General features: G+C 71.3%; 48 protein-coding genes and 1 pseudogene. 21 read left to right on the forward strand and 28 right to left on the reverse strand.

Going from position 1 to position 54,550, the window contains the following annotated elements:
* The 6 genes from ACWC94_RS38835 to mce all read right to left on the reverse strand — a co-directional run.
* On the reverse strand, positions 1 to 1,107 hold a 1,107-nt coding region (locus tag ACWC94_RS38835; RefSeq protein WP_450802052.1), incomplete at its 3' end, for an ABC transporter ATP-binding protein.
* Positions 1,108 to 1,238: 131 nt separating this feature from the next.
* Positions 1,239 to 2,012 (reverse strand): ABC transporter permease, encoded by a 774-nt coding sequence (locus tag ACWC94_RS38840; protein ID WP_450802053.1) that lies wholly within the window; start codon positions 2,010 to 2,012, stop codon positions 1,239 to 1,241.
* Complete coding sequence (locus tag ACWC94_RS38845; protein WP_450802055.1) at positions 2,009 to 2,968, reverse strand: ABC transporter ATP-binding protein; 960 nt, start codon at positions 2,966 to 2,968, stop codon at positions 2,009 to 2,011. The genes ACWC94_RS38840 and ACWC94_RS38845 overlap by 4 nt, the downstream gene beginning before the upstream one ends.
* A gap of 128 nt (positions 2,969 to 3,096) precedes the next feature.
* Positions 3,097 to 4,032 carry a cellulose-binding protein gene (locus ACWC94_RS38850; protein WP_450802057.1) on the reverse strand — a complete coding sequence of 312 codons (936 nt, stop codon included), beginning with the start codon at positions 4,030 to 4,032 and terminating at the stop codon, positions 3,097 to 3,099.
* 183 nt (positions 4,033 to 4,215) lie between these two features.
* A complete protein-coding gene (gene scy / locus ACWC94_RS38855; protein ID WP_450802059.1) occupies positions 4,216 to 8,163 on the reverse strand; it encodes a polarized growth protein Scy in 3,948 nt (1,315 codons plus the stop codon).
* 205 nt (positions 8,164 to 8,368) lie between these two features.
* Positions 8,369 to 8,809: a methylmalonyl-CoA epimerase gene (gene mce, locus ACWC94_RS38860; protein ID WP_450802060.1), complete on the reverse strand. Its 441-nt coding sequence runs from the start codon at positions 8,807 to 8,809 to the stop codon at positions 8,369 to 8,371.
* A gap of 149 nt (positions 8,810 to 8,958) precedes the next feature.
* Here mce and ACWC94_RS38865 point away from each other — a divergent pair, with 149 nt between their 5' ends.
* The 3 genes from ACWC94_RS38865 (at position 8,959) to ACWC94_RS38875 (ending at position 12,666) form a co-directional block, all read left to right on the forward strand.
* The gene (locus ACWC94_RS38865; RefSeq protein WP_450802062.1) at positions 8,959 to 10,158 is read left to right on the forward strand and encodes an acetyl-CoA C-acetyltransferase; all 1,200 of its coding nucleotides are present in this window, start codon (positions 8,959 to 8,961) and stop codon (positions 10,156 to 10,158) included.
* Positions 10,159 to 10,209: 51 nt separating this feature from the next.
* Entirely contained in the window at positions 10,210 to 11,166 is a 957-nt protein-coding gene (gene meaB / locus ACWC94_RS38870) for a methylmalonyl Co-A mutase-associated GTPase MeaB (RefSeq protein WP_450802064.1), read from the forward strand.
* A 309-nt stretch (positions 11,167 to 11,475) separates the two neighbouring features.
* Entirely contained in the window at positions 11,476 to 12,666 is a 1,191-nt protein-coding gene (locus tag ACWC94_RS38875) for an MFS transporter (RefSeq protein WP_450802120.1), read from the forward strand.
* Between the two features lie 106 nt (positions 12,667 to 12,772).
* Here the strand turns inward: ACWC94_RS38875 and ACWC94_RS38880 are convergent, their stop codons facing one another.
* The 4 genes from ACWC94_RS38880 to ACWC94_RS38895 all read right to left on the reverse strand — a co-directional run bounded on the left by ACWC94_RS38880 (position 12,773) and on the right by ACWC94_RS38895 (position 15,442).
* Positions 12,773 to 13,249 carry a MarR family winged helix-turn-helix transcriptional regulator gene (locus ACWC94_RS38880; RefSeq protein WP_031171854.1) on the reverse strand — a complete coding sequence of 159 codons (477 nt, stop codon included), beginning with the start codon at positions 13,247 to 13,249 and terminating at the stop codon, positions 12,773 to 12,775.
* Between the two features lie 92 nt (positions 13,250 to 13,341).
* Positions 13,342 to 14,103 carry an AIM24 family protein gene (locus ACWC94_RS38885; RefSeq protein ID WP_450802121.1) on the reverse strand — a complete coding sequence of 254 codons (762 nt, stop codon included), beginning with the start codon at positions 14,101 to 14,103 and terminating at the stop codon, positions 13,342 to 13,344.
* A gap of 53 nt (positions 14,104 to 14,156) precedes the next feature.
* A complete protein-coding gene (locus tag ACWC94_RS38890) occupies positions 14,157 to 14,807 on the reverse strand; it encodes an AIM24 family protein (protein ID WP_450802066.1) in 651 nt (216 codons plus the stop codon).
* Positions 14,808 to 14,809: 2 nt separating this feature from the next.
* Complete coding sequence (locus ACWC94_RS38895; RefSeq protein WP_450802123.1) at positions 14,810 to 15,442, reverse strand: AIM24 family protein; 633 nt, start codon at positions 15,440 to 15,442, stop codon at positions 14,810 to 14,812.
* A 181-nt stretch (positions 15,443 to 15,623) separates the two neighbouring features.
* Here ACWC94_RS38895 and ACWC94_RS38900 point away from each other — a divergent pair, with 181 nt between their 5' ends.
* Positions 15,624 to 15,974: a DUF3817 domain-containing protein gene (locus tag ACWC94_RS38900; RefSeq protein ID WP_450802068.1), complete on the forward strand. Its 351-nt coding sequence runs from the start codon at positions 15,624 to 15,626 to the stop codon at positions 15,972 to 15,974.
* The gene (locus ACWC94_RS38905; protein WP_450802069.1) at positions 15,971 to 16,261 is read left to right on the forward strand and encodes an MTH1187 family thiamine-binding protein; all 291 of its coding nucleotides are present in this window, start codon (positions 15,971 to 15,973) and stop codon (positions 16,259 to 16,261) included. The genes ACWC94_RS38900 and ACWC94_RS38905 overlap by 4 nt, the downstream gene beginning before the upstream one ends.
* On the opposite strand, the gene ACWC94_RS38910 is transcribed toward ACWC94_RS38905, so the two are convergent.
* Positions 16,221 to 17,255, reverse strand: a complete 1,035-nt coding sequence (locus ACWC94_RS38910; protein ID WP_450802071.1) for a DUF5937 family protein — start codon at positions 17,253 to 17,255, stop codon at positions 16,221 to 16,223. The genes ACWC94_RS38905 and ACWC94_RS38910 overlap by 41 nt on opposite strands.
* Before the next feature lie 74 nt (positions 17,256 to 17,329).
* Between ACWC94_RS38910 and ACWC94_RS38915 the strand changes: the two genes are divergently transcribed.
* The 4 genes from ACWC94_RS38915 (at position 17,330) to ACWC94_RS38930 (ending at position 21,266) form a co-directional block, all read left to right on the forward strand.
* Complete coding sequence (locus ACWC94_RS38915; RefSeq protein ID WP_450802072.1) at positions 17,330 to 18,571, forward strand: MFS transporter; 1,242 nt, start codon at positions 17,330 to 17,332, stop codon at positions 18,569 to 18,571.
* An 11-nt stretch (positions 18,572 to 18,582) separates the two neighbouring features.
* Positions 18,583 to 19,089 carry a MarR family winged helix-turn-helix transcriptional regulator gene (locus ACWC94_RS38920; protein WP_450802074.1) on the forward strand — a complete coding sequence of 169 codons (507 nt, stop codon included), beginning with the start codon at positions 18,583 to 18,585 and terminating at the stop codon, positions 19,087 to 19,089.
* Between the two features lie 43 nt (positions 19,090 to 19,132).
* Positions 19,133 to 19,471, forward strand: a complete 339-nt coding sequence (locus ACWC94_RS38925) for a DUF3817 domain-containing protein (protein ID WP_450802075.1) — start codon at positions 19,133 to 19,135, stop codon at positions 19,469 to 19,471.
* Between the two features lie 94 nt (positions 19,472 to 19,565).
* Entirely contained in the window at positions 19,566 to 21,266 is a 1,701-nt protein-coding gene (locus ACWC94_RS38930) for an acyl-CoA mutase large subunit family protein (RefSeq protein WP_450802077.1), read from the forward strand.
* Here the strand turns inward: ACWC94_RS38930 and ACWC94_RS38935 are convergent.
* Positions 21,263 to 21,928, reverse strand: coding sequence for a TetR/AcrR family transcriptional regulator (locus tag ACWC94_RS38935; RefSeq protein ID WP_450802078.1), 666 nt, complete (start codon positions 21,926 to 21,928; stop codon positions 21,263 to 21,265). The genes ACWC94_RS38930 and ACWC94_RS38935 overlap by 4 nt on opposite strands.
* A 211-nt stretch (positions 21,929 to 22,139) precedes the next feature.
* On the opposite strand from ACWC94_RS38935, the gene ACWC94_RS38940 reads away from it, so the two are divergent.
* The 4 genes from ACWC94_RS38940 (at position 22,140) to ACWC94_RS38955 (ending at position 26,469) form a co-directional block, all read left to right on the forward strand.
* The gene (locus tag ACWC94_RS38940; protein WP_450802079.1) at positions 22,140 to 23,108 is read left to right on the forward strand and encodes a tetratricopeptide repeat protein; all 969 of its coding nucleotides are present in this window, start codon (positions 22,140 to 22,142) and stop codon (positions 23,106 to 23,108) included.
* 624 nt (positions 23,109 to 23,732) lie between these two features.
* On the forward strand, positions 23,733 to 24,395 hold the full coding sequence (locus ACWC94_RS38945) for a DUF6230 family protein (RefSeq protein WP_450802081.1): 663 nt from the start codon (positions 23,733 to 23,735) through the stop codon (positions 24,393 to 24,395).
* A gap of 117 nt (positions 24,396 to 24,512) precedes the next feature.
* Positions 24,513 to 25,100, forward strand: coding sequence for a DUF6114 domain-containing protein (locus tag ACWC94_RS38950; protein WP_450802082.1), 588 nt, complete (start codon positions 24,513 to 24,515; stop codon positions 25,098 to 25,100).
* Positions 25,090 to 26,469 (forward strand): hypothetical protein, encoded by a 1,380-nt coding sequence (locus ACWC94_RS38955; RefSeq protein WP_450802083.1) that lies wholly within the window; start codon positions 25,090 to 25,092, stop codon positions 26,467 to 26,469. Before ACWC94_RS38950 ends, ACWC94_RS38955 begins: the two co-directional genes overlap by 11 nt.
* A gap of 98 nt (positions 26,470 to 26,567) precedes the next feature.
* Here the strand turns inward: ACWC94_RS38955 and pyk are convergent, their stop codons facing one another.
* The 3 genes from pyk to pta all read right to left on the reverse strand — a co-directional run bounded on the left by pyk (position 26,568) and on the right by pta (position 31,387).
* Positions 26,568 to 27,995 carry a pyruvate kinase gene (pyk, locus tag ACWC94_RS38960; RefSeq protein ID WP_450802084.1) on the reverse strand — a complete coding sequence of 476 codons (1,428 nt, stop codon included), beginning with the start codon at positions 27,993 to 27,995 and terminating at the stop codon, positions 26,568 to 26,570.
* 87 nt (positions 27,996 to 28,082) lie between these two features.
* Entirely contained in the window at positions 28,083 to 29,291 is a 1,209-nt protein-coding gene (locus ACWC94_RS38965; RefSeq protein WP_450802086.1) for an acetate kinase, read from the reverse strand.
* 20 nt (positions 29,292 to 29,311) lie between these two features.
* Entirely contained in the window at positions 29,312 to 31,387 is a 2,076-nt protein-coding gene (pta, locus tag ACWC94_RS38970; protein WP_450802087.1) for a phosphate acetyltransferase, read from the reverse strand.
* A 180-nt stretch (positions 31,388 to 31,567) separates the two neighbouring features.
* Between pta and ACWC94_RS38975 the strand changes: the two genes are divergently transcribed.
* A complete protein-coding gene (locus ACWC94_RS38975; protein ID WP_450802089.1) occupies positions 31,568 to 32,593 on the forward strand; it encodes an ATP-dependent 6-phosphofructokinase in 1,026 nt (341 codons plus the stop codon).
* Here ACWC94_RS38975 and ACWC94_RS38980 read toward each other — a convergent pair.
* The 7 genes from ACWC94_RS38980 to ACWC94_RS39010 form a co-directional block, all read right to left on the reverse strand.
* Entirely contained in the window at positions 32,590 to 33,279 is a 690-nt protein-coding gene (locus ACWC94_RS38980) for a helix-turn-helix domain-containing protein (RefSeq protein WP_450802091.1), read from the reverse strand. The two genes, ACWC94_RS38975 and ACWC94_RS38980, sit on opposite strands and share 4 nt — an antisense overlap.
* A gap of 133 nt (positions 33,280 to 33,412) precedes the next feature.
* On the reverse strand, positions 33,413 to 34,240 hold the full coding sequence (locus ACWC94_RS38985) for a carbohydrate ABC transporter permease (protein ID WP_450802092.1): 828 nt from the start codon (positions 34,238 to 34,240) through the stop codon (positions 33,413 to 33,415).
* The gene (locus ACWC94_RS38990) at positions 34,240 to 35,103 is read right to left on the reverse strand and encodes a carbohydrate ABC transporter permease (RefSeq protein WP_450802094.1); all 864 of its coding nucleotides are present in this window, start codon (positions 35,101 to 35,103) and stop codon (positions 34,240 to 34,242) included. Before ACWC94_RS38990 ends, ACWC94_RS38985 begins: the two co-directional genes overlap by 1 nt.
* Positions 35,100 to 36,467 (reverse strand): extracellular solute-binding protein, encoded by a 1,368-nt coding sequence (locus ACWC94_RS38995; protein WP_450802095.1) that lies wholly within the window; start codon positions 36,465 to 36,467, stop codon positions 35,100 to 35,102. Before ACWC94_RS38995 ends, ACWC94_RS38990 begins: the two co-directional genes overlap by 4 nt.
* Before the next feature lie 79 nt (positions 36,468 to 36,546).
* The gene (locus tag ACWC94_RS39000; protein WP_450802097.1) at positions 36,547 to 36,885 is read right to left on the reverse strand and encodes a hypothetical protein; all 339 of its coding nucleotides are present in this window, start codon (positions 36,883 to 36,885) and stop codon (positions 36,547 to 36,549) included.
* A gap of 303 nt (positions 36,886 to 37,188) precedes the next feature.
* A complete protein-coding gene (locus ACWC94_RS39005) occupies positions 37,189 to 37,878 on the reverse strand; it encodes a response regulator (protein WP_450802099.1) in 690 nt (229 codons plus the stop codon).
* Entirely contained in the window at positions 37,875 to 39,503 is a 1,629-nt protein-coding gene (locus ACWC94_RS39010; protein WP_450802101.1) for an ATP-binding protein, read from the reverse strand. The genes ACWC94_RS39005 and ACWC94_RS39010 overlap by 4 nt, the downstream gene beginning before the upstream one ends.
* A 177-nt stretch (positions 39,504 to 39,680) precedes the next feature.
* Between ACWC94_RS39010 and ACWC94_RS39015 the strand changes: the two genes are divergently transcribed.
* Entirely contained in the window at positions 39,681 to 41,063 is a 1,383-nt protein-coding gene (locus ACWC94_RS39015; RefSeq protein ID WP_450802103.1) for a cation:dicarboxylate symporter family transporter, read from the forward strand.
* Positions 41,064 to 41,253: 190 nt separating this feature from the next.
* Here ACWC94_RS39015 and ACWC94_RS39020 read toward each other — a convergent pair.
* Positions 41,254 to 41,856, reverse strand: a pseudogene (locus tag ACWC94_RS39020) (TetR/AcrR family transcriptional regulator); the annotation flags it as partial.
* 135 nt (positions 41,857 to 41,991) lie between these two features.
* Here ACWC94_RS39020 and ACWC94_RS39025 point away from each other — a divergent pair.
* Complete coding sequence (locus tag ACWC94_RS39025) at positions 41,992 to 43,665, forward strand: MFS transporter (RefSeq protein WP_450802105.1); 1,674 nt, start codon at positions 41,992 to 41,994, stop codon at positions 43,663 to 43,665.
* A gap of 94 nt (positions 43,666 to 43,759) precedes the next feature.
* The gene (locus tag ACWC94_RS39030; RefSeq protein ID WP_450802106.1) at positions 43,760 to 44,524 is read left to right on the forward strand and encodes a DUF2127 domain-containing protein; all 765 of its coding nucleotides are present in this window, start codon (positions 43,760 to 43,762) and stop codon (positions 44,522 to 44,524) included.
* 353 nt (positions 44,525 to 44,877) lie between these two features.
* On the opposite strand, the gene ACWC94_RS39035 is transcribed toward ACWC94_RS39030, so the two are convergent.
* Both ACWC94_RS39035 and ACWC94_RS39040 read right to left on the reverse strand, forming a co-directional pair.
* Positions 44,878 to 45,771, reverse strand: coding sequence for an aldo/keto reductase (locus tag ACWC94_RS39035; RefSeq protein ID WP_450802107.1), 894 nt, complete (start codon positions 45,769 to 45,771; stop codon positions 44,878 to 44,880).
* A 1-nt stretch (position 45,772) separates the two neighbouring features.
* Positions 45,773 to 46,681 (reverse strand): NAD-dependent epimerase/dehydratase family protein, encoded by a 909-nt coding sequence (locus ACWC94_RS39040; protein ID WP_450802108.1) that lies wholly within the window; start codon positions 46,679 to 46,681, stop codon positions 45,773 to 45,775.
* A 45-nt stretch (positions 46,682 to 46,726) separates the two neighbouring features.
* Between ACWC94_RS39040 and ACWC94_RS39045 the strand changes: the two genes are divergently transcribed.
* The 4 genes from ACWC94_RS39045 (at position 46,727) to ACWC94_RS39060 (ending at position 50,448) form a co-directional block, all read left to right on the forward strand.
* Entirely contained in the window at positions 46,727 to 47,242 is a 516-nt protein-coding gene (locus tag ACWC94_RS39045; protein WP_450802110.1) for an Lrp/AsnC family transcriptional regulator, read from the forward strand.
* Between the two features lie 52 nt (positions 47,243 to 47,294).
* Positions 47,295 to 47,723 (forward strand): MerR family transcriptional regulator, encoded by a 429-nt coding sequence (locus tag ACWC94_RS39050; RefSeq protein WP_450802112.1) that lies wholly within the window; start codon positions 47,295 to 47,297, stop codon positions 47,721 to 47,723.
* Positions 47,720 to 48,052 carry a thioredoxin gene (gene trxA / locus ACWC94_RS39055; protein ID WP_450802114.1) on the forward strand — a complete coding sequence of 111 codons (333 nt, stop codon included), beginning with the start codon at positions 47,720 to 47,722 and terminating at the stop codon, positions 48,050 to 48,052. Before ACWC94_RS39050 ends, trxA begins: the two co-directional genes overlap by 4 nt.
* A 170-nt stretch (positions 48,053 to 48,222) precedes the next feature.
* Positions 48,223 to 50,448 carry a HelD family protein gene (locus ACWC94_RS39060; RefSeq protein ID WP_450802124.1) on the forward strand — a complete coding sequence of 742 codons (2,226 nt, stop codon included), beginning with the start codon at positions 48,223 to 48,225 and terminating at the stop codon, positions 50,446 to 50,448.
* Positions 50,449 to 50,526: 78 nt separating this feature from the next.
* Here the strand turns inward: ACWC94_RS39060 and glgB are convergent, their stop codons facing one another.
* The 3 genes from glgB to ACWC94_RS39075 form a co-directional block, all read right to left on the reverse strand.
* Positions 50,527 to 52,761, reverse strand: a complete 2,235-nt coding sequence (glgB, locus tag ACWC94_RS39065) for a 1,4-alpha-glucan branching enzyme (protein WP_450802115.1) — start codon at positions 52,759 to 52,761, stop codon at positions 50,527 to 50,529.
* Positions 52,762 to 52,781: 20 nt separating this feature from the next.
* Positions 52,782 to 54,155, reverse strand: coding sequence for a maltokinase N-terminal cap-like domain-containing protein (locus ACWC94_RS39070; protein WP_450802117.1), 1,374 nt, complete (start codon positions 54,153 to 54,155; stop codon positions 52,782 to 52,784).
* 91 nt (positions 54,156 to 54,246) lie between these two features.
* Positions 54,247 to 54,550: alpha-glucosidase C-terminal domain-containing protein (locus ACWC94_RS39075; protein WP_450802119.1), on the reverse strand; the 304-nt coding region annotated here is incomplete at its 5' end.

Consider the following 54,550-nt stretch of genomic DNA (forward strand, 5'->3'; position numbering starts at 1 on the left):
CGACGTGGAGATCATGCCGTTCCGCGTCAGCGAGTCGGACCTGGCCGCCATGAACCAGGCCCACGTGGGCACCATGAGCGACACCGAGATGGACGGCGGGGCGTACCAGCCGGGCTGGCCCTGGCCGGGCACCGGCATGGGCGGCTGGGCGCCGGGCGGCAGCTGCTGCTGCAGGCCCGCCTTCTGGTCGATGGTCGAGCGGTAGTCGACTGCGCCCTGCGTCATCCGCATGTACGCCTCCTCCAGCGAGGCCTGGTGCGGCGACAGCTCCCACAGCCGTACGCCCGCCTCGTGCGCGAGGTCGCTGATCCGGGGCAGCGGCAGCCCGGTCACGCGCAGCGCGCCGTCCTGCTCGGGCAGCACATGGCCGCCCGCCTCGGCGAGCGCGGTGCCGAGCTTCTCGCGCAGCTGGGGCTCGGTGTCGGGGGTGCGCACCCGCGCGAAGTCGGCGGAGTTGGCCGAGATGAAGTCCTTCACACTCATGTCGGCGAGCAGCTGGCCGCGCCCGATGACGATGAGGTGGTCGGCGGTCAGCGCCATCTCGCTCATCAGGTGCGAGGAGACGAAGACCGTACGGCCCTCCGCGGCGAGGGCCTTCATCAGGTTGCGGACCCAGAGGATGCCCTCGGGGTCGAGGCCGTTGACCGGCTCGTCGAACAGCAGCACCTGGGGGTCGCCGAGCAGCGCGGCGGCGATGCCGAGGCGCTGGCCCATGCCGAGGGAGAAGCCCTTGGATCGCTTTTTCGCCACGTCCTGCAGGCCGACCACGCCGAGCACCTCGTCCACGCGCCGGGCGGGAATGCCGGACAGCTGGGCGAGGCTCAGCAGGTGGTTGCGGGCGGACCGGCCACCGTGCACGGCCTTGGCGTCGAGCAGCGCGCCGACCTGGCGGGGGGCGTTGGGCAGCTTCCGGTACGGGTGGCCGCCGATCGTCACCGATCCGGACGTCGGGTTGTCCAGCCCGAGGATCATCCGCATCGTCGTGGACTTGCCCGAGCCGTTCGGCCCGAGGAAGCCGGTGACGGCTCCCGGCCGCACCTGGAAGGAAAGGTTGTACACGGCGGTCTTGTCGCCGTAGCGCTTGGTCAGGCCGACAGCCTCGATCATGCTCCGCACCCATCGAAAGGTTCAGGACAGCGGGGCACACGCCCCCGTAAGGGTTAGGAGGATATCGAGCGGCTGACGGTTCCGCTCAAAAGAAAGCAAAGTCAGAGCATTACGCTGGGTAAGTGTGGCACCTACTGAGCGTCTCTGTGCCTGAGGAGGACGTACCCGCCCACGAGCGCGGCGATCACCCACAGTGCCATGATCCCGAGCCCGCCCCAGGGTCCGTACGGAGCCTCGTCGCCGACCCTCGGCACCACCCGCAGGATCCGGCTGCCCGCCTGGTCCGGCAGGAACTGGCCGATCTTCTTCGTGGCGTCCACGTTGCCGAGGACGTTGGAGATCAGGAAGAAGAACGGCATCAGGATCCCCAGGGACAGCATCGGCGAGCGCAGCATCACGGCGACGCCCATGGAGAACATCGCGATCAGCGCCATGTACAGCCCGCCGCCGAGCACCGCGCGCAGCACACCCGGGTCACCGAGCCCCACCCGGTGGGAGCCGAGCATCGCCTGGCCGAGGAAGAACGCGGCGAAGCTCGTGACCAGGCCGACCGCCAGCGCGAGCGCGGCGGCCACCGCGATCTTGCTGAACAGGAAGGTGGCGCGCCGCGGTACGGCGGCCAGCGAGACCCGGATCATGCCGGTGCTGTACTCGTTCGAGACGACCAGCACGCCGAACACGATCAGAGCGAGCTGGCCGAGGGTCATGCCCGCGAAGGACACGGAGGTCGGATCGAACGACAGCCGTTGCCGCGCCGGCATCGAGTCGAACTGGCTCCGCGTCAGTCCGGAGATGAGCGCGCCGAGGGCGATGGTGACCACCACGGCCAGCGACAGTGTCCACACCGTGGACGCCACCGACCGGATCTTGGTCCATTCGGAGCGGATCACCTGCACGGCCGTCATCCCCGGGCCCCTTTCCAGTCGGCGCCCCACCCCTGCGGGACGGGCTTTGGGTCGGCGTGCGCGTGATACTCCACCGCCTCGGCCGTCAGCTGCATGAACGCCTCCTCCAGCGAGGCCTGCTGCGGACTCAGCTCATGCAGCACGATCCCGTACCGCGCCGCCAGCTCCCCGATCCGCTCGCCCTTGTCGCCCTCCACTTCGAGCGCGCCCGCGCCCGTCTCCACGACGGTGATCCCGTCCTCGTGCAGCACATCGAGCATCCGCTCGCGCTGCGGCGACCGGATGCGCACGTACGACCGGGAGTTCTGCCGGATGAAGTCGGCCATGGAGGTGTCGGCGAGCAGCCGTCCCTGCCCGATGACCACGAGATGGTCGGCGGTCAGCGCCATCTCGCTCATCAGATGGCTCGACACGAACACCGTCCGGCCCTGCGCCGCCAGCGATTTCATCAGGGTCCGGATCCAGTGGATGCCCTCCGGGTCCAGCCCGTTGACCGGCTCGTCGAACATCAGGATGCGCGGATCCCCGAGCAGTGCCGCGGCGATCCCCAGCCGCTGGCCCATACCCAGTGAGAACCCCTTGGCCTTCTTCCGCGCCACGGCGGTGAGCCCGACGGTGTCCAGCACCTGGGCCACCCGGCGCCCGGGGATCCCGTTGCTCTGCGCGAGGCAGAGCAGGTGGTTGTAGGCGTTGCGCCCGCCGTGCACGGCCTTGGCGTCCAGCAGCGCCCCGATGTACGTCAGCGGGTCCTTCAACTGCTGATAGCGCCTGCCGTCGATGCGGACGTCCCCGGCGGTGGGGTGATCGAGCCCGAGGATCATCCGCATGGTCGTGGACTTGCCGGCCCCGTTGGGCCCGAGGAACCCCGTCACCATGCCGGGTCTGACCGAGAAGGTGAGCCCGTCGACCGCCACCTTCTCGCCGTACCGCTTGGTCAGCCCCACCAACTCGATCATGCGGCCACGCTAAAACGGGACGAAGCCCCCTGCCACTTGAAGGCAGGGGGCTTCGAAAGCGACCCAGAGGGGCGCGGGGAACTGCGCGATCAGCCACAGCGGACCCGCAGCTTCCCCACGGCCCGCCGTTACCGGGACTGCTGCGCCGGCACCCCACGAGAAATGGGCTCGTCGTCGCCAGGCGTACCCGCGGCAGCGACCGCCGCACCCGTCAGCGTCGCCAGCATCTCCCGCACGTTCGTCAGCTGGGCGTTGATCGAGTCGCGGCGGTTGGTCAGCGCGGCGAGCTCACGCTCGGACTCCGAACGGATCCGGTCCGCCTTGGCGTTGGCGTCGGCCACGATGTCCTCCGCCTGGCGCTGGGCCGTCTCCACCGTCTGGCGGGCGCGGCGCTCGGCGTCCGTGCGCAGCTTCTCCGCCTCCAGGCGCAGCTGCTCGGCGCGGTGCTCGATCTCCGCCAGCCGCTTCTCGGCCTTCTGCTGACGCGAGGCCAGGTCGCGCTCGGACTGCTCGCGGCGCTTGGCGAGGTTCGTCTCGAAGTCGGCGGCGGCCTGCGCGGCCTTGGCGCGGGTCTCCTCGAAGAGGGCGTCCGCCTCCTCGCGCTTGGACTGCGCGTCCTTCTGCGCCTCGGCACGCAGCTGGGACGCGTCGGCCTTGGCCTTCTCGACGATCCGGACGCCCTCGTCCTCGGCCTTGTTCTTGCGCTCCGCGGCGTAGGACTCGGCGTCGTTGCGGACCTGCTGGGCCGCCGACTCGGCGAGGTCGCGGTGCTGTTCGGCCGCCCGCCGGGCCTCCTCACGCAGCTCCTTGGCCTCTTCCTCGGCCAGCCGCAGGATCTTCTCGACCCGCGCGCCGAGACCCGCGTACGACGGCTCGGCGTCGGTGACCTGTGCCTGGGCGTTCTGCGTTTCGAGGTGCAGCTCCTCGATGCGCTTCTCCAGGGCGGTGATGCGGGAGAGAGCGCTGTCACGGTCGGAGACGAGCTTGGAGATACGTTCGTCCACCTGAGCGCGGTCGTACCCACGCCGCACAAGCTCGAAGCCGTAGGGGGAAGTGTCGCTCATGGGGTTCCTGTCCAATGAGACCGGTGAGGTGATAGGGGGAATCCTAGGGGCCGAAGCGGTGTGTCATCGAGCGGATACGTGTTTGATCTGGAGAATGACACCTCTTTTGGGTGGCTGACTGTCAGAGGCCTTGCCAATGAGTCGGGCAAAGCCCCCAGAAGACACCGGAACCCACCTCTTGCGCTAGCCGTCTGACGATTTGCCACCCGATCGGGGGGCGCCGATCGTCGCACCGGCCTTGACTCCGCCCTCCTTGCCGGACGACGGCGCCTCGAAGGACTCGAGCGCCTCCAGGACGTCCTGGACCCGGGAGATCTCGGCGTTGATGTCCTCGCGGCGGCGCACCAGGATCTCCAGCTCGCGCTTGCCCTCCTCGACCGTGCGCCGCGCCTCGCGGATCGCCTCGGCCTTCAGCTCCTCGGCCTCCTTGATGAGGCTGGCCTTCTTCTGCTCGGCCTCCTTCAGCAGCCCCTCCGCCTTCTTGACGGCGGCGATACGTACCTTGCCCGCCTCGGAGCCGGCGTCCGAGACCAGCTCCTTGGCCTTCGCCTCAGCCTTGGCCAGCTGCTCCTCGGCGGCCTGGATGAGCGCGTCGCAGCGGTCGCCGGTGGACTTCATCGTCTCGGCGGCCTCGCGCCGGGCCCGCTCGTGCAGCTCCTCGATCTCGGTGGTGATCCGCTCGCGCAGCTCCTCGGCGCGCTCCCGGATCGCGGTGGCGTCCCGGCGGGCACCGACCAGCAGTTCGTCGGCGTCCGTACGGGCCTTCTCCACCCGGGCGTTGCCCTCGACGGTGGCCTCGGCGACGATCCGCTCCGCCTCGCTGCGGGCCGCGCCGACCATCGTGTCGGCCTGCGCCTCCGCGTCCGCGGTGGCCTTCAGCGCCTGCGCCTGCGCCTCGGTGAGCAGCTTGTCCGCCTCGGCCGTGGTCTCGGTGATCAGCGTGTCGACCTGCTCGGCCGCCTCCGAGCGCCGCTTGTTGGCGTCCTTGCGGGCCTCGTCCAGGGTCCGCTCGGCCTCCTCGCGGGCGGAGGTGACCAGCCGCTCGGCCGTTTCCTCCGCGTCCGCCTTGAGCTGTTCGGCCTCCGCCCGCACCCGCTCGGCGTGCGCCTGCGCGGAGCCGACGGTCTCGGCGGCCTCGGCGCGCAGCCGCTCGGCGTCGTCGGTGGCCTCCCCGACGAGCTGCTCGGCGTTCGCCAACGCCTCCGCGCGCACCCGGTCCGCCTCGGCCAGTGCCTCGGCGCGCAGCCGCTCGGCCTCGGCCACGGTCTCCGTCTGCAGCCGGTCCGCCTCGGCCAGTGCCTCCGTGCGCACCCGGTCGGCCTCCGCGACCGTCTCGGTCTGGAGCAGCTCGGCCTCGTTGCGGGCCTCGGTGATGAGGGTGTCCGCCTGGGTCGCCGCGTCCGACCGGATCCGGTTGGCGTCCTCGCGGGCGTCCGCGCGGGTGCGCGCCGCCGCCTGGTCCGCCTCGGCGAGCGCGTCCGACGCCTCGGTGCGCACCCGCTGGGCGTAGTCGGACGCGTCCGAGCGCAGCCGCTCGGCCTCCGCCATCGCCTCCGCGACCGTACGCTCGGCCAGCGCCTTGGCGGCCTCCGCCTCCTCGTTCGCCTGGCGGCGGACACGACTGGCGTCCTCGCCGGCCCGCTCCCGCTCGGCGTAGGCGTCGGCGCGGAGCCGGTCCGCCTCCTCCTCGGCCTCCCGCTTCGTACGGTCCGCCGCGTGCTCGGCGGCCGAGCGCAGCCCGGTGATCTCCTCCTGCGCCTGCTCGTGCAGCCCGGCGACGGAGTCCCGTACCTGCTGGGCGTGCTGCTCGGCGGCGGAGACCATCTCGGTGGCGCGCCGGTCGGCCTCCTCCACCAGCCGGATCGCCTCGGCCTGCGCCTCCTCGACCCGCTTGCGGGCGGAGGCCAGCAGTTCCTCGCTCTGCTCACGGGCGCGCCGGCGCTCCTCGTCGGCCTCCGCGCGGGCCGCGCCGAGGGTCTCCTCGGCCTCACGGCGGCGCCGGGCGGCCTCCTCCTGGGCGGCGGCCAGGGTCTCGGAGGCCTCGGTGCCGAGCCGCTCGGCGGCGGCCTGCGCCTCCGCGCGCACCCGGTCCGCGGTGTCCTGGGCCTCCGCCTTGAGCCGCTCGGCCTCGGCGGCGGCCTCGGAACGCAGCCGTACGGCGACGGCCTCGCCCTCGGCGCGGGAGGCGGACGCGTCGGACGCGGCCTCGGTGCGCAGCCGTTCGGCCTCGGCCTCGGCCTGCTGCTGGAGCGCACGGATCCGCTCGGCCGACTCCGTGCGCAGCCGCTCGGCCTCCTCGGCGGCCTCGCGGCGGATCCGGGCGGCTTCCTCGCGGGCGTCGGTCAGCGCCTGCTCGGCGGACGCGAGCCGCTCCTGCGCCTCCGTCTGGAGGCGGGTCAGCTCCTCGGCGGCCTCGGTGCGGCGGGCCTCGATGATCCGCTCGGTCTCCTCGCGCAGCTCGCGCGCGGCGGTCTCGGCGTCCGTCCGGAGGGTCTCGACCTGCTCGTCGGCCTCGGCGCGCAGCCGCTCGGCCTCCTTGCGGGCCCGGTCCAGGGTCTCCTCGGCCTGCCGGCGCAGGCCGGTGGCCCGCTCGATGGCCTCGGTGCGGACCTTCTCGCTGTCGCCGGTCGCGGTCTTCCGCAGCTCGTCGGCGTCCGCCTTGGCCTTGGCGAGCAGCTCCTCGGCGGACCTGGCCGCCTCCTCGATCTGCGCGACAGCCTCCCGGCGGGCCTCCGCACGGATCGATTCGCCCTCGGCGACCGCGTCGGCGCGCAGCTGCTCGGCCTCGCCGCGCAGCCGGCGGGCCTCCTCCTGCAGCTCGACCGTCTTGGCGCGGTACTCCTTGGTGTCGTCCTTCGCCGCGCCCTTGAGCTGCTCGGCGATGTCGTGCGCCTCGGCGCGCAGCCGGTCCGCCTCGGCCTCGGCCTCCGTGCGGATCCGCTCGGCCTCCTCGGCGGCGGCCTTGGTGGTGGTCCTGGCCTCCTCCGACGCCTTGTTGAGGACGTCCTCGGCGGTCTTGGCGGCCTTGGACAGCTGGGTCGCGCTCTCCTCGGCGGTGACCGTACGGGCCTTCTCGGCGGCCTCGGCGAGGATCTTCTCGGCCTCGGCGCGGGCGTCGGCGACCAGCTGCTCGGCCTCGGACCGGGTGTTCTCGGCCTCCTTGGTGGCCTCCTCGACCAGCCGGGCGACCTGCTCCTTCGCGGTGCGCGTGCGGGCCTCGCCCGCGGCCTCGGCGCTCGCGAGTGCCTTGGCGGCGGCCTCCTTCGCCTCCGTCTGCAGCTTCTCGGCCTCGGTCTGCGCCTTGCGCAGCGCCTCCTCGGCCGCCGTCATCCGCTCCTCGGCGGCCCGGGTCAGCTCGGCGGCCTGCCGGCGCGCGGCGTCCGACTCGGTGACGGTGGTGGTGCGCAGCTGCTCGGCGTGGTCGGTGGCCTCCTGCGCCTGGGTGGAGGCGGCGTTCAGCAGGCGTTCGGCGTCGGCGCGGGCGCGGCGCAGGAGCTGCTCGGCCTCCGCGCGGGCCGCCTCGGCGTCGCTCTGCAGCCGCTCCCGGGCCTCCCGGGTCAGCCGCTCGGCCTCCGCGCGGGCGGCGGCCATCGCCTGCTCGGCCTCGGCGCGGGACTCGTCCAGCAGCCGGCGGGCCTGCTGCTCGGTGCGGGCGCGCAGCTGCTCCGCCCAGGCCACGTTCTCGTTGACGTGCGACTCGACGGTGGCGCGGCGCTCGGCCAGCTCCTGGTCGAGCTGCTGGCGCCGGGTCACCGCCTCCTGGTGCAGCTCCGCCTGGAGCCGGGCGGCCTGCTCGGCGTGCTCCTGCAGGATGCGCTGGGTCTGCGCGCGGGCCTGGCTCAGCTCCCGCTCGGCGTCCTGACGCAGCTGGTCAGCCTGCATCTGGGCGTTGCGGAGCAACTGTTCGGCCTGATAGCCGATGTCACCGCCGTCGAAGGCGGGCCTGGTCATCAGGGTGCGGCGCGCCTCGTGCAGCTTGGCGCGCAGCACCTCGACCTGGTAGCCGAGGTCCTCGGCGTGCTGGATCGCCTTTTCCCGCTCGGTCCTCAGCCGCTTCATCTCGGCCTCGAACCGAGAGAGGTGGTCGACGTCAGCCGCCGGCTCTCGCTCCTGGCTCTCGTAGCCCCGCACTGCGCGGTCCCATCCGTCCCCTGGTCAGCTTCTCCAACGAGCCTCGTCCTCCGCCGAACGGGGCCCCCGGGGAATGGTGTCAGATCAACGGCGGAGCACGGGCTGCTGCCCCGACGCTCGTCCCCCGAAACCCGGACCCCGGCATGCGGTCGTCCCGGTTCGAGGGACGACCGCCCCCAACCCTACCGGCCCTTATGTACGGGAGTCAGTGCTCAGGGGACTCAACCGGGGCCGAAGTGACCAGTTCTGTGAGGACACCGTGGCAATCCTTGGGGTGCAGGAAGGTGATCCGCGAGCCCATGGAGCCCCGCCGGGGCTGGTCGTAGAGCACGCGGACGCCCTTCTCCCGGATCGCCTCGGAGTCGCCGTCCACGTCCGCCGTGCCGAAGGCGATGTGGTGGACGCCCTCCCCGTTCTTGGCCAGCCACTTGCCGACCGCCGAGTCCTCGCGGGTCGGCTCCAGCAGCTGCAGGTAGGAGGCGCCGCCGTCCGACGTCTCGTTGATCTTGAGCATGGCCTCGCGCACGCCCTGCTCCTCGTTGACCTCGGTGTGGAACACCTCGAAGCCGTACGTGGCCCGGTAGAACTCGACGGTCGCGTCGAGGTCGTGGCAGGCGATCCCGATGTGGTCGATTCGCGTCAGCATGGATTCAGTGCAGCGCCACGACGGTGGTTACGCAACGTGCGAGCGATCACACTGACAGGCCGGTGACGGCACGGAGTGCCACTCAGTACATTCGAAGTAAACCCTCGTTCACTCCTCGGCTGTGCAGGCCGGTAAGGGGATCGCAGCTCATGCCTTCTGGAACGACCAGCTCGGTGATCGTCGCCGGCGCGCGCACGCCCATGGGACGACTCCTGGGCTCCCTCAAGTCCTTCTCCGGGGCCGACCTGGGCGGCTTCGCGATCAAGGCCGCCCTCGACCGTGCGGGGATCGGCGGCGACCAGGTGCAGTACGTGATCATGGGCCAGGTGCTGCAGGCCGGCGCGGGCCAGATCCCGGCCCGCCAGGCGGCCGTCAAGGCCGGCATCCCGATGAACGTCCCCGCGCTCACCATCAACAAGGTGTGTCTGTCCGGCCTGGACGCCATCGCGCTCGCCGACCAGCTGATCCGCGCCGGCGAGTTCGACATCGTGGTGGCCGGCGGCCAGGAGTCCATGACCAACGCCCCGCACCTGCTGCCGAAGTCCCGCGACGGCTTCAAGTACGGCGCGGTCCAGATGCTCGACGCGATGGCGTACGACGGTCTGACCGACTCCTTCGAGGGCATCGCCATGGGCGAGTCCACCGAGAAGCACAACACCCGCCTGGGCATCGCCCGCCCCGAGCAGGACGAGATCGCCGCCCTGTCCCACCAGCGGGCCGCCGCCGCGCAGAAGAACGGCCTGTTCGAGGCCGAGATCACCCCGGTGGAGATCCCGCAGCGCAAGGGCGACCCGGTGCTGTTCAGCAAGGACGAGGGCATCCGCGGCGACACCACGGCCGAGTCGCTGGCGAAGCTCCGCCCGGCCTTCTCCCGCGAGGGCACGATCACCGCGGGCTCCTCCTCACAGATCTCGGACGGTGCGGCGGCCGTGGTCGTGATGAGCAAGGCCAAGGCCGAGGAGCTGGGCCTCGACTGGCTCGCCGAGATCGGCGCGCACGGCAATGTGGCGGGACCGGACAACTCCCTGCAGTCCCAGCCGTCCAACGCCATCCAGCACGCCCTGAAGAAGGAGGGCCTGCAGGTCTCCGACCTCGACCTCATCGAGATCAACGAGGCCTTCGCCGCCGTCGCCGTGCAGTCGATGAAGGACCTCGGCGTGTCCACCGAAAAGGTGAACGTGAACGGTGGTGCGATCGCCCTGGGTCACCCGATCGGCATGTCCGGCGCCCGGCTCGTGCTCCACTTGGCCCTCGAGCTCAAGCGCCGCGGCGGCGGTGTCGGCGCGGCCGCGCTGTGCGGTGGCGGCGGCCAGGGTGACGCGCTCATCGTGCGGGTACCGAAGGCCTGAATTCCCTGTACGACGCTGACGGTACGTCGCTGAAGTGAACGGAGCTGTTTGATGCAGGACGTCTCCTCTCTGGTGGCCCAGGCCAGGGCAGGCCGGCCGCGCGCCGTGGCCCGGCTGATCTCCTTGGTGGAGGGGGCGTCCCCGCAGCTCAGGGAGGTCATGGCGGCGCTGGCCCCGCTGACCGGCAACGCCTATGTGGTGGGCCTGACGGGCTCCCCGGGCGTCGGCAAGTCGACCTCCACCTCCGCGCTCGTCACGGCGTACCGCAAACAGGGCAAACGGGTGGGCGTCCTGGCCGTCGACCCGTCGTCCCCCTTCTCCGGCGGGGCCCTGCTCGGCGACCGGGTCCGCATGTCGGACCACGCCTCCGACCCCGGCGTCTACATCCGCTCCATGGCCACCCGGGGCCATCTGGGCGGCCTCGCCTGGGCGGCCCCCCAGGCGATCCGCGTCCTCGACGCGGCCGGCTGCGACGTGGTCCTGGTCGAGACCGTCGGCGTCGGCCAGTCGGAGGTCGAGATCGCCTCCCAGGCGGACACGAGCGTGGTGCTCCTGGCCCCCGGCATGGGCGACGGCATCCAGGCGGCGAAGGCGGGCATCCTGGAGATCGGCGACGTGTACGTCGTCAACAAGGCGGACCGGGACGGCGCCGACGCCACCGCCCGGGAGCTGAACCACATGCTCGGCCTCGGCGAGTCCCGCGGCCCCGGCGACTGGCGCCCGCCGATCGTGAAGACGGTCGCGGCCCGTGCCGAGGGCGTCGACGAGGTCGTCGAAGCCCTGGAGAAGCACCGCGCGTGGATGGAGGAGCGCGGCGTGCTCGCCGAGCGCCGCAGGGCGCGGGCGGCCCGCGAGGTGGAGACCATCGCCGTCACCGCGCTGCGCGAACGCATCGGCGACCTGCACGGCGACCGACGCCTCAGCGCGCTCGCGGAGCGCATCGTGGCGGGCGAACTGGACCCGTACCGCGCGGCGGACGAGCTGGTCGCGGGCCTGACGCAGGGCTGAGGGGCGCCGCTGTGCCGATCACGCTGCTACGTTGACCGGCATGTTCCTCTTCATGGCGTAGAGCGCACACCGGACCGCGGGGCCGACCACACGGCCACCGCGTCCTTCGGCGTCCCCTCTTCCGCCTCCCTCAGAGGAACTCCAGGGAACTCCAGCGTGTCCACGCACCCTTCGCGGCCCCATGGGCCTGCCGTCGCCTTCCCGCCTGCCGTCCGACGCCTGGCCCGCGCGCTCGCCCGCACCCGCCGCCCCGCCCGTACGTCGGGCGGACGACCGGACGGTGACGGCAGGCCCTCGTACGCCGCCGTCCTGCGCATCCCGCATGCGCGCCGCACCGTCGCCGCCGCCCTGCTCGCCAGGCTGTCGTACGGCGTCGTCCCGCTGTCCCTGACGCTCGCCGTGACCCGGGCGTCCGGGTCGTACGCGACGGCGGGCACCGTCATGGCGCTGTTCTCCGCCACCAGTGTCTTCCTGTCGCCCGCCCGGGCGGCGCTCATCGACCGCCACGGCCCGCGGCGTGCGCTCGTCCCGATGGCCGGGGCCCACATCGCGCTGCTCGGGCTGCTCACGGTGACCGTCTGGCGCCCGGGCGCGGTTCCGCCGCTCGCCCTCGGTGCGGTGACGGCCGCCGCCGGGGCCTGTACTCCGCCGCTCGGGCCGACGATGCGGGCGGTGTGGGGGCGCCTCGCCCCGGACCGGGCGCTGCTGCAGCGCGCCTACAGCCTCGACGCCGTCGCCGAGGAACTGCTGTTCGTGTCGGGTCCGCTGCTGGTCGGGGTGCTCGTCGCGTTCGCTCCGCCGGCGGCCGGTGTCCTCGCCGGGGCGGTGCTGATGGCGGCGGGGACGGCGGGGTTCGTGTCATCTCCCGCGGTGCGCGCGGTGCCGGCCGGCGGGCGTACGCCGGACCGGGACCCGGCCGGGCGGCGGGTGCCGCGCGGGCTCGGACGGCCGGTGGTCGCCGCCGCCGGGGTCGGCCTCGCGCTGGGCGTGGTCGAGCTGCTGGTGGTGGCGTTCGCCGAGGGGCACGGCAGCGAAGGCGGCGCGGGCTGGGTGCTCGCCGCCCTGTCCGCCGGAAGCGCCGTCGGCGGGCTGCTCAACGGGGCCGTCTCCTGGCGGGCCACCACCGGGGCACGCCTGTCCCTGCAGGCGGCCGGGCTGGGGCTGGTGCTGTGTGCCGCCGGGCTGGTACACGGGGTGGGCACGCTCGCCCTGGCGGTGGCGGCCGGCGGGCTCTTCGTGTCCCCGCTGATCACCACCGCGTACCTCATCGCCGACGAGGCCGCGCCGCCCGAGGCCCGGGTCCGGGCCGGTGCCTGGGTCAACACGGCCCTCAACGCGGGCGGTACGGCGGGTGCCGCGGTCGCCGGGGTGCTGGTCGGATGGCTGCCACCGGGACCGTGCTTCGCGGTGACCGGTGCGGTGATGCTCCTGACGGCGGTGGCCGTCACCCGGGGCGCGGCTCGCACGAGAGGGACGGAAGACCCCGCACCCCTGCTGTGACGGCCCGCGTCGGCCGTCGGTTCGTACGGCTCGGCGGGGACGACGGCGGGCGGAGGTGTGCGGGAACTCCGCCTGCCGTCGGCTCACGGGCGCCGGGTGCCCGCGGCTACGGACGTCCGCGTTGACCGCGCAGATGCTCCGCGATCGGTTTGAGTGCCTTGTCCAGCTCTATCAGCGCCTCGGGCGACAGCAGGTCGATGAAGTGCCGCCGCACGGACGCCACGTGGTGCGGCGCCACCTTCTTCATCGTCTCCATGCCGTGCTCGGTCAGTACGGCGTACAGCCCCCGCCGGTCGGACTCGCAGTTCTCGCGGCGTACCAGGTTCGCGTTCTCCATCCGCGTGATCTGGTGCGACAGTCGGCTCTTGGACTGCAGGGTCGCGGAGGCGAGGTCGCTCATCCGCATCCGTACGTCGTCCGACTCGGACAGATTGACGAGGATCTCGTAGTCGTTCATCGTCAGGCCGAACGGCTGCAGATCCTTCTCCAGCTGGTACGTCAACAGCCTGTTGACCTCCAGGTGGGTGCGCCAGGCGCACTGCTCCGCATCGGTCAGCCAGCGCGTGGCCGTCTCGGTCTCCATGAATGAAGTCTACCTAAGAAGTTGAATGACGAACTACTTCGGGTGGTGTGACAGTGCGCACGCGTTCGACGTCACACTCCGCAGACTACCGCTCACAGCCCGAAGCGACGCTGGAGGTCCCCCAGCTGTCCGGGAAGGCGCGGTGCGCCCGAGGGTTGCGGACCGTGTCCGCCCGGTGCCGCTGCGCCACCCCCGGGGACCCCTGGTTCGGACGGGACGACCCCTGTCGCCGCCTCGCCCATGAGGGTCTCCGTGGACTGCAGCAGGACCGTCCCGGCGCCCACGAACTCGAACTGGTGCTCCTCCCCGGATGCCCCGCCGAGGCCCGTCATCGCACGTAGTCCGCCCAGTACACCCGCCAGATACCCGTGGTCGTAGTGGTGGCACGGTGACGGGCAGTCGGCCCACCCGACGAGCGCCTGCGGGTCGACCCGGATCGGAGGTTCCATGAACACCACCGGACCGTTAGATGCCGCCACAAACTTTCCGGTTCCGATAAGGGTCAGAAAACCCGGCACGATCGATTGCTTGAGCGCGAGACTTGGCTGAAAAGCGAGCAGGTTGCCCGCGCGAATGGTCAAGTTCCCGTCGTCCAGGTCGTAGGAGTTGACGTCGAAGGCCCGGTCGGCCAGCAGCATCTTGCCGGAGCCCGCCGCCACGACCCAGTCGCTCGCGTGCAGTGGCGAATGGAACGAGGTACGGACAAGTCGGTCGAGTCGCCCGTGTCCGATGCCGTTGAACTCGATCGCCCCGTAGTAGGCGATCATCTTCCCCTTCTGCAGGAACCACTCCCCGCCCTTGAGCTCGACGCAGAACGTGTAGTTGTTCACGTTGTCGTCGGCGGGCAGCGTCATCGGGTCGTGCACCACCGGGCCGCCGGGGGTGCCGTGCAGGGCTCCGTGCGCGCTCACAGCTTTTCCTCCGAGGCCTGGACGTAGACCGTGCCGTTGCCGCTCAGCTCCAGCTGGAAGGCCTCGCCGGAGCCGCGGCCCACCATCTCGCGCCAGCCGAGCGCGGCGGACAGCCTGTTGCGGACCTCGCCGTGGTGGGCGACGTAGGCCTGCGGGTCGACATGGACCGGGCGCTGAGGTGTGACCGGGATCTCGAAGACGCCGCCGTGCGCCATCACGGCGACCGAACCCCGGCCCTGCAGGGTCGTGGTGAACAGGCCCTGCCCGGTGACCTGCCCCCGGACCAGGCCCATCACCCCGCCCTGGGAGCCCATGAACATCGTCCCCTGCCGGAGGGTGCCCTCGAAGGCGAGCAGGCGGTCGGCCTCCACGTAGAGGGTGTCGCCGGTGAGGTGGATGACATGCACGTGGTGGCCGCCGTGCCCGAAGAAGACGGTGCCGCTGCCCTCGACGGTCATCAGCGGGGTCGCCTCGCCCGTCACCCGGCGCCCGACCATCGACATCAGCCCGCCCTGGCCGCCCTGCAGGTTCGGCGTGAAGGACACGTCCCCCCGGTAGGCGAGCATCGCGCCGCGCTGGCTGAACAGCCGCTGCCCGGGCAGCACGGTCGCCTCGACCATCTTGGAGTTGATCTCCCGGAACGCCATGGCTACAGATCCCCCGCGATCGTGTTCCGTTCGCTCGGCTGCACATACACCAGTCCGTCGCCCTCGAAGCGGATCTGGAAGGCCTCGCCGCCGCCCTCACCGAGGAACGTGCGGAACGTCACGCCGGACTGGAAGGACTGCCGGACGCTGCCCTGATGGGCGATATAGGCGCCCGGGTCGACGATCAGCGGGTACTGCGGGGCGACCCGGAGCACCACCGCCGGCCCGTCGGACATGATGGCCGCCTGCCCGTGCCCCTCGACCGTGGTCGTGAACAGCCCGTTGCCCTGCGAGGCGCCGCGCAGCCCGGTGAACGTCGTGCCCGTTCTGAGCCCCGCGTCGGTCGCGAGCAGATTGCTGGACTCCACGTACAGCTTGTCGCCCTGGAGGCCGACCAGGTTGATCTCCGAGGCCCGGTCCGCGAACCAGCACGTGCCGTGCCCTTTCACCTCCATCACCGTCATCTGCTCGCCGGTGAGCCGCCGCGTCACCATGCCGCGCAGCCCCTCCCCGCCACCGCTCAGCTTCTTGAAGCTCATCTGCCCGTCGTACGCGACCATCGAGCCGTTCTTCGCCTTCACGGCGTCCCCGGTCATGTCGACGGCGAGCACCTTGCTTCCCTGCAGTCGGAACATCGCCACGCAGCGAAAGTAGCGGCGGCACGGGTGGACGGAACAGGGCCTGTGGGTGGACAGCGACCCTGAGCGCACCCCTACGGGCGTCGTTTGCCACAATGGCGGGACGTTTGTGCTTCCGTTCACAAGGCGGATCACGAAGCGATCGCGCCGTCAGCGACTCTCCCACCGAAGGTGACCCGTGGACCTCAAGACAGCCTCCGCCATCCGCCGCCTCCGACTGATCTCCGTGCCGGAGGGCATTTCCTGGATCATCCTCGCGGCCTGCACCGTCATCAAGTACACGGTCGACAGCGGCTTCGACGTGGCGCCGGTGCTGGGCCCGATCCACGGCGTGCTGTTCGTGCTCTACGTGATCTTCTGGGCGGACGCCTGGAACCGGACCAAGTGGGCCAAGGGCAAGGCCGCTCTCTACTTCGCGTACTCGGTCGTTCCCGGCGGCGGCTTCATCATCGAGCGCGCGCTGCGCCGCGAGGCCGAGGACGCCGTCATCGCCGCCCGCGCCCGCAAGGAAGGAATCGTGAACGCGTGATCGTCGCCTTCTCCGTGACGCCGCTCGGCGTCGGCGAAGACGTGGGGGAGTACGTCGCCGACGCCGTCCGGGTGGTCCGCGAGTCGGGCCTGCCCCACCGCACCGACGCGATGTTCACGTCCGTCGAGGGGGAGTGGGACGAGGTCATGGACGTCGTCAAGCGGGCGGTCGCCGCCGTGGAGGCGCGGGCGCCGCGCGTCTCGCTCGTCCTCAAGGCCGACATCCGTCCCGGGGTGACCGACGGGCTCACCTCCAAGGTGGAGACGGTGGAGCGGTATCTGGCCTAGGCGTCGAGGGCGTGGCCGGTGACGCGGTGAGTGCCATGCCCAGCGGTGTCCGCTCGTACAGCACCTGGTGGCCGTAGCGGCGCGCCGTCAGCAGGCCCGCGTCGCGCAGCACGGTCAGATGGGACGACACCGACGACGGGGCCAGCCGCAGCCGGTGCGCCAGCGCCGAGGTGGTCGCCGGTTCGTCCAGCGCGGACAGGACCGCCGCCCTGTTGCGGCCCAGCAGCCGTACCAGCGCGTCCGGGGTACCGGCGTCCGGCTCGGTCCACAGGCCTGCGATACCGCGCGCCGGATAGACCACGGTGGGCTGCCACGGTGCTTCGAAACCGGTGACCACGTCGGGCCACGAGAACACGCTCGGCATCAGGACCAGGCCCCGGCCGTCGAGGTCGCGGGTGTGCTCGGTGTGCAGCGCGAGCGTCAGCGTACGGCCGTCCCAGGACAGCCGGCTGTCCAGTTCCGGCAGCAGGGTGCCGAGCCCCACCTCGGCCAGCCGCCGCGAGTGGAAGGCCACGTCCGCCTCCAGCAGCGCCCGCAGCCGGGGCCAGTCCGGCGCGATCAGGGCCCGCCAGGCCTCCTCCATGGCGTCCGCCAGCTCCCGGATCATCCGTGCCGGGTCCGCGAGCCAGGCCCGGCCCCGGGGCGACTCGAGCGCGCCCGGGGTGCAGGCCAGCGCATGGGCGGTGTCCTCGCGGGCCGCCTGCGGGTCGGACGCCCGGACGGCCGCGATCTCCTCCTCGAAGGTGGCGGCCGGTCCGATCGGCGGTGCGCCGAGCCAGTCCGGTGAGTGGCCGCGCCGGGGCATCAGCAGCCACAGCGGAGCCAGGTCGAGTCCGGCCGCCGCGTCCCTGATCCGGCGCAGCCAGGGTGCCTGATAGGCGTGCCGGTCGGGCCGGTTGAGGGTGCGTACCGCCTCCTGGGTCTCCCACAGCGGGGAGAGCGCGAACCGGCAGCGCAGGAAGTCGTCGTCGCCGAAGTGCAGACGGGAGGGCACGGGCCACCTCGGGGAAGATTCGGCTGGAGCCGAAACTCTACGCCCGCCGGACCGTCGCCGGGCACGCTCCCGGCATGTCCGCACCACCGCAGGCCGCCCCGGCACCCGCCGGCTACGGCCGTGTCTTCGCCGTGCCCGAGTTCCGGGCCGTCTTCACCGCCCACGTGCTGTCCATGCTCGGCGTGATCACCAGCGAGATCGCGCTGTCGGTCCTCGTCTACGACCTCACCCGCTCGCCCCTGCTCAGCGCGCTCACCTTCGCGCTGGGCTTCCTGCCGTACGCCGTCGGCGGCACCCTCCTCGCACCCGTCGCCGACCGCTTCCCGGCCCGGCGTGTACTCGTCACCTGCGACCTGGTGTGCGCCGGCTGCGTGGCCCTGATGACCGTCCCGGGCACCGGCGTCGGCCTGCTCCTCGCGCTGCGCTGCGCGCCGGCCGTCGTCTCGCCGGTGCTCTCCGGCACCCGCATGGCCACGCTGGCCGACTTCCTCGGCGACGGCGACCTGTTCGTGCTCGGCCGCTCCCTGCTGCGGATCGTCGCCCAGAGTGCCCTGCTCGTCGGCTACGGCCTCGGCGGTCTGCTCCTCACCGCCGTCAGCCCGCGCCACGCCCTGCTGATCACCGTCGGCACGTTCCTCGCCTCCGCCCTGCTGCTGCGCTACGGCACCCGGCACCGCCCCGCCCGCGCACGCCGACGCACGGACACCCCGAAGCCGGGTCCGCGCCCGCTCTTCGCCGACCGCCGGGTGCGCGTCCTGCTGCTCCTGTCCTGGACCCCGGCGGCGTTCGCGGTCGTCCCCGAGGCGCTGGCGGCGCCGTACGCGGACGAGCTGGGCAGCGGCTCGGCGGGCCTCGGGCTGCTGATGTGCGCCCTGCCCGTCGGCACGGTGGCCGGCGAACTGTTCGCCGGGGCCAGGCTCGGACCCGTGGCCCGCGAACGCGTCGCCCTCCCCCTCCTGTGTCTGACCCTGCTGCCGTACGTCGCATACGCCCTGCGCCCCGGGCTCAGCGCCTCGCTGCTGCTCCTGCTGCTGTCCGGGGCCGGCTCGGCGTACAGCCTGGGTCTGGACCAGTGGTTCGTCCGGGCCGTGCCGCAGGAGCTGCGCGGGCGGGCCATGACCGTGCTGAGCGCCGGACTGATGACCGTCCAGGGCGTCGGCATGGCGCTGGCCGGGGTGGCGGCGCAGGTGGCGGGCGTGCGGACGACGGTGGCGGGAGCCGGTGCGGCGGGCGTCCTGTGCTGCTGCGGGCTGGCCGCGACGGTCCGGGCGACCGAAAGCCGAGACGGGGCTGCCCGGCATATGACCGGCCGGTAGGGTCTGATGACGTGCCGAAGCCTCTCAGCCTCCCCTTCGACCCCATCGCCCGTGCCGACGAGCTCTGGAAGCAGCGCTGGGGAAACGTGCCGTCCATGGCCGCGATCACCTCGATCATGCGGGCCCAGCAGATCCTGCTCGCCGAGGTGGACGCGGTGGTCAAGCCGTACGGACTGACGTTCGCGCGGTACGAGGCGCTGGTGCTGCTCACCTTCTCCAAGGCCGGTGAGCTGCCCATGTCCAAGATCGGCGAGCGGCTGATGGTGCATCCGACGTCGGTCACGAACACCGTCGACCGGCTGGTGAAGTCCGGGCTGGTGGCCAAGCGGCCCAATCCCAACGACGGACGCGGCACCCTCGCCGTCATCACCGACAAGGGCCGCGAGGTGGTCGACGCGGCCACCCGCGACCTGATGGCGATGGACTTCGGCCTCGGGGCGTACGACGCGGAGGAGTGCGCGGAGATCTTCGCGCTGCTCCGTCCGCTGCGGGTCGCGGCACACGACTTCGAGGAGTGACCCCGGGCAAGATCTCCCGGAACGGGTGGTTACGCTCGACTGCATGAAGAAGAGCGTGCTGACCCGCTACCGCGCCATGGCCTACGTCACCGGTGTGCTGCTGGTCCTGCTGACCCTGGGCGTGATCGCCAAGTACGGGCTGCACATCGACGGTGCCGACAAGTTCACCACTTTCATCGGCATCGCCCACGGCTGGCTGTACGTCGTCTACCTGATCTTCGCGTTCGATCTGGGTTCGAAGGCGAAGTGGCCCGCCGCCAAGCAGCTGTGGGTGCTGCTCGCGGGGACCATCCCCACCGCCGCCTTCTTCGTCGAGCGGAAGGTCAGCCGCGAGCTGGAGGCCCGGGTCGCCGACCCGGCCCCGGCCGTCGCCAAGGCCTGAGGCTCCCCGCGGGGACCGGACTCCACCGCCGTACGAGCGTCGTGCGGCGGTCAGCCATCGACATTTACTAGGACGTCCAAGTAAATTCGAAGGCATGGACGCTCACGCCATCGAGGAGGGCCGCCGACGCTGGCAGGCCCGCTACGACGCCGCGCGCAAGCGCGACGCTGACTTCACCACGCTCTCCGGCGACCCCGTGGAGCCGGTGTACGGGCCCCGACCGGGTGACACGTACGAGGGATTCGAGCGGATCGGCTGGCCCGGGGAGTACCCCTTCACCCGCGGCCTCCATCCGACCGGCTACCGCGGGCGAACCTGGACGATCCGGCAGTTCGCCGGGTTCGGCAACGCCGAGCAGACCAACGAGCGGTACAAGATGATCCTCGCCGCCGGCGGCGGGGGTCTGTCCGTCGCCTTCGACATGCCCACGCTGATGGGCCGCGACTCCGACGACCCGCGCTCGCTGGGCGAGGTCGGGCACTGCGGTGTCGCCATCGACTCGGCCGCCGACATGGAGGTCCTGTTCAAGGACATCCCGCTCGGCGAGGTGACGACGTCCATGACCATCAGTGGTCCGGCCGTGCCCGTCTTCTGCATGTACCTGGTCGCCGCCGAGCGGCAGGGCGTGGACCCGTCGGTCCTCAACGGCACGCTCCAGACCGACATCTTCAAGGAGTACATCGCGCAGAAGGAGTGGCTCTTCCAGCCCGAGCCCCATCTGCGCCTCATCGGCGACCTCATGGAGCACTGCGCCGCCGGCATCCCCGCCTACAAGCCGCTGTCCGTCTCCGGCTACCACATCCGCGAGGCGGGGGCGACGGCCGCGCAGGAGCTGGCGTACACGCTGGCCGACGGCTTCGGGTACGTGGAGCTGGGGCTCAGCCGCGGGCTCGACGTGGATGTGTTCGCGCCCGGGCTGTCCTTCTTCTTCGACGCGCACGTGGACTTCTTCGAGGAGATCGCCAAGTTCCGGGCGGCGCGCCGCATCTGGGCGCGCTGGATGCGGGACGTGTACGGCGCGCGGAGCGAGAAGGCGCAGTGGCTGCGGTTCCACACGCAGACCGCCGGGGTCTCGCTGACCGCGCAGCAGCCGTACAACAACGTGGTCCGTACGGCCGTGGAGGCGCTGGCCGCCGTGCTCGGCGGGACCAACTCGCTGCACACCAACGCCCTCGACGAGACCCTTGCCCTGCCCTCCGCGCAGGCGGCGGAGATCGCGCTGCGCACGCAGCAGGTGCTGATGGAGGAGACCGGGGTCGCCAACGTGGCCGACCCGCTGGGCGGCGCGTGGTACGTCGAGCAGCTGACGGACCGGATCGAGGCCGACGCGGAGAAGATCTTCGAGCAGATCAAGGAGCGGGGCCTGCGCGCCCACCCGGACGGGCGGCACCCCATCGGGCCGATCACCTCCGGGATCCTGCGCGGGATCGAGGACGGCTGGTTCACCGGCGAGATCGCCGAATCCGCCTTCCGGTACCAGCAGGCGCTGGAGAAGGGGGACAAGAGGGTCGTCGGCGTCAACGTGCACACCGGGTCCGTCACCGGGGACCTGGAGATCCTGCGGGTCAGCCACGAGGTGGAGCGGGAGCAGGTCCGCGTGCTGCGGGAGCGGAAGGAGGCGCGGGACGAGTCCGCGGTGCGCTCGGCGCTGGACGCGATGCTGGATGCCGCCCGGAACGGCTCCAACATGATCGAGCCGATGCTGGACGCGGTACGGGCCGAGGCGACCCTGGGCGAGATCTGCGGGGTGCTGCGGGACGAGTGGGGCGTCTACACGGAGCCGGCCGGCTTCTAGGGGGCGCCGTTGCCCGGTGGGGGCGGACCAGGGGGCTCGGGATCGGTCGGCTGGGAGGCCAGGCCCAGCAGCAGTACCCGGGTGAAGCTGCGCACCCACTCCTCGTCCGCCGGGTTGCCGCTCACCAAGGTGCGGTGGACCACCGCACCCGCGACCATGTCGAAGATCAGGTCGACCGTGCGGGCGGACTCCTCCGGATCGGGTTCCGGGGGGAGTTCGCCCCGCTGCTGGGCCCGCGCGCGGCCCTCCAGAACCAGCCGCATCTGGCGCTCCACGATGGAGGCGCGGATGCGCTCGCGCAGGGCGTCGTCGCGGGTGGACTCGGCGACCACCGCCATCAGGCCGCTCTTCGCCTCCGGGCGGGCCAGGATCGCCGCGAACTGCAGGACCACGCCTTCGATGTCGGCGGCCAGACTGCCCCGGTCGGGGAGTTCGAGCTCGTCGAAGAGCTCCGCCACCGCGTCGCACACCAGCTCCGGCTTGCCGGCCCAGCGGCGGTACAGCGTCGTCTTCGCCACGCCGGCGCGCGTCGCCACGTCTCCCAGGGTGAGCTTGGACCAGCCCAGTTCCACGAGAGCCTGCCTGGTCGCGGCCAGGATCGCGGTGTCCGCGGCGGCGCTGCGCGGACGACCGGTACGGCTGGCGGGAGTGCGGCTCTGCATTCCTTGACCATAACCGGCGGGAACTGTGCGGTCGTGAGGGAGATCACCGGGGTGTGGTGTCGCGCGAGGGTCGCATGGCATTACGCTACGACTCGTAGCGAAAGCTCGTGAGGGACGTACACGGGCGACGATCACGCGGCGTGGGGTGGGGACCCGGCGCCCACGCACACTGCTTTTTCATTTCGACGCGGTAACGGGGGAGGATAGACGCATGCAGCCACGGAACATGTCCATGAGCGGCGTCGTCGACCTCGCCGCGGTGAAGGCGGCCCAGGAGGCCAAGGCCAAGGCCGAGCAGACGCGCGCCGAGGCCGCCCGGCAGGGCGGCACGGGAGCCGTCTCCCCGGCCGATCTCGTCATCGACGTCGATGAGGCGGGCTTCGAGAGGGACGTCCTCCAGCGCTCCGCCGAGGTGCCCGTCGTCATCGACTTCTGGGCCGAGTGGTGCCAGCCCTGCAAGCAGCTGAGCCCGGTCCTGGAGCGGCTGGCCGCCGAGTACAACGGACGCTTCCTCCTCGCCAAGATCGACGTCGACGCCAACCAGATGCTGATGCAGCAGTTCGGGGTGCAGGGCATCCCGGCCGTGTTCGCCGTCGTGGCCGGACAGGCGCTGCCGCTGTTCCAGGGGGCGGCCGGCGAGGAGCAGATCCGGCAGACCCTGGACCAGCTGGTGCAGGTCGCCGAGCAGCGGTTCGGCATCACCGGCCTGAGCGTCGACCCGGACGCGCAGCCGGGCGGCGGTGCGCCCGCCGAGCAGGCGGGCCCGTACGACGCCGCGCTGAACGCCGCCGCCGACGCCCTGGACGCCGGTGACCTGGCCGGTGCCGTCCAGGCCTACAAGAACGTGCTGGCCGACGACCCGGCCCACCCCGAGGCCAAACTGGGCCTCGCGCAGGCCGAGTTGCTGCAGCGGGTGCAGGGCTTCGATCCGCAGAAGGTCCGTCAGGAGGCCGCCGAGAAGCCGAAGGACGCCGACGCGCAGATCGCCGCCGCCGACCTGGACCTGGTGGGCGGGCATGTCGAGGACGCCTTCGGCCGGCTGATCGAGACCGTTCAGCGCACCGCCGGTGACGACCGGGACGCGGTACGGCGCCGGCTGCTGGAGCTGTTCGAGGTCGTGGGGCCCGAGGATCCGCGTGTGGTCGGCGCGCGCAGGGCGCTCGCGCGCGCCCTGTTCTGACCAGTCGCTAAACGCCACGGCTTGTGATGCCGGGGTGAAAGATTTGCCGACGAGGCGTCAGGGCGACCGCGCTTTACCAAAACTTGGTACTCGCGCGGTCTGTTACTCGGAGTAAGTCGAGGCCGTTGATCTGTCTGGTTTCGTCCAGGGATCAACGGCTTTGCTCTGCCCCTGGGTGCCACCGAGCGTCGCATTCCGAGACCGGTCGGTCGTCCTCCGGTTATCCGGCCGTTACTAGCCAGTAACGAACCCCCTTGTGCCCGGCGCGAGAATGCACCACGATCGGCGACGCTCGGTCCATTTCCGTACCCCGGCATCCGGTCGGGTCACGGCAGAATCTGGGTCCCCACCGAGCAGAGCCGGCGGCAGTGGCGCCGGGTCTAGGGCAGGGGGGTCTTCGCCGTCCGGCGAAGCCTGTCCAGCAGGGTTGTGCGTGATGCGTGTCAGGCGCGACCAGTGGTTGTCGCTCGGGGGTGATCGCCGGTGATCGGTGCGCGGTTCGCGCCTCCGAGTACGGGCGCTCTCCTTCCCGAGGACGTAGCACTTCTCCCATCCCTGCCCGGTTGAGCCGCCGACTCGGGGGCGAGTCCGGGCCAGGAGATGTACGTCCGAGAAGGAGGAAATATGGAGTCCCAGGTGCGTGGCGGGACCAGATGGAAGCGGTTCGCTGTGGTCATGGTGCCCAGCGTTGCCGCCACGGCGTGCATAGGTGTCGCCCTCGCGCAGGGTGCTCTGGCCGCCTCGTTCAGCGTGTCGGGCCAGCAGTTCAAGGTGACGGCCGACAGCCTGCACGGTGAGGGTTTCGCCCAGTACGGTGCGATCGACAGCGGCTACACGCTCGACGGGAAGAAGACGGCCCACCCCGTCGCCGTCTCGTCGTTCCAAGACGCCTCGATCACGAACATGTGCCAGTCCGTGGTCACCCCGGATGTGCCGTTCTTCGGTTCGGTCACCCTCCGTCTGGAGGCCGGCGGCAAGGGCCACGACGCGGTTCAGGCCCACAACCTCTACATCGACGTCGATGACCTGAGCGCCGACGCGACGTTCAACAACATCGACATCGGTGTGGCCGCCGGTGACACGGCCAAGGCCAAGGGTGGCAAGGGCCCGGGCATGAAGGGCGGCGGCGAGGCCGCCAACCCGTTCGGCTTCGCCCAGCAGGCCGAATCGGCCGACCTGACCAACGTGCGCCAGACGGCGTGGGCGACCACCGCCGGCACGTTCAAGCTCAGCGGTCTCCACATGTCGCTGCACAAGGGCGACGGCAAGGGAATCGAGTGCTACTAGGCGCTCGGTGACGGGCGGGGGAGCCAACGGCGCCCCCGCCCGTTCCGCCAACGGCCGCGTTTCCACATGCGGCACACATCACCACCACAGCAACGCCGCACCAGGGAGCTGTTTTCCATGAGCGCCGAGACTCCTGCCGCCGCACCCGGCCAGTTCACCCGCCGGAGGCTGCAGTTCCGCGCCTGGCGGGGCAACCGTCCGTTCTGGGCCGGACTGTTCGTCGTGCTCGGCGGCTTTCTCATCCTGTACTTTCCGTACGCACACCTGCAGCTGGGCCACCTCACGATGACGATGGGGACGCCGGGCGGCTCCAGTTCCCTGATCATCGGTGCGCTGCTCATCGTCCTCGGCATCACCCTCTGGTTCCAGCGGCACAGCCGGGTGTTCGCGGGTGTCGCGGCGATTCTCCTGGCGCTGGTGTCCATCCCGCTGTCCAACATCGGCGGCTTCATCGTCGGCTTCCTGTGCTCGCTGATCGGCGGGGCGATGGCCGTCGCCTGGGCGCCGGGCGCCCCGCCGCAGCCGGAGCCGCCGGCCGAGGCGGCCCCGGGCGAGGGCGGTGCCCCGCAGTCCGCGCCGCTGCCCGAGCAGCGCACGGACGGGCTGGGTGACGTCCCCTACCAGGGCTTCACCACGCCTGGGGAGAACGACCTGTCAGGAACGAGCCCGGCCAACGGGGCGAACGGGAGGCACAGTGCCGGCTGACGAGGTGACCCGCGGGACCGATGTGGACGGGTCCCGCGCGAGAACCGGGCCCCGCCACGCGGCCCCCAGGAAGCCGCTGTTCACCAGGTTCCACATGCCCGCCGGCAAGGCGATCGCCTCCGTGGCGATGCCGACGGCGGTGCTGATGGGCATGGGCTTCACGTCCTCGCTCGCCCTGGCTGCCGGCAGCAGCCCGTCCCCGTCGACGACGTCCAAGAGCCTGACGGCCGACGAGTACAAGGACTGCGTCAAGGCGCTGGACAACTCCAAGGACGCCTCGTCGTCGCCCTCGCCCTCCGCCTCGCGGAGCACGTCCGGTGACAAGGCCACCCCGTCGCCGTCGCCGTCGGCGAGTTCCGACGCCAAGGACTCGAAGGACACGGGGTCCGGCGGCTCGGACACGTCCTCTTCGCCGGATTCAGGTTCCGGCGACAAGGCCGCGCCCAAGCCGACCGCGACCTCGGGCTCCTCCGGCTCGGACTCGGGCTCCGGCTCGTCGTCCTCCGGCGCCGGCACGGCCACGCCCACCCCGTCGGCCTCCAAGAGCGGCGGTCTGCTGGACACCATCGGTGACACGCTCGGCGGCATCCTCACCGGAGGCAGGGACTCCGGCGGTTCGTCCGCGAGCCCGACGCCGTCCGCGACCCCGTCGGCGAGCGCGTCCTCGGACCCGTCCGCGTCGGATGCGCCCGAGCCGGACTCCTCGTCGTCCGGTTCCAAGGTCTCCGACACCGTCGGTGACACCGTCTCCAAGGCCACCAAGACGGTCGGGGACACGGTGGAGAAGACCACCGACACGGTCTCCAGGACGGCCGGGGACGCCACGAAGACGGTCAAGGACGCGGCCGGGTCGGCCACGCCGAGCCCGTCGGCGAGCGATTCCGCCTCGGCGGAGAACTGCCCGAAGGCCACGGACGACGTCAGCGGCGTCGACAACAAGCTGCCGGTGGCCGACGACCCCTGGTACCTGGACGCCAGCTCGCTCCTGCTCAAGGGGGCCGACTACCAGGGCATCGTCGAGGTGAAGACGGCGTCCGGCACCACCAAGAAGGTGCTGAAGTACGTCATCTCCGGCGGTACCGACATCGGTGACCTGCACCAGACGGTGAAGGACAAGCAGTCCGGCAAGACCTACCACGTGCAGGCGGCCAAGGGATCGACGTCCACCATCCGGGGCGGCGACACCGTGATGTACACCGAGAGCATCTCGGGCAACCTCTTCGGGCTGATCCCGATGAAGTTCTCGCCCGACAGCCCGCCCCCGCTGAACCTTCCGCTGATCTACTTCACCAACGTGAAGGTGGTCCAGGCCGCCCAGTTCGGCGGCAACCTGCACGTGCCCGGCATGCATGTGTACACGACCGACTGACCGGTCCTTCAAGCCCGTCCGGGAGCCGCACACAGCTGAGGGCGCCCCCTGTTCCCAGGGGGCGCCCTCAGTGCCGTACAAGACCCTTGTGGGGCCTGTCAGTTGCCCTGCGTGCCCAGGTGGTGGACGCGGAGCATGTTGGTGGTGCCGGGGACGCCGGGGGGCGAGCCGGCGGTGATGATGACCGTGTCGCCCGCGTCGAAGCGGCCCAGCCGGGCGATCTCCTGGTCCACCAGGTCGACCATCTCGTCGGTGGTGTTCACGAACGGCACGATGTGCGACTCCACGCCCCAGCTCAGGGTGAGCTGGTTGCGGGTGGACTCGTCGGTGGTGAAGGCGATGATCGGCTGGATCGCGCGGTAGCGGGACAGACGGCGCGCGGTGTCACCGGACTGGGTGAAGGCGATCAGGCCCCGGCCGCCGAGGAAGTCGGCGATCTCGCAGGCCGCGCGGGCCACCGAGCCGCCCTGGGTGCGCGGCTTCTTGCCCGGCACCAGCGGCTGCAGGCCCTTGGAGAGCAGTTCCTGCTCGGCCGCGGCGACGATCTTCGACATGGTCTTGACCGTCTCGACCGGGTAGGCACCCACCGACGACTCGGCGCTCAGCATGACCGCGTCGGCGCCGTCCAGGATCGCGTTGGCCACGTCGGAGGCCTCGGCGCGGGTCGGGCGGGAGTTGGTGATCATCGACTCCATCATCTGGGTCGCGACGATCACCGGCTTGGCGTTGCGCCGGCACAGCTCGATCAGGCGCTTCTGCACCATGGGGACCTTCTCGAGCGGGTACTCGACGGCGAGGTCGCCGCGGGCCACCATCACGGCGTCGAACGCCGCGACGACGTCCTCCATGTTCTGCACCGCCTGCGGCTTCTCCACCTTGGCGATGACCGGGACCCGGCGGCCCTCCTCGTCCATGACGCGGTGCACGTCCTGGACGTCCTTGGCGTCCCGGACGAAGGACAGGGCGACCATGTCGCAGCCCATGCGGAGGGCGAAGCGCAGGTCCTCGACGTCCTTCTCGCTCAGCGCGGGGACGTTGACGGCCGCGCCGGGCAGGTTGATGCCCTTGTGGTCGGAGACGACACCGCCCTCGATGACGATCGTCTTGACCCGGGGGCCCTCGACGTCCAGCACCTTCAGCTCGACGTTGCCGTCGTTGATCAGGACCTGGTCGCCGCGCGAGACGTCGCCCGGCAGTCCCTTGTACGTCGTACCGCAGATCTGCTTGTCACCGGGCACGTCCTCGGTCGTGATGACGAACTCGTCACCGCGCTCGAGCTCGACCGGACCCTCGGCGAAGGTCTCCAGGCGGATCTTCGGGCCCTGCAGGTCGGCGAGGACGCCGATGGGCCGGCCGGTCTCCTTGGACGCGGCCCGGACGCGGTCGTACCGCGCCTGGTGCTCGGCGTGGGAGCCGTGGCTGAAGTTGAACCGGGCCACATTCATGCCCGCCTCGATCATGGCGACGAGCATCTCGTGGGAGTCGACCGCGGGGCCGAGAGTACAGACGATTTTCGAACGGCGCATGGGGCGATCCTATCGGTTTGTTTCGCAACGGAATATTCCGTCTGGCGGAAGATACAAATGAGTGCCGCACCGCTCAGGTGCTGCTATTCAGTTGTTCATTCCGACCAGTGCGTAGGTCTGCGTCGCGATCTCCAGTTCTTCATCCGTCGGCACCACGGCGACCGCCACCCGCGCACCCTTCGGCGACACGAGCCTCGCCCGGTCCGCTCGCACGGCGTTCAGCTCCCGGTCGACCGCCAGGCCCAGCCCCTCCAGGCCCGTGATCGCGGCCTCCCGCACGGGCGCCGCGTTCTCGCCGACCCCGGCCGTGAACGCGACCGCGTCCACCGTCCCGAGTACGGCGTAATAGGCGCCGATGTACTTCTTGAGCCGGTGAATGTAAATGTCGAACGCGAGAGCGGCCTCTTCGTCGCCCTCGTCGATCCGGCGGCGGATCTCCCGCATGTCGTTGTCCCCGCACAGGCCGAACAGACCGCTCCTCTTGTTGAGAAGAGTGTCGATCTCGTCCATGGACATTCCGCCAACCCGGGCCAAATGGAAGATGACGGCCGGATCCAGATCACCGGATCGCGTACCCATCACCAGCCCCTCCAAAGGCGTGAGCCCCATGGAGGTGTCCACGCACCGGCCCCGCCGCACCGCCGACGCCGAGGCGCCGTTGCCCAGGTGCAGGACGATCACGTTGACCTCGGACGGGTCCTTGCCCAGCAGCCGCGCCGTCTCCCGCGCGACGTACGCGTGCGAGGTGCCGTGGAAGCCGTAGCGGCGGATGCGGTGCCGGTCGGCGATCTTCGGGTCGATCGCGTAGCGCGCCGCCGACTCCGGCATCGTCGTGTGGAACGCGGTGTCGAAGACGGCGACCTGGGGCAGGTCGGGGCGCAGTGCCCGGGCGGTGCGGATACCGGTGAGGTTGGCCGGGTTGTGCAGCGGGGCGACCGGGATCAGCCGCTCGACCTCGGCGAGCACCTCGTCGTCGATGACGGTCGGCTCGGTGAAGAACATCCCGCCGTGCACCACCCGGTGCCCGATCGCGGCCAGTTCCGGCGAGTCCAGGCCCAGGCCGTCCCGGCTCAGCTCCTCGGCGACCGCCTTGAGCGCGGCGTCGTGGTCGGCTATCGGCCCGCTGTGCTCACGGGTGTCGCCGGAGGTGAGGCAGGTGTGCTTGAGCCGGGAGGTCTGCTCGCCGATGCGCTCCACCAGCCCGACGGCGAGGCGGCTCCGGTCGCGCATGTCGAGGAGCTGGTACTTCACCGACGAGGAGCCGGAGTTGAGGACGAGGACACGTGTCGCGGTCACGGTGGTGGAATGCTCTCTGCTCAGTGGGCGGGCGTCTGGGCCTGGATCGCCGTGATGGCGACGGTGTTGACGATGTCCTGGACGAGGGCGCCCCGGGACAGGTCGTTGACCGGCTTGCGCAGACCCTGCAGGACCGGTCCGACGGCGATCGCGCCGGCCGAACGCTGCACGGCCTTGTAGGTGTTGTTACCTGTATTGAGGTCGGGGAAGATCAGAACCGTTGCCTGGCCGGCGACGTCCGAGTCGGGCAGCTTGGTCGCGGCGACGGACGGCTCCACGGCCGCGTCGTACTGGATCGGCCCCTCGATCTTCAGGTCCGGCCGGCGCGAGCGGGCCAGCTCGGTCGCCTCGCGCACCTTGTCGACGTCGGCGCCCGAGCCGGACGTACCGGTGGAGTACGACAGCATCGCGATCCTGGGCTCCACGCCGAACTGCGCGGCCGTACCGGCGGACTGGACGGCGATGTCCGCGAGCGCCTGCGCGTTCGGGTCCGGGTTGACCGCGCAGTCGCCGTAGACCAGCACCTTGTCGGCCAGGCACATGAAGAACACGGACGAGACGATCGACGACTCCGGCCTGGTCTTGATGATCTCGAAGGCCGGGCGGATGGTGGCCGCCGTGGAGTGCACCGAGCCGGACACCATGCCGTCGGCCAGGCCCTCCTGCACCATCAGCGTGCCGAAGTAGTTCACGTCGGAGACGACGTCGTAGGCCAGCTCGACCGTGACGCCCTTGTGGGCGCGCAGCGCCGCGTACTGCTCGGCGAAGGCGTCGCGCAGCTCGCTGGTGGCCGGGTCGATCAGCTGGGTGTCGCCGAGGTCGATGCCGAGGTCGGCGGCCTTCTTGCGGATCTGGTCGACCGGGCCGAGCAGGGTCAGGTCGCACACCCCCCGGCGCAGCAGCACCTCGGCCGCGTGCAGCACCCGCTCCTCGGTGCCCTCGGGAAGCACGACCCGCCGCTTGTCGGAGCGGGCCTGCTCCAGCAGCTTGTGCTCGAACATCATCGGGGTGACCCGGTCGCTGCTCGGTGCCGAGACCCGGCGGGCCAGGTCGGCGGTGTCGGCGTACCGCTCGAACAGGCCGAGCGCGGTCTCCGCCTTGCGCGGGGTGGCCGCGCCCAGCTTGCCCTCCAGCGAGAACAGCTGCTCGGCGGTGGGGAAGCTGGTGCCGCTCACGGACAGCACCGGAGTACCCGGGGCGAGGCGGGCGGCGAGGGTGAGGATCTCCTCGCGCGGTACCTCGTTCAGGGTGAGCAGCACGCCGGCTATCGGCGGGGTGCCGGCGCTGTGCGCGGCCAGCGAGCCGACGACCAGGTCGGCGCGGTCGCCCGGGGTCACCACCAGGCAGCCCGGCGTCAGGGCGCCGAGGAGGTTGGGCAGCATGGCGCCGCCGAAGACGAAGTCCAGCGCGTCCCGGGCGAGCCCGGAGTCGTCGCCGAGCAGCACCTTGGCGTCGAGGGCGTGGGCGATCTGGGAGACGGTCGGCGCGGACAGTGCCGGCTCGTCGGGGACGACGTAGCAGGGGACCGGCAGCCGGGTGGCGAGCCGCTCGGCGATCTCGTCGCGGTCCTCGCGGGCCACCCGGTTGGTGACCATCGCGAGGACGTCGCAGCCGAGGCCGTCGTAGGCCCGGTAGGCGTTGCGGGTCTCGGCCAGCACCGACTCGGCCGGCTGCTTGCGGCCGCCGACGACCGGGATCACGGAGGCGCCGAACTCGTTGGCCAGGCGGGCGTTCAGGGACAGCTCGTCCGGGAGCTGGGTGTCGGCGAAGTCGGTGCCGAGGACGAGGACGACGTCGTAGTCGCGGGCCACCAGGTGGAAGCGGTCGACCAGCGCCGAGACCAGTTCGTCGGTGCCCTGCTCGGCCTGGAGCGCGGAGGCCTCGTGGTAGTCCATGCCGTAGACGGTCGCCGGGTCCTGCGAGAGGCGGTACCGCGACCGCAGCAGCTCGAACAGCCGGTCCGGGCCGTCGTGCACGAGCGGACGGAAGACGCCCACCCGGTCGACCTGCCGGGTCAGGAGTTCCATGACTCCCAGCTCCACGACCTGGCGGCCGTCACCGCGGTCGATCCCGGTCACGTACACGCTGCGCGTCACGTGTCCACTCCGTTCCTCATCGTCGTCGGCATAAAAATCGCCCACCAAGGTGAGCAGAACCCTCTTGACAATACCCCCGGTCCCGGATAAGGCGCCCGTCAAGTGGCTCACTGCCCCGGTGGACGTGGAACAATCGACAGTGGCTCACCGGCACCGACAGCGAGCAGGAGACACAGCACGATGCGCATCGGAGTTCTCACCGCAGGCGGCGACTGCCCCGGCCTGAACGCCGTGATCCGGTCGGTCGTGCACCGGGCCGTGGCGCAGTACGGCGACGAGGTCATCGGCTTCGACGACGGCTACCGGGGTCTGCTCGACCGGCACTACCGCACCCTCGACCTGGACGCGGTCAGCGGCATCCTGGCCCGGGGCGGCACCATCCTGGGCTCCTCCCGGCTGGAGCGCGACCGGCTGCGCGAGGCCTGCGACGGCGCCGCCGACATGGTCGAGGAGTTCGGTATCGACGCGCTGATCCCGATCGGCGGCGAGGGCACCCTGACCGCGGCCCGCATGCTCTCCGACGCGGGCCTGCCGGTCGTCGGCGTCCCCAAGACCATCGACAACGACATCTCCTCCACCGACCGCACCTTCGGCTTCGACACCGCCGTCGGCGTGGCCACCGAGGCCATGGACCGCCTGAAGACCACGGCCGAGTCCCACCAGCGCGTGATGGTCGTCGAGGTCATGGGCCGGCACGCCGGCTGGATCGCCCTGGAGTCCGGCATGGCCGCCGGCGCCCACGGCATCTGCCTGCCCGAGCGCCCCTTCGACCCGGCCGACCTGGTCAAGATGGTCGAGGAGCGCTTCTCCCGCGGCAAGAAGTTCGCCGTCGTCTGCGTCGCCGAGGGCGCCCACCCCATCGACGGCACCATGGACTACGGCAAGGGCGAGATCGACCAGTACGGCCACGAGCGCTTCCAGGGCATCGGCACCGCGCTGGCGTTCGAGCTGGAGCGGCGCCTCGGCAAGGAGGCCAAGCCGGTCATCCTCGGCCACGTCCAGCGCGGCGGCGTGCCCACCGCCTACGACCGTGTCCTCGCCACCCGCTTCGGCTGGCACGCCGTGGAGGCCGCACACCGCGGCGAGTTCGGCCGGATGACCGCGCTGCGCGGCACCGACATCGTGATGGTGCCCCTCGCGGAGGCCGTCACCGAGCTGAAGACGGTGCCGAAGGACCGGATGGACGAGGCCGAGTCGGTCTTCTAGGCGGTCCTGCCCTCGACGGCCGTCCAGAAGTTCACGACGATCTGCGCGAGGAACTCCTTCCCGGACTCGCTGGCGCCCCTGCTGCCGCCACCCCAGCTGAGGGTGGCGGCCATGTGCCCCTGGTAGTCCTCGTACAGCTCCTGCAGCACGTCCTCCACGACCCCCTTGTCCAGGGGGGCCAGTTTCATCACCGGCCGCACATAGGCCTGCCAGCGGGTGGTGACCGCGCTGTGCAGCAGGTCGGCGAGCCTGGCCTCGCGGCCGGTGACGGCGACGAAGTCGGGCAGGGTCAGGCCCAGCACCTCGGCGAGCGCGGCCGACTGCCGCTCGTTGCCCCGCCACTGCCCGCTGTCCTCCATGCGCAGATAGCCGCGCAGGTCCATGCCGACGGCGTGGGCGACGTCCTCGGGCGCGACGGCCCGGGCGATGCGGTGCTCGCGCAGGCTCTGCGGCCGGCCGAGCAGTTCGCCCGGGGAACACCACAACACGCCCGCCAGGGCGGTGAGTTCGGCGTTGCCGGGGGAGGCGACGCCGCGTTCCCAGGCGATCACGAGATCGGGTGTGACATACGGCAGCCCGTACGAGGCCCGCATGCCGTACGCGACGTGCTCGGGGCCCATGCCGAGCGCGGCGCGCAGCCGGCGGGCCGCCGGGGCGTTGAACGGGGGAGCTGAGGGTTGGCGCACCCCGCACAAGCTAGGGGCCGGCTGTCACCATGGCTACGGTCCGTTCCGACAGGATCACCGGTTGTGGGAACGTACAGTTCCGTCCGTTCGGTATGCAATCGGACGGACGTAACGGAGGGGACGCCCTTCCGGCTCACCCCTTGACCGCCCCGCCCAGGGCGAAACCGCCCCCCAGCCGCCGCGCCACCAGCACGTACAGCAGGATCACCGGTGTCGAATAGATGACGGAGAACGCGGCGAGCTGCCCGTACGCCACCATGCCCCGGTTGCCGAAGAAGTCGTTGATGCTGACCGAGGCCGGCATCTGGTCCGGGGTGAGCAGCAGCATGAACGGGACGAAGAAGTTCCCCCACATCATCACGAACGAGAACACCGTGACGACGGCGAGCCCCGGCCCCATCAGCGGCAGCACGATCCGGACCAGGGACTGCAGCGCGTTCGCCCCGTCCGTCCAGGCCGCCTCCTCCAGTTCCCTCGGCACGCCGTCCATGAAGTTCTTCATCAGCCAGATGGCGAAGGGGAGTTGGGAGGCCGCGAAGAAGAGGATCGTGCCCTGCGCGGTGTCGATCAGGTTCACCCGCACGAACAGCGCGTACACCGGCACCATGATCGCGGTGATCGGCAGACTCGTCGCGAACAGGATCGTCAGCAGGAACGGCCGGCCCAGACGGGAGCGGAACCGGGAGAGCGGATAGGCGGCGAGGGCGGCGCAGACCACCGTCAGCGCGGTGGCGCCCCCGCACAGGACCAGGCTGTTGAGCAGCGGGGTGTAGGTGATGTCCGGCGTGAGGATCGCGTCGAAGTTGCCGAGCGTGAACCCGTCCGGGGTCTTCACCCTGAGGTCGGCGTGCGGATCCACCGAGGACAGCACCACCCAGGCCAGGGGCAGCGCGAAGGCGACGGCCACGACCAGCAGACCGGCGTCGGCGGCGAGCCGCCGGGAGACACGCTTGCGGGGCATCAGACCTCCGTCCGCAGCAGCCGCAGATAGAGGACCGAGAACAGCGAGCCGACGAGCAGCAGAAGCAGGGCGACCGCGGTGCCGTACCCGATCATGCTGTTCTGGAAGGCCTGCTCGTACATGAACAGCGGCAGGGTCTGGCTCCTGTTCCCGGGGCCGCCCCGGGTCATCACCCAGATCAGCCCGAAGACGGAGAGCGTCTGCAGGGTGTTGAGCATGAGGTTGGTGCCGATGGACCGGCGGATCATCGGCAGGGTGATGTGCCACATCCGCCGCCATCCGCCGGCCCCGTCCACCTCGGCGGCCTCCGTGATCTCGGCGGGTATCCCGTCCAGCGCGGCGGAGTAGACGAGCATCGAGAACGCCGTACCGCGCCAGACGTTGGCGAAGGACACGGCGAGGACGGGGAGCGTGAACAGCCAGTTCTGGCGCGGCAGATGAAGCCAGTCCAGGACGGCGTTGAGCGTCCCCTCCCGCCGGAAGAAGGCGTACAGCAGAAACCCGGCGACGACCTCCGGCAGCACCCACGCCGTGACGACGACCGCACCGGTGAACGTGCGCACCGGCTTCGAGGCCCGCTTCATCAGCGCCGCCAGGGCGAGGCCCAGGGTGTTCTGCCCGAGGAGCGAGGACAGCACGGTGAACACCAGGGTCAGCCAGACGGCGTTCAGGAACGCGTCGTCGTGAAAGGCCCTGCGGAAGTTGGCGAACCCGACGAACGACGCGTGCGCCTGACCGGTCAGCTGCAGGTCGGTGAAGGCGAGGTAGACGCAGTACGCGATCGGCCCGGCGAGGAAGAGCAGGAGAAGGACGACGGCGGGGGCGAGGGGTAGGGTCCGGGTGAGCCGGCGCGCAGGTTTCACCTCTCGGTCACGTGGCCGTCGGTGACGTCCCTGACCGTGTCGTCGTACGCCCTCGCGGCCTCCTCCGCGGACCGGTCGCCGGTCGTCACGCTCTCCATGGCCTCCTGGACGGCGGTCGACACCTTGGGGTACGCCGGGTACGCGGGCCGGTAGTGCGTGCTGGACACCAGGTCGGTGAAGAACCTGATGCCGGGCTGGGCGGTGGCGTACGAGGGGTCCTCGGCGACGTCGCCGCGCACGGAGATGCCGGAGTTGGCGATGTACCACTTCTTGGCGTTCGCCTCGGTCTGCATCGTCCTGACGAAGTCGAAGGCGAGGTCCGGGTTGCCGGCCTTGGCCGGGACGGCCCAGGTCCACCCCCCGGACATGCTCACCTTGCCGGGGGCCTGCCCGTGCTGGGTGGGCATGTACGCCAGCCCCAACCGCCGGGACCAGTCGGGCCACTCGTGCCCGCTGCCCGGCAGCCAGGCCTGCGGGAGCCAGGAGCCGTCGAGGTCGATGCCGAGCTTGCCCTGGGGGAGCAGCTCGCCGTTGACGGTGGTGGCGAAATTCGGGTCGAGGGCGTCGGAGACGTCGGGCCCGAGCTTCTCCTTGTACACGGTCTCGACGAATGCCAGCGCGTCCTTGAACCCCTGCCCGCCCGTGACCCACTTCTTGCTCGTGCTGTCGTAGAGCGGGTCGGAGGTGCCGTCGCCGGTGCCGTACAGGAGCATCTCGAACCCCTGCATGGTGGAGCGCTCACCCCCCGGTTTGCCGGTGTAGACGTTGAGCGGGGTGACGCCGGGGGCCTTCCGCCTGATGGTGCGGGCGGCGGCGAGGACGTCGTCCCAGTTCCGCGGCTGCCAGTTCAGCGGCAGCCCGGCCTTCTTGAACACCCGCCTGTCGAACCACAGCCCGCGGGTGTCCGTCCCGTCCGGAACGCCGTACGTCTTCCCGTCCTGCCCTTTCGCGGCCGCCTTCGCGGTGCCGATGAACTGCTTCCAGTCCGGCCACTTGGCGAGGTACGGGTCGAGGGGTTTGAGATAGCCGCTCGTGATGTCGGAGTTGATGAGGAAGGTGTCCTCGTAGACCAGGTCGGGTGCGGTCCTCGGCGAGCGCAGCATCTGCTGCAGCTTGGTGTAGTACTCCGAGTCCGGGGCCTTGATCGGCACGAACTCGACCTTCTTGCCGGGGTACTTCTTCTCGAACTCCTTCTTGATCCCGGCGAGATAGGTGTCCATCACCTTGATGGAGTTGTCGGTGGACTGCTTGTACGACACCTTGACCGTGTCGGCACTGCTGCCGGACCCCGAACCGCACGCGGTGAGGGCGGTGGCGGCGAGGGCGGCGGTGAGGAGGGCGGAGAGGGCGGCGGTGGGGCGCACGGGCACTACCTCCTACGGGCTCACTTCACTGTGGCGTTACGCGGAGATGGCTGCCGTGAACGTAAGAGGAGTGGTCTAGTCAGGTCAATGAGTCTGCACCGGATTGGCAGTTGGCGGCGTCCTTGAGGGCCATGGCCCGGGTGAACGCCTCGGCCGCCGCCACAAAGGCCGTGCGGGCCCGCTCCCACTGGAGGGCGCGCCGGTGGGCCAGGGCCAGGTCCTGCAGGGTCTGCCCGGCCCGGTACCAGTCCTCGCGGTCCTCGAGGATCGCTGCCGCGTCGGCATGGGCCTGCCGGGCGTCGGCCGGTCGGTTTCCCCACTCCCAGACGTGGTGCAGCGCGATGCCCTCGCCATGGAGGTCGTGTGTCTCGCGGGCCGGGGCGAGGGCCCGGGGGTGTGCGGTGGCGGCGTCGTCCATCCGTCGCGCCGACAGCAGCAACCACGCCGAGATAGCTCCAGCAGGAGGCTTCACGGCGGCGGTCCCCGATGGCCCGGCACAGGTCACGGGCGTGTTCGAGTGCGTCGATCGCCTCGGCCGTACGCTAGCCCCGGTGCAGGGCGATGCCCGGGTTGTTCCAGAGGAGCGGGAGAGCGGCCTGCTCCGGGGTGAGGGGTGCATCGTCCGGTACCGCCGTGCCGTTCGGGGCGGGGAGCCCGGCCGGGTGAGCGATCGAGGCGTACGGGGCCCCGCGCCGGCCGGCGGACCCGATGACGGGCCCGGCTAACGGACCCGCACCCACCGGTACACCAGCTCGGGCCTGCCCACCTGCCCGTACACCGGCTGCCGCGCGGCCCGCCCCGCCTCCACCAGGTGCTCCAGATAGCGCCGGGCGGTGATCCGCGAGATGCCCACCGCCTCGGCCACCCCCGCCGCCGTCAGCCCTTCCTCCGCCTCCCGCAGCGTGCCCGTCACCCGCTCCAGCGTCGGCCCGCTCAACCCCTTCGGCAGCGCCGCGGGCGACGGCGCCCGCAGGACCGCCAGCGCCCGGTCCACCTCGTCCTGGCCGCTCGCCTCGCCCACCGCCGCGTGGAACTCGGCGTAGCGGACCAGCCGGTCCCTCAGCGTGGCGAAGGTGAACGGCTTCAGGACGTACTGGACGACGCCCAGCGAGACGCCCTCGCGCACCACCGCCAGATCGCGGGCCGACGTCACCGCTATCACGTCCGCGTGATGGCCCGCCGCGCGCAGGGAGCGGGCGAACTGCAGGCCGTGTACGTCCGGCAGGTGCAGGTCCAGGAGGAGCAGATCCACGGGAGTGCGGTCCAGGACGCGGCGCGCCTCCGCCCCCGTGTGCGCCTTGCCGACCGCGACGAACCCGGGCACCCGGCCGACGTACATCACATGGGCGTCGGCGGCGACGGGGTCGTCCTCGACCACGAGGACGCGGATCGGATGCCGTTCCTGCGTCATCTGCCGCCCCCCACCGCGGACCGCAGCGGCAACCGCACCTCGAACACCGCTCCCCCCTCGCCGTCCTCGCCGGACTCCGCCACCAACGTGCCCCCGTGGCGGGTCACCGCCTGCCGGACCAGGGCCAGCCCGAGGCCCCGGCCGCCGGGCGCGGCCGGCTTCGTCGAGAACCCCCGCTGGAATACCAAGTCGGCATGGGCCGGGTCGACACCGGGGCCCGTGTCGGACACCCGCAGGACCACCTCGGTGTCCGAGGCGTACGCCGTCACCGTGACCCGCGCCCCGACGCTGCCCTGCGCCGCGTCCACCGCGTTGTCGATCAGGTTGCCGAGGATGGTGACCAGGTCGCGGGCGGGCAGGCTGCCGGGGAGCAGGCCGTCGTCCAGGCGGCTGTCCCGCGACACCACCAGCTCCACGCCCCGCTCGTTGGCCTGGGCCGTCTTGCCGAGCAGCAGAGCGGCGAGTACCGGTTCCCGTACCGCCGCGACCACCTGGTCGGTCAGGGCCTGGGCCAGCTCCAGTTCCGCCGTGGCGAACCCCACGGCCTCCTCGGCCCGGCCCAGCTCGATCAGCGACACCACCGTGTGCAGGCGGTTGGCGGCCTCGTGCGCCTGCGAGCGCAGGGCCTGGGTGAAGCCCCGCTCCGAGTCCAACTCGCCCATCACGGACTGCAGTTCGGTGACGTCCCGCAGGGTGACCACCGTGCCCCGGCGCTCTCCGCCCGACACCGGGGACGTGTTCACCACCAGGATGCCGGCCGCCGTCAGGTGCACCTCGTCCACCCGGGGCTCCGACGACAGCAGTGCGCCGGTCAGCGGCGCCGGCAGGCCCAGGTCGGCCACCGAGCGGCCGATCAGCTCCGTGTCCGGGGCGCCCAGGCCCAGCAGCTCCCGGCCCCCGTCGTTGATCAGCGCCACCCTGTACTGCCCGTCCAGCATCAGCAGGCCCTCGCGGACCGCGTGCAGCGCCGCCTGGTGGTAGTCGTGCATCCGGCTCAGCTCGGTGGCGTTCATCCCGTGGGTGTGCCGGCGCAGCCGGGCGTTGACGACGTACGTGCCGACCGCGCCCAGCAGCAGCGTGCCGCCGGCGACCCCGAGCAGGGCCGTGACCTGGTCCTGGACCCGCGCGCTGATCTCCTCCACCTTGATACCGGCGCTGACCAGCCCGATGACGTGGCCGTTCTCCTCGACCGGGGTCACCGCGCGGACGGAGGGGCCCAGGGTGCCGGTGTAGGTCTCGGTGAAGGTGTGGCCGTGCCGGGCGGGGTCGATACGGCCGAGGAAGCGTTTGCCGATCTGGTTCCGGTCGGGGTGGGTCCAGCGGATCCCCTCCGGGTTCATGATCGTGACGAAGTCGACGTCCGTGTCCCGCATGACCTGCAGCGCGTACGGCTCCAGTGCGGCCGTGGGGGCGGGGGTGCGGATCGCCGAGCGGACCGAGGGGGCGTCCGCGACGGAGCGGGCCACCGCGGTGACCTGGCGGACCGCCGCGTCCTCGGCCTGGCTCCGGTCGCTGACGTAGGTGAACAGCGCGTACCCGGCCACGACCAGCGCTATCAGCACGGCCTGCATCGCGAACAGCTGGCCCGCCAGGCTGCGGGGTCGGGGGAGACGGGGAACGCGCATGTCAGCAGTGTGCCTCGCCGGTCCCCGCGGTGTGCCCCTCCGGGCCGTCGTGAACTCAATGAACGGAAGGGTGACCGTCCTCACAGGGCGGGAGATAGTCACGGCATTCCCCGAACAACGCCCGGACGTGAGCCGCACGCCGGTAGTTCGCCGACGAAGACGTCAAGGAGGGCAGTCGTGGCCGCAACCATCCCCGACACGGCACCTGCCGCACCCCGTGTGAAGCGGGACCGGACCCATTACCTGTACATCGCCGTCATCGTGGCGGTCGCGCTCGGCATCGCCGTGGGACTCATCTGGCCCGACGCGGCGGTCGAGCTGAAGCCCCTGGGCGCCGGCTTTGTGAACCTGATCAAGATGATGATCTCGCCGATCATCTTCTGCACGATCGTGCTCGGGATCGGGTCCGTACGGAAGGCCGCGAAGGTCGGTACCGTCGGCGGTATCGCGCTCGGGTACTTCCTGGTGATGTCGCTGGTCGCGCTCGCCATCGGGCTCGTCGTCGGCAATGTGCTGCACCCGGGGGACGGGCTGCACCTCACCGACGCCATCAGGGCGTCCGGACACGACCAGGTGTCCAAGGAGGCGCTGCCGCCGGTCCAGTTCGTCCTGTCGATCATTCCGACGACCTTCGTGTCCGCCTTCGCCCAGGAACAGGTCCTGCAGACCCTGCTGGTCGCCCTGCTCGCCGGGTTCGCGCTGCAGACCATGGGACCGGTCGGGCAGCCGGTGCTGCGCGGCGTCGAGCACCTCCAGCGGCTCGTCTTCCGCATCCTGTCGATGGTCATGTGGGCGGCGCCGATCGGTGCCTTCGGCGCCATCGCGGCGGTGGTCGGCTCGGCCGGTCTCGACGCCCTGAAGAGCCTCGTCGTGCTGATGCTCGGCTTCTACGTCACCTGTGTGCTGTTCGTCTTCGTCGTGCTCGGCGCGATTCTGCGGATCGTCGCCGGACTCAACGTCTTCTCCCTCTTCAAGTACCTGGCGCGCGAGTTCCTGCTGATCCTGTCCACCTCGTCCTCCGAGTCCGCGCTGCCGCGGCTGATCGCGAAGATGGAGCACCTGGGTGTCAGCAAGCCCGTCGTCGGTATCACCGTGCCGACCGGCTACTCCTTCAACCTCGACGGCACGATGATCTACATGACCATGGCGTCGCTGTACATCGCGGACGCGCTGGGTACGCCGATGTCGGTGGGCGAGCAGATCCCGCTGCTGCTGTTCCTGCTGCTGGCGTCCAAGGGCGCGGCGGGCGTCAGCGGTGCGGGGCTCGCCACGCTGGCCGGCGGTCTGCAGTCGCACAAGCCGGCGCTGGTCGACGGGGTCGGTCTGATCGTCGGCATCGACCGCTTCATGAGCGAGGCGCGGGCCCTGACCAACTTCGCGGGCAACGCGGTCGCCACCGTACTGATCGGCACCTGGACCAAGGAGATCGACAAGGCCCGGGTGCGGCAGGTCCTCGCGGGTGAGCTGCCGTTCGACGAGACGACGCTGCTGGACGAGAACCGGCAGACGGTCACCGAGGTTTCCGGCGAGCCGAGGGAAGAGGAGCTGGCCAAGGCGTGAGCGTCCGCTGGGTGCGCCCCGTGCGGGGCTCCGCGGCCGTCGTGGTGGACTTCCCTCCGCCGCGCTGAGAAACGCCCCTTCACTCCGGACGTCCGGCCCCGCCTGAACCCGGGCCGGGCGTCCGGGATCCACCGCCGGGCGGTCGAGTCTCCCCCGTACCTCGACCGCCCGGCCCCTCACTCGTCCACGCACTCACCTTGGCCACCAGCGCGGTGGCCGTCGAGGCGGGCACGCCCGCCGCGGTCAGGACCGTGACCGTGGCCGAGCGGCCCGCCTCCTGTGCTGTCACCAGGCCGTCGTTCACCGCCTCCATCACCGCGAACACCATCTGCTCCTGCACGTACGCCAGGGCCGGAGCCGGCAGCGGGGAGCTGAACACGCCTTCGTCCAGGCCCTGTTGGAGCAGCCGCACCTTGTTGGCCCGCAGCGGGGCGAGGCGTTCGCGGATGCCCTGGACGGTGACCGTGCGCTGGGCGAGCGCGATCAGCAGGCGGTAGCGGTCCGCGGCCGCCCAGATCGCGAGGAGCGACCGGGCCACCGCCTCCGCCGGGTCCTCCACCCCCTCGCGCACCGCCGCGTCCGCGTCCGTCAGCGCCTGCACCGCCTCGTCGACGAGGGTGCTGATCAGCGCCTCCCGGCTGGGGAAGTGGCCGTACACCGTCCGCCGTACGACACCGGCCGCGCGCGCGATCTGGTCCATGGAGGCGTCCGGATCGCGCAGCAGCTCGGCCAGGGCGACGTCGAGGATGCGGCGCCGGTTGGCGTCCGCGCGGCTGGGGTTACCCGTGGTCATGCCGTCATTCTGCACGCACCCGCGCAACTTGCACAGCACTGTGCAACGCCGTACATTGCACAGTGCTGTGCAATTGCACGTCACTGTGCAAAACCTGGACTCCCCGTCGCGCATCCGAGGAAGGCGACCCCTGCCATGCGACTCGTCATGACCGAACCGGTCGAGAAGATGGAGCGCCCGTACGCCCGGCGCTGGTGGGCACTGCTCGTGCTCTGCCTGAGCCTGCTGATCATCGTGATGGCGAACACCGCCCTCACGGTCGCCGCGCCCGACATGACGAAGGACCTCGGGCTGACCAGCGCCGACCTGCAGTGGGTGATCGACGGTTACACCGTCCCCTACGCCGCCCTGATGCTGCTGCTCGGCGCGATCGGCGACAAGTACAGCCGGCGCGGGGCACTCGTCCTCGGGCTGGTCGTCTTCGGCGGCGGCGCGGTCGCCGGCTACCTCGCCGACAGCTCCACGTCCGTCATCGCGGCCCGCGCCGTGATGGGCGTCGGCGCCGCACTGATCATGCCGGCCACGCTCTCCCTGCTGGCCGCGACCTTCCCGCGCGCCGAACGCGCCAAGGCGATCGTCCTGTGGACCGCCACCGCCGGGCTCGCCATCGCCGCCGGACCGGTCGTCGCCGGCGCCCTCCTGCGCGACCACGGCTGGTCCTCGACCTTCCTGATCAACGTGCCCATCGCGGCCTTCGCGATCGTCGCCGCCTTCGTGCTCGTCCCGCCGTCCAAGGCGGGCCACCACGACCGCATCGACTACATCGGCGGCCTGCTGTCGGTCGTCTGGACCGGCTCCCTCGTCTACATGATCATCGAGGGGCCGCACTTCGGCTGGGGCACCAAGGCGGTCACGGCGGCCGTGGTCGCGGGCGTCGGCCTGGTCGCCTTCGTCGTCTGGGAGCTGCGCCACCCCCGCCCGATCCTGGACGTCCGCCGCTTCGCGCACCGCCGCTTCGCCGGATCCAACCTCGCCGTCGCCCTGTTCTTCCTCGCCGTCTTCGGCGCCTTCTACTACCTCACCCAGCACCTGCAGTTCGTCCTCGGCTACGACGCCCTGCAGACCGGCGTACGGATGCTCCCGCTGGCCGGCGCGGTCTTCGTCGGCTCGGCCCTGACCGGTTTCCTGACCCCGCGGGTGGGGATGAAGTGGACCGTCACGGCGGGCATGGTCGGCGGCACCAGCGCCCTCGCCCTGCTGACCCGGGTGGACGCGGGATCCACGTACACCGACTTCCTGGCCCCCCTGATCATCCTCGGCCTGGCCATCGGTCTGGCCCTCTCGCCCTGCACCGACGCGATCATGGGCGCCTTCCCGGAATCCGAGCTGGGCGTCGGCGGCGCGGTCAACGACACCTCGCTGGAACTGGGCGGCTCGCTCGGCATCGCCATCCTCGGCTCGCTGCTCGCCACGTCGTACGGCAACCACCTCTCCGACGCCACCGCCGGCAGCAAGCTCCCGGCGAGCGCCCTGGACACCGCGCAGGACTCGGTCGGCGCCGGATACGCCGTCGCCCAGGGCATCGGCGACAAGGCGCACGCGCTGGCCGCACAGGCGGCGAAGACCCCGAACCCGCAGCAGGCCGCACAGCTCAAGCAGCAGGCCGCCGAACTCGCCTCCGGCGCCCGCCAGATGGCCGACGCGGTAGGCTCCTCCTTCTCCTCCGCCGTCGCCCACACCAGCCTGGTCGGCGCGGTGGTCCTCGGCCTCGGCACCGTCCTCGTGGGCTTCCTGCTCCCGGGCCGTGAAGCCCCCGCGCCGGACGTGAAGACCGAGGAGAGGGAACTGGCGGACAGCACGGCCGGCTGACGGCTTTCCACCCCCATCCACTAACGTGCCGCTCCGGATCAATCGGAACGGCACGTTCGTGCGTGGCGTCAGTACGTGTATGGAGGCACGGGGGATGAGTATCGACTGGGACCGGCGGACCTGCGCGCGCAAGGGGCATGTGACCTACGCGCCCGACGACCCCCGCCTGCGGCTGCGGCTGCACGCCGCGACCGCGCTCGGCGAGGTGTGGCGCTGTCTGCGCTGCGGTGACTTCGTGCTGGGGGAGCCGCACGGCTCGGGACCGGCCGACGAGGCGCCGCTGGTGCCGCGCGGGAAGGTGCTGCGGGACCTGTTCATCCTGCGCTTCCTGGCGATCGAGCGCGCCGTGCGCGGCGTGTTCATCGTGCTGGTCGCCGTCGCGGTGTGGAAGTTCAGTAACAGCCAGGACGCGGTGCGCCGGCTGTTCAACGAGAACGTGGACGTCTTCCGCCCCGTGTTCAAGCACTTCCACTACGACCTCGACCACTCACCGGTCGTCGGCTCCATCCAGAAGGCGTTCGGCTACAAGCACTCCACGCTGCTGCTGGTGGCCGCCCTGCTGCTGGCCTACGCGCTGATCGAGCTCATCGAGGCCGTCGGCCTCTGGTACGCCAAGCGCTGGGCCGAGTATCTGACGGTCGTCGCCACCGCCGCCTTCCTCCCGCTGGAGATCTACGAGCTCACCGAGAAGGTCAGCTACCTGAAGATCGCCACCCTGGTCCTCAACCTCCTCGCGGTCCTCTACATCGCCGTGGCGAAGCGCCTGTTCGGCCTCCGGGGCGGCCGCAGGGCCTTCGAGGAGGAACGGCACAGCGCGTCCCTGATGGAGGTGGAGGAGTCGGCGGGCGTGACGGTCTGATGCGCGTCGAGCGAGGACGGCCGACGGCGGCGCCTACCGGGTCTTCGGCAAGCACCGCACCGGTGGCCTCGTCACCGTCCGGAGGTCCGGCCGGGGCGGCCGGTGGTGTACCCGGGCTCCGACGGCCACGGCCCGCGGGAGGTCCTCTGACCCGAGGAGGGCTGGACCGCCCGTCCGAACGCCGTGCTCGCGGACCTCGCCGCCCGGCACGCGACCACCTCGTGCCGTCCCGCCGGGGAGATCGTCGCCGCGGCCGGGGCGGAGTTCGTCCTTCGCCGACGACCTCGACGCACTCTGCCGCTGAGCGGCGCTCACGGTCCGCGAGCGGGTGGCGCCGGCTCGTCCCGGGTCCTTCACCGGGCCCGCGTGGCCTCCGTCAGCCGCGTCAGTTCCTCCGGGCTCAGGTCCAGGTCCGTCGCCTGGGCCGAGTTCCTGATCGTCTCCGGGCGGCTCGCGCCCGGGATCGGGAGGACGGTCGGGGACAGGGACAGCAGCCAGGCCAGGCAGACCTGCTGGGCGCTCGCGCCGTGGTCGCGGGCCACCTCGTGGAACGCGGCGTACCGTGGGTCCGCCGCCCGGCCCGACGGGCCGTCCAGGGCACTGCGGGAGATGCCGCCGAGGGGGCTCCAGGGCAGGAACGCCAGGCCGAGTTCCGCGCACAGCCGCAGCTCGGGCTCGCTGTCACGAACCCCGGGGGAGTAGCGGTTCTGCACGCAGACCAGGCGGTCACCGAGGATCGTACGGGCCCGGGTGATCTGGTCGCTGGTCACGTTCGACAGGCCGGCCAGGCGGATCGTGCCCGCGTCGAGCAGGTCGCGCAGGGCGCCGACCGACTCCTCGAACGGGACGGCGGGATCGGGCTTGTGGAGCTGGTAGAGGCCGATCGCCTCGACGCCCAGCCGCTTCAGTGAGGCCTCCGCGGCCGTCTTGAGGTGCCGGGGCGTGCCCGTCGTCGTCCAGTCGCCGTCGGCCGGGCGGCCCCGGCCGCCCTTGGTGGCCAGCAGTACCCCGTCGGTGTCACCGCCGTAGGTCGCGAGGGCGCGGGCGAGGAGGAGTTCGTTGTGGCCGGGCTCCTGGCCCGGCAGGTGGTAGGAGTCGGCCGTGTCCAGCAGGGTCACACCCGCGTCCAGCGCCGCGTGGACGGTGGCGAGGGCGCGGGCCTCGTCGGGCCGGCCCTCGATCGACAGCGGCATGGCACCGAGTCCCACCGCGCTCACCTTCAGGTCGCCGATCGTGCGGTGGCGCATCTCAGTTCTCCCTTCCCAGGGTCTCGGCGACGGCCTTCGGCAGCCACTGCCGTACGTCACCGAAGGCGAAGCCGAGCCCGGCGGCCCGGGAGTTGTCCATGGCGTAACGGCGGCGGAAGGCGAAGGGGGAGACTTCGGCGGACTCGGTCACCTCGAACCGCACCTCGCCCCCGGGGAGCCGGGCCGCCACCGCGGTGCACAGCTCGTCCAGGGTCAGCAGGCCGTGGGAGGCGGCGTTCACCGGGCCCGTGAAGTCCGCCCCCGCCGCCCAGAACAGGAAGTCGGCGATCTCCTCGACGTGGATGTACGTCGCCGGGTGCGGGAGAGGCGGTACGGCGATGGGTGTGCCGGTGCGGACGCGGTGGGCGTAGTGCTCCAGCCGGCCGGTGAAGTCGTCGTCACCGCCCAGCACATGGGCGACCCGGACGGACACGAACGGCAGGCCGGCCCCCGTGAACACCGCCTCGGCCTGCCGCTTGCCCTCGCCGTAGTGCGCCCCGGCGAACTCGGCGTCGTCCCAGGCGAGTTCCAGGTCCACGGCGACGGTGCTCGGATCGACCGCGCTCTCCGGCACCGGCACCGCCGAGTCCTCCTGCTCGTACACCTCCACCGTCGACGTCATGACATAGCGTCCGGTGCGGCCCGTGAGGACCCGGCGGGCGATCTCCGCCTGGCGCGGGGTGTAACAGACCTGGTCGATGACGACGTCGAAGGTACGGCTGCCGATCGCTTCGGTCAGCGCCTTCTCGTCGTCGCGGTCGGCCACCAGATGGACCGCTTGCGGCGGCGGGGCCGACGATCCCCGGTTCAGGACCGTGACCCGGTCACCCGCCGCCAGCAGCCGGGCGATCAGCCGCTTGCCGAAATAGCGGCTGCCGCCGATGACCAGTACCTCTCGTGCCTTTGTCATGACCATAATTCTCCGGACCGGGCAGGGAGCTCTGAAGGGGGAGACATGGGAGATCGGGTCACCACACCGAAAGAACCACGGCATCTGCGGGCCGTCGCCGACGAAACACAGGTGGCCTTCGACGCGGTGGACCGGCAGATCCTCCAGCTGCTGCAGACCGACGGACGGATCAAGCTGAGCGAGCTGGGCCGGCGGGTCACTCTGAGCCCGGCGGCCGTGGCCGAGCGGGTGCGCCGGCTGGAGGCGGCCGGCGTGGTCGAGGGGTACGGCGCCCAGGTCGAGCCCGCCCGCCTCGGCTACGGCATCCAGGCCTTCATCCGGGTGAACCCGCACGGTGGCTACAGCCTCAAGCACCCCAGGACCCTCGAGCTGATCGACCGCCCGGAGATCACCGAGGTGCACCACGTGGTCGGCCAGGACTGCTGGATCCTCAAGGTCGCCGTCACCGACACCGTCCACCTGGAGGAGGTCCTGGAGCAGACCTCGGCGCTGGGCCGGACGACGACGTCGATCGTGCTGTCCTCACCGGTGCGCCGGAAGCCGCTGCTGCCTCCGAAGTGAAACGGGAGCACCGCTTGCCCTGACGCCGACGTCAACACCTACGGTCGAAGGCATGCGAATCGGCGAGCTGGCCGCACGGGCCGGGACCACCACCCGCACCCTGCGCTACTACGAGGCACGCGGGCTGCTGCCGGCCCGGCGCGACGGCAACGGACACCGCACGTACGACGAGGGCGACCTGAGGCTGCTGGAGCAGATCCGGACGCTGCGGGACTTCGGGTTCGAGCTGGAGGAGACGCGGCCCTTCGTGGAGTGCCTGCGCTCCGGGCACCCGGAGGGCGACTCCTGCCCGGCCTCGCTCGCGGTCTACCGGCGCAAGCTGGACGAGCTGGACGCGCTGATCGGGCAGCTGTCGGCCGTGCGGGAGACGGTCGCCGGGCAGCTGCGGCGGGCCGAGCGGGCCCGGGACGCGCTGGCCGCCGAGGCGCTGGTTCCGGGTGGCCCGGAACCCGTGTGCGAGCTGGGAGGGCTTTCGCGATGAGTCTGGTGAGCGGACTGGCCGAGGTGACGGACGCGGATTTCGAGGCGGAGGTGAGGAACTCGGAGCTGCCGGTCCTGGTGCAGTTCACGGCCGACTGGTGCGGGCCGTGCCGGCAGCTCGCGCCAGTGCTGAAGGACATCGCCTTCGAGGAGGGCGACCGGCTGAAGATCGTGCAGCTCGACGTGGACCGCAATCCGCAGACGACGATCGCCTACGGCGTGCTGTCCACCCCGACCCTGATGGTCTTCCGGGACGGTGAGCCGGTGCGGTCGATGGTGGGGGCGCGGCCCAGGCGGCGGCTGCTGGAGGAGCTGGCCGACGTGCTGTAAAACCCGTGCGCCCGTGAAAAAAATCCCCCGAGCAATTGCGCTCGGGGGATTTCTCTGCGTATATTCGGTGGTTCGCGACTTCTCTTGAGGGAAGGCGCGGAGAAGTTCAGTGAGCACAGTATATCCGGGCGGGAGCGGAATTGTCAAACACCGAATTTCCACGCGATGAATTGCGGCACGAGCAGGAATTCATCGACGGACTGTACGCGCGCGTGGACGTGCTGCGCGGCGAGGCCGAGACGTCGGTCACGGACGCGCTCGCCCAGGGCGACAAGCCCATGCAGGCCCGGCTGGAGCGGGACATCCTGGTCGCCGAGCGCTCGGGGCTGCTCGCCGCGCTGAACGCCGTCGACGGTTCGCTGTGCTTCGGCCGGATCGACCTGGCCGACGGTGCCGCCCACCACATCGGCCGGATCGGGCTGCGCGAGGACGACACCGAGCGCACGCCGGTCCTCATCGACTGGCGGGCCGACGTCGCCCGTCCCTTCTACCTGGCCACCGGCCACACCCCGATGGGCCTGCGCCGCCGCCGGCACATCACCACCCAGGGCCGGACCGTGACCTCCCTGCACGACGAGATCCTCGACCTCGGCGACGCCACCCGCACCGGCTACGAGGACCACAACGGCGACGCCGTGCTGCTGGCCGCGCTGAACTCGGCGCGCACCGGCCGCATGAGCGACATCGTGCAGACCATCCAGGCCGAGCAGGACGAGATCATCCGGGCGCCGTACCGTGGGGTACTGGTGGTCGAGGGGGGCCCCGGCACCGGCAAGACGGCCGTGGCCCTGCACCGGGCCGCGTACCTGCTGTACGAGCACCGGGAACTGCTGGCCCGCCGCGCGGTACTGATCGTCGGCCCCAACCCGGCCTTCCTCGGCTACATCGGCGAGGTGCTGCCCTCCCTCGGTGAGACCGGTGTGCTCCTGGCCACGGTCGGCGAGCTGTTCCCCGGAGTGAAGGCGACCGCCGTCGACACCCCCGAGGCGGCGGCCGTGAAGGGCCGCGCCGACATGGCGGACGTGCTCGCCGCCGTCGTGCGCGACCGGCAGGCCCTGCCGGACCCGGTCCTCGCGATCGAGCACGACCGCGAGGTGCTCATGCTGGACGACGGCCTGGTGCGTGTCGCCCGCGAGCGCACCCGCGCCGCCGGGCTGCCGCACAACGCGGCCCGCGAGCACTTCGAGGGGCACATCCTCAACACCCTCACCGAGCTGTACGCCGAACGCGTCGGCACCGACCCGTACGACGGCAGCAGCCTGCTCGACGCCTCCGACATCACCCAGATCCGTGACGAACTCGCCGAGAACCCCGAAGTCTGGTCCGCCGTCGACCAGTTGTGGCCGAGGATCACCCCGCAGCGGCTCGTCGCCGACTTCCTCGCGGAGCCGGAGGGGTACGTGAGCGAGGAGGACGCGGCCGCCGTCCGCCGCCCGGTGACCCGCGCCTGGACCGTCGCCGACGTCCCCCTCCTCGACGAGGCGGCCGAACTCCTCGGCGAGGACGACCGGTGGGCGCGGGCCCGGGCCGAGCGCGAGCGCGAGACACAGGTGGCCTACGCGCAGGGCGTCCTGGACGTCTCGTACGCCTCCCGGACCTACGAGTTCGAGGACAGGCACGACGAGGACTCCGAAGTCCTGTCGGCCCACGACATCATCGACGCCGAACGCTTCGCCGAGCGGCACGAGGAGGCCGACCACCGCAGCGCCGCCGAGCGGGCCGCGGCCGACCGGACCTGGGCGTTCGGGCACATCATCGTGGACGAGGCGCAGGAGCTGTCCCCGATGGCCTGGCGGCTGCTGATGCGGCGCAGCCCGACCCGGGCGATGACCCTGGTCGGCGACCCCGCGCAGACCGCCGAGGCGGCCGGGGTCGGCTCCTGGGCGGACATCCTGGCGCCGTATGTCGAGGACCGCTGGGAGCACACCCGCCTCGGCGTCAACTACCGCACCCCGGCCGAGATCATGGAGCTGGCCGCGGCCGTGGTCCGCGCCGAGAACCCGGACTTCGAGCCCCCGAGTTCGGTCCGTTCCACCGGGGTGCGGCCCTGGGCGCGGCGGGTCCACGACGACCTGCCCGGCGCGGTCGCGGAGGCCGTCGCCGAACTCACCCCGGCCGAGGGCCGCCTCGCGGTCATCGCCCCGCGCGAGCTGCACCGCCGGCTGGCGGCCCGGCTGGACAACGTCACCGCGGGTGGCGAACCGGACCTGACGCAGAAGGTCGTCCTGCTGGATCCGCGCCAGTCCAAGGGGCTCGAATTCGACTCCGTCCTGGTGGTCGAGCCCGGGCGGTACGGCACCAGCGACCTGTACGTGTCCCTGACCAGGGCCACGCAGCGACTGGGTGTGGTGCACACCGGGGAGCTGCCGAAGGCACTGGCCGAGGCCTTCGGGTAACGCGCGGGCAGCGGGAGGCGACAGGCGGTGTCCCGGCCCCTGGGCCCCGCGACGCCCGGATGATCCGAACGGAAGGGTCTAGGCCGGCCGGAGCCACACCACGGCCAGGGGCGGCAGCGTCAGCCTGATGCTCGCCGGGCGTCCGTGCCATGACTGGGGTTCCGGCTTGATGACGTCCGGGTTGGTGATGTCGCTGCCGCCATAGCGGGCCGCGTCGGTGTTCAGGACCTCCAGCCAGGCCGGGACGTCCTCGGGGACGCCGAGGCGGTAGTCGGGGCGGACCACGGGGGACAGGTGGCAGACCGCGAGGAGCGGATTGCCGTCGGCGTCCAGGCGCAGGAACGCGAACACGTTGTCGTCCGCCGCGTCCCCGGTGGTCCACTGGAACCCCGCCGGGTCGGTGTCGCGCTGCCACAGGGCGGGGGTGGCCCGGTACAGGGTGTTCAGATCCCGCACGAGGTCCCGTACACCCCGGTGGTCGGCCTCGGCGCCGTAGGACGGGTCGAGCAGCCACCAGTCGGGGCCGTGCACTTCCGACCACTCGGCGCCCTGGGCGAACTCCTGCCCCATGAACAGGAGCTGCTTGCCGGGGTGGGCCCACATGAAGCCCAGGTAGGCGCGGTGGTTCGCGCGCTGCTGCCACCAGTCGCCGGGCATCTTCGAGACCAGGGACCGCTTGCCGTGCACGACCTCGTCGTGGGAGATCGGCAGGACGTAGTTCTCGCTGTACGCGTACACCATCGAGAAGGTCATCTCGTGGTGGTGGTAGGCGCGGTGGACCGGGTCGTGGGCCATGTACTGCAGCGAGTCGTGCATCCAGCCCATGTTCCACTTCAGGCCGAAACCGAGCCCGCCGAAACCGCTCGGGCCCTTGTGGTGGGTGGGGCGGGTGACGCCGTCCCAGGCCGTCGACTCCTCGGCGATGGTCACCACGCCCGGGCAGCGCCGGTAGACCGTGGCGTTCATCTCCTGCAGGAAGGCCACCGCGTCCAGGTTCTCCCGGCCGCCGTGCTCGTTCGGGGTCCACTGGCCCGGCTCACGCGAGTAGTCCAGGTAGAGCATGGAGGCGACCGCGTCGACCCGCAGGCCGTCGATGTGGAACTCCTCGCACCAGTACACGGCGTTGGCGACGAGGAAGTTGCGCACCTCGCGGCGGCCGAAGTCGAACTCCAGGGTGCCCCAGTCGGGATGCGCGGCCCGCAGCGGATCGTGGTGCTCGTACAGCGGGCGCCCGTCGAACTCGGCCAGCGCCCAGTCGTCGCGCGGGAAGTGCGCCGGCACCCAGTCCATCAGCACGCCGATGCCGGCCCGGTGCAGCCGGTCCACCAGGTACTTGAAGTCGTCCGGGGTGCCGAGCCGGGCCGTCGGGGCGTAGAAGCCGGTGACCTGGTAACCCCAGGAGCCGCCGAAGGGGTGCTCGGCGACCGGCATCAGCTCCACGTGGGTGAACCCCGTCTCCCGTACGTAGGCGGCGAGTTGGTCCGCCAGCTGGCGGTACGTCAGGCCGGGGCGCCAGGACGGCAGATGGACCTCGTAGACGGAGAACGGGGCCTCGTGCACGGGGGTGTCGGCCCGGTGCGCCATCCACTCCGCGTCGGTCCACTCGTGGTGCGAGGCGTGCACGATCGACGCGGTGGCGGGCGGAGCCTCCGTACGGCGGGCCAGCGGATCGGCGCGCAGGGTGCGCGAGCCGTCCGGACGGGTGATCTCGAACTTGTACGCCTCGCCCTCGCCGATCCCCGGCACGAACAGCTCCCACACCCCGGAGGAGCCCAGCGAGCGCATCGGAAAGCCCGTCGCGTCCCAGAAGTTGAAGCCACCCGCGACCCGTACACCCCGCGCGTTGGGCGCCCACACCGCGAACCGGGTGCCGGTGACGCCCTGATGGGTGGTGACATGGGCGCCGAGCGCCTGCCACAGCTGCTCGTGCCGGCCCTCACCGATCAGGTGCAGGTCCAGCTCGCCGAGCGTGGGCAGGAAGCAGTAGGGGTCCTCGGTGTCCAGGACGTTCCCCTCGTACGCCACCAGCAGCCGGTAGTCCGGCACGTCCGCGAGCGGCAGCGCCCCCGAGAAGAACCCGTCGCCGTCGTCGCGCAGTTCCGTGCGCAGCCCCTCGGCGACGACCGTGACGGACAGCGCGTACGGCCGCAGGACCCGGAAGACGACGCCCGACTCCACCGGGTGGGCGCCCAGTACGGAGTGCGGGTCGTGGTGGGTGCCGTGCAGCAGCCGCTCGCGGTCGGCGGATTCGACAGCGGGGGAGACGGCGGCATCCGGGGTGTGCTTCGAGGGGGCCGGCTTCTTGGTCGTCACGGGACGGATCCTCCTGGTCTTCACGCGGCGAGGCGACGGATCGCCGAGAGCGGTACGGGGAGCCAGTCGGGGCGGTGCCGGGCCTCGTAGACGACCTCGTAGACCGCCTTGTCGGTCTCGAAGGCCCGCAGCAGCACCGGATCGGTGCGCGGGTCGCGGCCGGCCACCTCCGCGTACCCGGAGCAGTAGGCGGCCCGGCACACGCGCGCCCAGTCCGGTGCGGGAGGGCTCACCGAGTGGGCCGCGTAGTCGAAGGAGCGGAGCATTCCCGCGATGTCCCGCACCGGCGGCTGCGGCATGCGCCGCTCGGCCGGCGGCCGGGCCGGTTCGCCCTCGAAGTCGATCAGCGACCACTGCCCGGACGCCGAGCGCAAGCACTGGCCCAGGTGCAGATCGCCGTGGATCCGCTGGGCCGTCCAGGTGCGGCCGTCGGTGGCGAGGTCGGCCAGTGCCCGGTAGGCCGAGCGCAGCCCGTCCTCGTACGGCCGCAGTCCCGGCACCGCCTGGACGGCCGCCTCCAGTCGCTCGGTCATCCCCTCGGCCGTCGACTGCAGCTGGGCGTGGCCGAGAGTGACCGTCGGCAGGGCGTGGGCGAGCGCGGTGTGCACCTCGGCGGTGGCGCGGCCCAGCGCCCGCGCCTCGGCGGCGAAGTCCTCGCCCTTGGCCAGTTCGCGCAGCGCCAGCTCCCAGCCGTCGCTCGCCCCGCTGACGAAGGGCTGGAGCACCGCCAGGACGTACGACTCCGCGCCCACGTCCGCATGCAGCCAGGCGGTCGGCGCGGGCACCCGGGGGCAGCCCTCGCGGGCCAGCGCCAGGGGTATCTCCAGGTCGGGGTTGATGCCGGGCACCACGCGGCGCAGCAGCTTGAGGATGAACGTATCGCCGTAGACCACCGACGAGTTGGACTGCTCGGCGGTCATCAGCCGGGCCACCAGCCCGGCGCGGATCTCCTGACGCGCATCCCCCTCGAAACGCAGTCCGCCGATGCGGGCCCGGGTGCGCAGGGCCTCCAGCAGTACTTCGGCGGGCCGGGGGTCGTACAGGGCCTCGTACACCGTGCGTCCGGCGAGGGGGCCCTCCTCCAGATGTCCGATCAGCGCGGGCGCCAGCCGGGGCGGCAGCGCCTCGCGCACGCCTATGAGGAGCTGGTAGCAGTCGCCCGGGTGGGACTCGTCGCCCAGGGCGGACGGCTGGTGGACGCGCAGGAGCAGGTGGTAGAGGCCCAGCCGGCCGTCGGGAGGCAGCAGTTCGGTGGCGGCCACGGGGGTGAACCCGGTGACCGGGCGGCCCTTGCCGGCGAACCAGCGCTGCCTCGGCAGCCACTCGCGCAACAAGGGGTCCAGGGAGGCGAGGAGCGGGGTGGTGGTGCCGGATGAGGTGACCGTTTCCGCCATGGGCGTCACGTCCTTTCCCCGGAGCGCGAGGGGGGGTATCACTTGTGCGTGCCCCGGGTGGGGCGGGAGAAACCGCCCCACCACCGGGGTTCTACGCCACGTTCCGGCGCAACCGGAACCAGTAGAAGCCGTGCCCCGCGAGGGTGAGCAGGTACGGCAGCTCGCCGATCGCCGGGAAGCGGACCCCGCCGAACAGTTCGACGGGGTGCCGCCCGCAGAACCGGCTCAGATCCAGCTCCGTCGGCTGCGCGAAGCGGGAGAAGTTGTGGACGCACAGCACCAGGTCGTCCCCTCCGTCCCCTGACAGGGGGGCCTCCCGCAGGAAGGCGAGGACGGCCGGGTTGGAGGACTGCAGCTCGTTGTAGGACCCCAGTCCGAAGGCGGGGTTCTGCTTG

Source organism: Streptomyces sp. NPDC001135 (assembly GCF_053598395.1).

Excerpts from the sequence above, each read along its gene's own strand:
- ACWC94_RS38885 (WP_450802121.1), bottom strand. The coding sequence starts at position 14,103 with ATGACGCTGCCCGCCGACGACAACGTGAACAACTACACGTTCTGCGTC.
- ACWC94_RS38915 (WP_450802072.1), top strand. The coding sequence starts at position 17,330 with ATGTCCGCACCACCGCAGGCCGCCCCGGCACCCGCCGGCTACGGCCGT.
- mce (WP_450802060.1), bottom strand. The coding sequence starts at position 8,809 with ATGCTGACGCGAATCGACCACATCGGGATCGCCTGCCACGACCTCGAC.
- ACWC94_RS38940 (WP_450802079.1), top strand. The coding sequence starts at position 22,140 with ATGCAGCCACGGAACATGTCCATGAGCGGCGTCGTCGACCTCGCCGCG.
- ACWC94_RS39040 (WP_450802108.1), bottom strand. The coding sequence starts at position 46,681 with ATGACAAAGGCACGAGAGGTACTGGTCATCGGCGGCAGCCGCTATTTC.
- ACWC94_RS38975 (WP_450802089.1), top strand. The coding sequence starts at position 31,568 with ATGCGCATCGGAGTTCTCACCGCAGGCGGCGACTGCCCCGGCCTGAAC.
- pyk (WP_450802084.1), bottom strand. The coding sequence starts at position 27,995 with ATGCGCCGTTCGAAAATCGTCTGTACTCTCGGCCCCGCGGTCGACTCC.
- ACWC94_RS38880 (WP_031171854.1), bottom strand. The coding sequence starts at position 13,249 with ATGGAGACCGAGACGGCCACGCGCTGGCTGACCGATGCGGAGCAGTGC.
- ACWC94_RS38935 (WP_450802078.1), bottom strand. The coding sequence starts at position 21,928 with ATGCAGAGCCGCACTCCCGCCAGCCGTACCGGTCGTCCGCGCAGCGCC.
- ACWC94_RS39035 (WP_450802107.1), bottom strand. The coding sequence starts at position 45,771 with ATGCGCCACCGCACGATCGGCGACCTGAAGGTGAGCGCGGTGGGACTC.
- ACWC94_RS38930 (WP_450802077.1), top strand. The coding sequence starts at position 19,566 with ATGGACGCTCACGCCATCGAGGAGGGCCGCCGACGCTGGCAGGCCCGC.
- ACWC94_RS38840 (WP_450802053.1), bottom strand. The coding sequence starts at position 2,012 with ATGACGGCCGTGCAGGTGATCCGCTCCGAATGGACCAAGATCCGGTCG.
- meaB (WP_450802064.1), top strand. The coding sequence starts at position 10,210 with ATGCAGGACGTCTCCTCTCTGGTGGCCCAGGCCAGGGCAGGCCGGCCG.
- ACWC94_RS38925 (WP_450802075.1), top strand. The coding sequence starts at position 19,133 with ATGAAGAAGAGCGTGCTGACCCGCTACCGCGCCATGGCCTACGTCACC.
- ACWC94_RS38895 (WP_450802123.1), bottom strand. The coding sequence starts at position 15,442 with ATGTTCCGACTGCAGGGAAGCAAGGTGCTCGCCGTCGACATGACCGGG.
- ACWC94_RS38890 (WP_450802066.1), bottom strand. The coding sequence starts at position 14,807 with ATGGCGTTCCGGGAGATCAACTCCAAGATGGTCGAGGCGACCGTGCTG.
- ACWC94_RS39010 (WP_450802101.1), bottom strand. The coding sequence starts at position 39,503 with ATGCGCGTTCCCCGTCTCCCCCGACCCCGCAGCCTGGCGGGCCAGCTG.
- ACWC94_RS38985 (WP_450802092.1), bottom strand. The coding sequence starts at position 34,240 with ATGCCCCGCAAGCGTGTCTCCCGGCGGCTCGCCGCCGACGCCGGTCTG.
- ACWC94_RS38850 (WP_450802057.1), bottom strand. The coding sequence starts at position 4,032 with ATGAGCGACACTTCCCCCTACGGCTTCGAGCTTGTGCGGCGTGGGTAC.
- ACWC94_RS39025 (WP_450802105.1), top strand. The coding sequence starts at position 41,992 with ATGCGACTCGTCATGACCGAACCGGTCGAGAAGATGGAGCGCCCGTAC.
- ACWC94_RS39030 (WP_450802106.1), top strand. The coding sequence starts at position 43,760 with ATGAGTATCGACTGGGACCGGCGGACCTGCGCGCGCAAGGGGCATGTG.
- trxA (WP_450802114.1), top strand. The coding sequence starts at position 47,720 with ATGAGTCTGGTGAGCGGACTGGCCGAGGTGACGGACGCGGATTTCGAG.
- ACWC94_RS39050 (WP_450802112.1), top strand. The coding sequence starts at position 47,295 with ATGCGAATCGGCGAGCTGGCCGCACGGGCCGGGACCACCACCCGCACC.
- ACWC94_RS38945 (WP_450802081.1), top strand. The coding sequence starts at position 23,733 with ATGGAGTCCCAGGTGCGTGGCGGGACCAGATGGAAGCGGTTCGCTGTG.
- ACWC94_RS39005 (WP_450802099.1), bottom strand. The coding sequence starts at position 37,878 with ATGACGCAGGAACGGCATCCGATCCGCGTCCTCGTGGTCGAGGACGAC.
- ACWC94_RS38865 (WP_450802062.1), top strand. The coding sequence starts at position 8,959 with ATGCCTTCTGGAACGACCAGCTCGGTGATCGTCGCCGGCGCGCGCACG.
- ACWC94_RS38845 (WP_450802055.1), bottom strand. The coding sequence starts at position 2,968 with ATGATCGAGTTGGTGGGGCTGACCAAGCGGTACGGCGAGAAGGTGGCG.
- ACWC94_RS38950 (WP_450802082.1), top strand. The coding sequence starts at position 24,513 with ATGAGCGCCGAGACTCCTGCCGCCGCACCCGGCCAGTTCACCCGCCGG.
- ACWC94_RS39000 (WP_450802097.1), bottom strand. The coding sequence starts at position 36,885 with ATGGACGACGCCGCCACCGCACACCCCCGGGCCCTCGCCCCGGCCCGC.
- ACWC94_RS39045 (WP_450802110.1), top strand. The coding sequence starts at position 46,727 with ATGGGAGATCGGGTCACCACACCGAAAGAACCACGGCATCTGCGGGCC.
- ACWC94_RS39070 (WP_450802117.1), bottom strand. The coding sequence starts at position 54,155 with ATGGCGGAAACGGTCACCTCATCCGGCACCACCACCCCGCTCCTCGCC.